The sequence below is a fragment of the Micrococcus sp. Mcc28 genome (genome assembly GCF_024519775.1).
GTDB classification, from domain to species: Bacteria; Actinomycetota; Actinomycetes; order Actinomycetales; family Micrococcaceae; genus Micrococcus; species Micrococcus luteus.
Window position 1 is genome coordinate 56499 of sequence record NZ_JALJRH010000009.1, and the last position, 46992, is coordinate 103490.

General features: G+C 73.5%; 45 protein-coding genes (1 of these 45 cut by a window edge). 9 read left to right on the forward strand and 36 right to left on the reverse strand.

What is annotated here, in order from left to right; all coding sequences use genetic code 11:
- The 5 genes from NR073_RS06455 to NR073_RS06475 form a co-directional block, all read right to left on the reverse strand.
- Nucleotides 1–1228, reverse strand: the 5' portion of a protein-coding gene (locus NR073_RS06455) for an ATP-dependent Clp protease ATP-binding subunit (protein WP_036336788.1). 1328 nt of this gene lie to the left of the window's left edge; the window shows 1228 of its 2556 coding nt (coding positions 1–1228); its start codon is at nt 1226–1228; its stop codon lies beyond the left edge, outside the window.
- Nucleotides 1229–1384: 156 nt separating this feature from the next.
- Nucleotides 1385–1687: an Lsr2 family protein gene (locus NR073_RS06460; protein WP_036314827.1), complete on the reverse strand. Its 303-nt coding sequence runs from the start codon at nt 1685–1687 to the stop codon at nt 1385–1387.
- 164 nt (nt 1688–1851) lie between these two features.
- Complete coding sequence (locus tag NR073_RS06465; protein WP_002856071.1) at nt 1852–2091, reverse strand: hypothetical protein; 240 nt, start codon at nt 2089–2091, stop codon at nt 1852–1854.
- Between the two features lies 1 nt (nt 2092).
- The gene (lysS, locus tag NR073_RS06470) at nt 2093–3607 is read right to left on the reverse strand and encodes a lysine--tRNA ligase (RefSeq protein WP_036336790.1); all 1515 of its coding nucleotides are present in this window, start codon (nt 3605–3607) and stop codon (nt 2093–2095) included.
- Between the two features lie 32 nt (nt 3608–3639).
- Nucleotides 3640–4629 (reverse strand): D-glycerate dehydrogenase, encoded by a 990-nt coding sequence (locus NR073_RS06475; RefSeq protein ID WP_036336792.1) that lies wholly within the window; start codon nt 4627–4629, stop codon nt 3640–3642.
- Between the two features lie 165 nt (nt 4630–4794).
- On the opposite strand from NR073_RS06475, the gene NR073_RS06480 reads away from it, so the two are divergent.
- Together NR073_RS06480 and NR073_RS06485 are read left to right on the forward strand one after the other, a co-directional pair.
- Nucleotides 4795–6669 (forward strand): MDR family MFS transporter, encoded by a 1875-nt coding sequence (locus NR073_RS06480; protein ID WP_256748684.1) that lies wholly within the window; start codon nt 4795–4797, stop codon nt 6667–6669.
- Entirely contained in the window at nt 6662–7171 is a 510-nt protein-coding gene (locus NR073_RS06485; protein ID WP_102708235.1) for a MarR family winged helix-turn-helix transcriptional regulator, read from the forward strand. The genes NR073_RS06480 and NR073_RS06485 overlap by 8 nt, the downstream gene beginning before the upstream one ends.
- A gap of 39 nt (nt 7172–7210) precedes the next feature.
- On the opposite strand, the gene NR073_RS06490 is transcribed toward NR073_RS06485, so the two are convergent.
- The 11 genes from NR073_RS06490 to NR073_RS06540 form a co-directional block, all read right to left on the reverse strand.
- Entirely contained in the window at nt 7211–9274 is a 2064-nt protein-coding gene (locus NR073_RS06490) for a M13 family metallopeptidase (RefSeq protein ID WP_063189124.1), read from the reverse strand.
- A 152-nt stretch (nt 9275–9426) separates the two neighbouring features.
- Nucleotides 9427–9909 (reverse strand): SRPBCC family protein, encoded by a 483-nt coding sequence (locus tag NR073_RS06495; RefSeq protein ID WP_036314813.1) that lies wholly within the window; start codon nt 9907–9909, stop codon nt 9427–9429.
- Nucleotides 9910–9956: 47 nt separating this feature from the next.
- Nucleotides 9957–10655, reverse strand: coding sequence for a DNA-3-methyladenine glycosylase (locus tag NR073_RS06500; protein ID WP_063189126.1), 699 nt, complete (start codon nt 10653–10655; stop codon nt 9957–9959).
- On the reverse strand, nt 10652–11683 hold the full coding sequence (gene panC, locus NR073_RS06505) for a pantoate--beta-alanine ligase (RefSeq protein ID WP_036338460.1): 1032 nt from the start codon (nt 11681–11683) through the stop codon (nt 10652–10654). Before panC ends, NR073_RS06500 begins: the two co-directional genes overlap by 4 nt.
- A 154-nt stretch (nt 11684–11837) precedes the next feature.
- Complete coding sequence (locus NR073_RS06510; RefSeq protein ID WP_069941095.1) at nt 11838–12536, reverse strand: DUF3618 domain-containing protein; 699 nt, start codon at nt 12534–12536, stop codon at nt 11838–11840.
- Nucleotides 12533–13000 carry a phage holin family protein gene (locus NR073_RS06515; protein ID WP_036314802.1) on the reverse strand — a complete coding sequence of 156 codons (468 nt, stop codon included), beginning with the start codon at nt 12998–13000 and terminating at the stop codon, nt 12533–12535. Before NR073_RS06515 ends, NR073_RS06510 begins: the two co-directional genes overlap by 4 nt.
- Nucleotides 12997–13812 carry a hypothetical protein gene (locus tag NR073_RS06520; RefSeq protein ID WP_217565059.1) on the reverse strand — a complete coding sequence of 272 codons (816 nt, stop codon included), beginning with the start codon at nt 13810–13812 and terminating at the stop codon, nt 12997–12999. The genes NR073_RS06515 and NR073_RS06520 overlap by 4 nt, the downstream gene beginning before the upstream one ends.
- Nucleotides 13813–13969: 157 nt before the next feature.
- Complete coding sequence (locus NR073_RS06525) at nt 13970–15196, reverse strand: glycerophosphodiester phosphodiesterase (protein ID WP_217565052.1); 1227 nt, start codon at nt 15194–15196, stop codon at nt 13970–13972.
- A 174-nt stretch (nt 15197–15370) separates the two neighbouring features.
- On the reverse strand, nt 15371–16768 hold the full coding sequence (locus NR073_RS06530) for a GntP family permease (RefSeq protein ID WP_256748685.1): 1398 nt from the start codon (nt 16766–16768) through the stop codon (nt 15371–15373).
- Nucleotides 16769–16879: 111 nt separating this feature from the next.
- Nucleotides 16880–18382 (reverse strand): CoA-acylating methylmalonate-semialdehyde dehydrogenase, encoded by a 1503-nt coding sequence (locus NR073_RS06535; protein WP_101965650.1) that lies wholly within the window; start codon nt 18380–18382, stop codon nt 16880–16882.
- Nucleotides 18383–18413: 31 nt separating this feature from the next.
- Complete coding sequence (locus NR073_RS06540) at nt 18414–19319, reverse strand: NAD(P)-dependent oxidoreductase (RefSeq protein ID WP_101965651.1); 906 nt, start codon at nt 19317–19319, stop codon at nt 18414–18416.
- 111 nt (nt 19320–19430) lie between these two features.
- Here NR073_RS06540 and NR073_RS06545 point away from each other — a divergent pair, with 111 nt between their 5' ends.
- Nucleotides 19431–20321 carry a LysR family transcriptional regulator gene (locus NR073_RS06545; protein ID WP_101965652.1) on the forward strand — a complete coding sequence of 297 codons (891 nt, stop codon included), beginning with the start codon at nt 19431–19433 and terminating at the stop codon, nt 20319–20321.
- Between the two features lie 35 nt (nt 20322–20356).
- Here the strand turns inward: NR073_RS06545 and NR073_RS06550 are convergent, their stop codons facing one another.
- Both NR073_RS06550 and NR073_RS06555 read right to left on the reverse strand, forming a co-directional pair.
- Entirely contained in the window at nt 20357–22519 is a 2163-nt protein-coding gene (locus NR073_RS06550; protein WP_101965653.1) for an alpha/beta fold hydrolase, read from the reverse strand.
- A gap of 95 nt (nt 22520–22614) precedes the next feature.
- A complete protein-coding gene (locus NR073_RS06555) occupies nt 22615–23064 on the reverse strand; it encodes a DUF3806 domain-containing protein (RefSeq protein ID WP_101965654.1) in 450 nt (149 codons plus the stop codon).
- A gap of 262 nt (nt 23065–23326) precedes the next feature.
- Between NR073_RS06555 and NR073_RS06560 the strand changes: the two genes are divergently transcribed.
- On the forward strand, nt 23327–23803 hold the full coding sequence (locus tag NR073_RS06560) for a low molecular weight protein-tyrosine-phosphatase (protein ID WP_020625299.1): 477 nt from the start codon (nt 23327–23329) through the stop codon (nt 23801–23803).
- 157 nt (nt 23804–23960) lie between these two features.
- On the opposite strand, the gene NR073_RS06565 is transcribed toward NR073_RS06560, so the two are convergent.
- The 9 genes from NR073_RS06565 to ftsH are packed head-to-tail and all read right to left on the reverse strand — an operon-like array spanning nt 23961 to nt 32288.
- Nucleotides 23961–24911: a Rossmann-like and DUF2520 domain-containing protein gene (locus NR073_RS06565; RefSeq protein WP_020625298.1), complete on the reverse strand. Its 951-nt coding sequence runs from the start codon at nt 24909–24911 to the stop codon at nt 23961–23963.
- Nucleotides 24908–26587 (reverse strand): PH domain-containing protein, encoded by a 1680-nt coding sequence (locus NR073_RS06570; protein ID WP_230277952.1) that lies wholly within the window; start codon nt 26585–26587, stop codon nt 24908–24910. The genes NR073_RS06565 and NR073_RS06570 overlap by 4 nt, the downstream gene beginning before the upstream one ends.
- Nucleotides 26584–27096, reverse strand: a complete 513-nt coding sequence (locus tag NR073_RS06575; RefSeq protein ID WP_020625296.1) for a PH domain-containing protein — start codon at nt 27094–27096, stop codon at nt 26584–26586. Before NR073_RS06575 ends, NR073_RS06570 begins: the two co-directional genes overlap by 4 nt.
- Nucleotides 27077–27604, reverse strand: a complete 528-nt coding sequence (locus NR073_RS06580; RefSeq protein WP_206496778.1) for a DUF3180 domain-containing protein — start codon at nt 27602–27604, stop codon at nt 27077–27079. Before NR073_RS06580 ends, NR073_RS06575 begins: the two co-directional genes overlap by 20 nt.
- The gene (gene folK, locus NR073_RS06585) at nt 27601–28245 is read right to left on the reverse strand and encodes a 2-amino-4-hydroxy-6-hydroxymethyldihydropteridine diphosphokinase (RefSeq protein ID WP_206496779.1); all 645 of its coding nucleotides are present in this window, start codon (nt 28243–28245) and stop codon (nt 27601–27603) included. Before folK ends, NR073_RS06580 begins: the two co-directional genes overlap by 4 nt.
- Nucleotides 28242–28622 (reverse strand): dihydroneopterin aldolase, encoded by a 381-nt coding sequence (gene folB, locus NR073_RS06590; protein WP_044659875.1) that lies wholly within the window; start codon nt 28620–28622, stop codon nt 28242–28244. The genes folK and folB overlap by 4 nt, the downstream gene beginning before the upstream one ends.
- Nucleotides 28619–29533 (reverse strand): dihydropteroate synthase, encoded by a 915-nt coding sequence (gene folP, locus NR073_RS06595; protein WP_230277953.1) that lies wholly within the window; start codon nt 29531–29533, stop codon nt 28619–28621. Before folP ends, folB begins: the two co-directional genes overlap by 4 nt.
- A gap of 26 nt (nt 29534–29559) precedes the next feature.
- Complete coding sequence (folE, locus tag NR073_RS06600; protein ID WP_230277954.1) at nt 29560–30180, reverse strand: GTP cyclohydrolase I FolE; 621 nt, start codon at nt 30178–30180, stop codon at nt 29560–29562.
- Nucleotides 30181–30197: 17 nt separating this feature from the next.
- Nucleotides 30198–32288 (reverse strand): ATP-dependent zinc metalloprotease FtsH, encoded by a 2091-nt coding sequence (ftsH, locus tag NR073_RS06605; RefSeq protein WP_230277955.1) that lies wholly within the window; start codon nt 32286–32288, stop codon nt 30198–30200.
- Between the two features lie 394 nt (nt 32289–32682).
- On the opposite strand from ftsH, the gene NR073_RS06610 reads away from it, so the two are divergent.
- Nucleotides 32683–33747, forward strand: coding sequence for a type IV toxin-antitoxin system AbiEi family antitoxin domain-containing protein (locus tag NR073_RS06610; RefSeq protein ID WP_230277956.1), 1065 nt, complete (start codon nt 32683–32685; stop codon nt 33745–33747).
- Nucleotides 33748–33782: 35 nt separating this feature from the next.
- Here NR073_RS06610 and hpt read toward each other — a convergent pair whose 3' ends face one another.
- Genes hpt through dacB form a run of 4 tightly spaced genes read right to left on the reverse strand, consistent with a single transcriptional unit; the run spans nt 33783 to nt 38144 of the window.
- Nucleotides 33783–34334: a hypoxanthine phosphoribosyltransferase gene (gene hpt, locus NR073_RS06615; RefSeq protein WP_230277957.1), complete on the reverse strand. Its 552-nt coding sequence runs from the start codon at nt 34332–34334 to the stop codon at nt 33783–33785.
- A 49-nt stretch (nt 34335–34383) separates the two neighbouring features.
- Nucleotides 34384–35583 carry a tRNA lysidine(34) synthetase TilS gene (tilS, locus tag NR073_RS06620; protein ID WP_144861824.1) on the reverse strand — a complete coding sequence of 400 codons (1200 nt, stop codon included), beginning with the start codon at nt 35581–35583 and terminating at the stop codon, nt 34384–34386.
- On the reverse strand, nt 35570–36799 hold the full coding sequence (locus NR073_RS06625; protein ID WP_036380812.1) for a zinc-dependent metalloprotease: 1230 nt from the start codon (nt 36797–36799) through the stop codon (nt 35570–35572). The genes tilS and NR073_RS06625 overlap by 14 nt, the downstream gene beginning before the upstream one ends.
- 34 nt (nt 36800–36833) lie before the next feature.
- On the reverse strand, nt 36834–38144 hold the full coding sequence (gene dacB, locus NR073_RS06630) for a D-alanyl-D-alanine carboxypeptidase/D-alanyl-D-alanine-endopeptidase (RefSeq protein ID WP_230277958.1): 1311 nt from the start codon (nt 38142–38144) through the stop codon (nt 36834–36836).
- A gap of 220 nt (nt 38145–38364) precedes the next feature.
- Here dacB and NR073_RS06635 point away from each other — a divergent pair, with 220 nt between their 5' ends.
- Complete coding sequence (locus NR073_RS06635) at nt 38365–38952, forward strand: inorganic diphosphatase (protein ID WP_113914112.1); 588 nt, start codon at nt 38365–38367, stop codon at nt 38950–38952.
- A gap of 89 nt (nt 38953–39041) precedes the next feature.
- Nucleotides 39042–39671 (forward strand): hypothetical protein, encoded by a 630-nt coding sequence (locus tag NR073_RS06640; protein ID WP_002858258.1) that lies wholly within the window; start codon nt 39042–39044, stop codon nt 39669–39671.
- A 27-nt stretch (nt 39672–39698) separates the two neighbouring features.
- Here the strand turns inward: NR073_RS06640 and NR073_RS06645 are convergent, their stop codons facing one another.
- Nucleotides 39699–40508 (reverse strand): HAD family hydrolase, encoded by an 810-nt coding sequence (locus NR073_RS06645; RefSeq protein ID WP_113914111.1) that lies wholly within the window; start codon nt 40506–40508, stop codon nt 39699–39701.
- A 123-nt stretch (nt 40509–40631) separates the two neighbouring features.
- Complete coding sequence (gene serS / locus NR073_RS06650; RefSeq protein ID WP_036316230.1) at nt 40632–41915, reverse strand: serine--tRNA ligase; 1284 nt, start codon at nt 41913–41915, stop codon at nt 40632–40634.
- 43 nt (nt 41916–41958) lie between these two features.
- On the opposite strand from serS, the gene NR073_RS06655 reads away from it, so the two are divergent.
- Nucleotides 41959–43137, forward strand: a complete 1179-nt coding sequence (locus NR073_RS06655; protein ID WP_230277959.1) for a diacylglycerol kinase family protein — start codon at nt 41959–41961, stop codon at nt 43135–43137.
- A gap of 313 nt (nt 43138–43450) precedes the next feature.
- On the opposite strand, the gene pheA is transcribed toward NR073_RS06655, so the two are convergent.
- Together pheA and NR073_RS06665 are read right to left on the reverse strand one after the other, a co-directional pair.
- Entirely contained in the window at nt 43451–44401 is a 951-nt protein-coding gene (pheA, locus tag NR073_RS06660) for a prephenate dehydratase (protein ID WP_044659864.1), read from the reverse strand.
- Entirely contained in the window at nt 44398–44724 is a 327-nt protein-coding gene (locus NR073_RS06665; RefSeq protein ID WP_010079684.1) for a rhodanese-like domain-containing protein, read from the reverse strand. Before NR073_RS06665 ends, pheA begins: the two co-directional genes overlap by 4 nt.
- An 83-nt stretch (nt 44725–44807) precedes the next feature.
- On the opposite strand from NR073_RS06665, the gene NR073_RS06670 reads away from it, so the two are divergent.
- Nucleotides 44808–46316 (forward strand): amidase, encoded by a 1509-nt coding sequence (locus NR073_RS06670; RefSeq protein ID WP_044659863.1) that lies wholly within the window; start codon nt 44808–44810, stop codon nt 46314–46316.
- A 9-nt stretch (nt 46317–46325) separates the two neighbouring features.
- On the opposite strand, the gene NR073_RS06675 is transcribed toward NR073_RS06670, so the two are convergent.
- Entirely contained in the window at nt 46326–46895 is a 570-nt protein-coding gene (locus NR073_RS06675) for a DUF4190 domain-containing protein (RefSeq protein ID WP_044659862.1), read from the reverse strand.
- Between the last annotated feature and the right edge of the window lie 97 nt (nt 46896–46992).

A 46992-nucleotide genomic window follows, 5' to 3' on the forward strand; every position in this document is an offset into this window, starting at 1 on the left:
CCTCGTCGATCAGGTCGATGGCCTTGTCCGGCAGGTGCCGGTCGGAGACGTAGCGGTCCGCCAGGCCGGCGGCGGCCTTGAGCGCACCGTCCGTGATGGAGACCTTGTGGTGTGCCTCGTAGCGGTCCCGCAGGCCACGCAGGATCTCCGTGGCGTCCTCGACGGACGGCTCGGCGACCTGGATCGGCTGGAAGCGGCGCTCGAGCGCGGCGTCCTTCTCGATGTGCTTGCGGTACTCGTCCAGCGTGGTGGCGCCGATGGTCTGGAGCTCGCCCCGGGCCAGCATCGGCTTGAGGATGCTGGCGGCGTCGATCGCGCCCTCGGCCGCGCCCGCCCCGACGAGGGTGTGGATCTCGTCGATGAACAGGATGATGTCCCCGCGGGTGCGGATCTCCTTGAGCACCTTCTTCAGGCGCTCCTCGAAGTCGCCGCGATAGCGGGAGCCGGCCACGAGGGAGCCGAGGTCCAGCGAGTAGAGCTGCTTGCCCCTGAGCGTCTCCGGGACGTCGCCGCGGTCGATCGCCTGGGCCAGGCCCTCGACGACGGCGGTCTTGCCGACGCCGGGCTCGCCGATGAGCACGGGGTTGTTCTTGGTGCGGCGGGAGAGCACCTGCATGACGCGCTCCATCTCACCCGCACGCCCGATGACGGGATCCAGCTTGCCGTCGTGCGCGGCCGCGGTGAGGTTGCGTCCGAACTGGTCCAGCACCACGGAGCCGGCGTTCTGGCCGGCCTCCGCGCCCTGGCCCACCCCGGCACCCGCGGTCTCCTTGCCGCCCTGGGCGCCGCCCTGGTAGCCGGAGAGCAACTGGATGACCGTCTGACGGACGCGGTTCAGGTCCGCGCCGAGCTGCACGAGGACCTGGGCGGCCACGCCCTCGCCCTCGCGGATCAGGCCGAGCAGGATGTGCTCGGTGCCGATGTAGTTGTGGCCGAGCTGCAGCGCCTCGCGCAGGGACAGCTCGAGCACCTTCTTGGCGCGCGGCGTGAAGGGGATGTGGCCGGGCGGGTTCTGCTGGCCCTGGCCGATGTCCTCCTGCACCTTCTCTCGCACGGCGCCCAGGGAGATGTCCATGGACTCCAGTGCCTTGGCTGCGACGCCCTCACCCTCGTGGATCAGTCCGAGCAGGATGTGCTCGGTGCCGATGTAGCTGTGGTTGAGCATGCGCGCCTCTTCCTGGGCGAGCACGACCACCCGACGGGCGCGGTCGGTGAATCTCTCGAACATGGGCACACTCCTTGCGTACGGTCGTGGTCGACACTACGCACCCGGACCGCGTGCCGCGCGGCTGTTCGCCAGCGGGAGAAGCGGCCCGGCCGTCGTCGGGAGGGGCCGGAACGAGGCCCGGGGACGCCGATTCCTCGACGCACCCGGGCGGGACGCTCACTTGCGCTTCGCGTTGCGGTAGGCCTCCACCACGTCGCGGTGCAGACGGCCCCGGCTCGAGACCTCGTAGCCGTTCTCGGCCGCCCACTTGCGGATCTGGGCGGCCTCGACCTTGGGCGACGGCGGCGCCACGGCGCGGCCCTTCTTCATGTAGGGCTTCAGGAACTCACGGAGTTCTGCGGCGTGCTCCTTCGACAGGTCGATCTCGTAATTGCGACCGTCCAATGCGAAGTTCACGGTCTCATCTGCAGGCGAACCGTCAAGATCATCCACGAGGACCACTTCTACCTTCTGTGCCAACGGTGATTCCCACTTTCTTCTCTCGTGCGCGTGTCCCTGGGTTCCGGTCTTCGCTCTCGGGCTTCTTTCCCGCGTGCTCACGATTCCGGCCGTGCACTTGTGGTGAGTCAAGAATACCGCAACAAAACCGGGCAGAAGGATTCTTCAACGCCGGGGAAGGAATCTCAGCGGGCGCGGTCCTCCGGATCGGCCTCCGGCCCTCCCTCGGCTCGGCGTCGGGCCGCCCACTCACGGGCCTCGGCCTCCTCGCGGGCCGCCCGCGCGTCCGCGCCCGAGAGCCGGCGGGCCTGACTCTCGCGCTCACCCGTGTCCGAACGCAGCAGGGAGCGCATCACCAGCCAGAAGATGAGCCCGAGGCCGATCGAGGGGGCGAGGACGGAGAAGTAGTCCCAGAAGTCGGCCATGTCAGGCCTCCGGCTTGAGCAGCGGGAAGAGGATGGTCTCGCGGATGCCGGCGTCCGTGAACAGCATCACCAGGCGGTCGATGCCCAGGCCGATGCCGCCCATGGGCGGGGCGCCGTACTCGAGGGCGCGCAGGAAGTCCTCGTCCAGCTGCATCGCCTCGTCGTCGCCGGCGGCCGCCATCGCCGACTGGGCGGTCAGGCGCTCGCGCTGGATGACGGGGTCGATCAGCTCGGAGAACGCGGTGCCGCGCTCCATGCCGCCGATGATCAGGTCCCAGGCCTCGATGACCCGGTCGTCCGAGCGGTGCGGGCGCGCGAGCGGCTGGGCGGCCGGCGGGTAGTCGTACACGAACGTGGGGTTCATCAGGGTGGGCTCCACGATCTCGCCGAACAGCTCGATCACGAGCTTCTCCGCGTCCCACGCGGGGTCCACCTTGACCTCGTGCTCCGCGGCGATCGCCCGCAGGGTCCCGGCGTCCGTGTCCGGGGTGATCTCGCGGCCCACGGCTTCGGACAGCCCCGGGTACACGGCGACCCAGGCCCACTCGCCGTCGAGGTCGATGACGCCCTTCGCGGTCTCGAGCCGACGCCCGGCGCCCACCGCGTCCGCGGCGTTGAGGATGATCTCCTGCATGCGCTCGGCCATCACGTGCATGTCCGCCCATGCCTCATAGGACTCGAGGGTGGTGAACTCGGGCGAGTGGGTCGAGTCCACGCCCTCGTTGCGGAACACGCGGCCGATCTCGAACACGCGGTCGATGCCGCCGACGACGGCGCGCTTGAGGTACAGCTCGGTGGCGATGCGCAGGGTCATCGGCTGGTCGAACGCGTTGAGGTGCGTCTCGAAGGGACGTGCGAGGGCGCCGCCGTGGACGAGCTGGAGCATCGGGGTCTCCACCTCCACGTAGCCGTGGCCCTCGAGGGTGCGCCGCACCGCCGAGGTGACCTTGGCGCGGGTGTAGACCATGCGGCGGGCCTCGTCGCGCACGATCAGGTCCGCGTAGCGCTGGCGGACGCGGGTCTCCTCGTTCAGGTCCGCGTGCAGCACGGGCAGGGGGCGCAGCGCCTTGGAGGCCATCTCCCACGCCGAGGCCATGATGGACAGCTCGCCGCGGCGCGAGACGATCACCTCGCCGGTGACGGACAGGAAGTCGCCCAGGTCCACGACCTTCTTCCACTCGGCCAGGGACTCCTCACCGACGGCGGCCAGGGACACCATGACCTGGAGGCGGACGGCCTCCCCGTCCGCGCCGGACTCCTGCAGGGTGGCGAAGCAGAGCTTGCCGGTGTTGCGGAGGAAGACGACGCGCCCGGTCACCGACACGGTCTCGCCCGAGGTCCAGTCGGGCTCGTGGCCGTCGAACCGCTCACGCACCTCGGCCAGCGCGTGGGTGCGCGGCACCTGCACGGGGTAGGCCTCACGGCCCGAGGCGAGCAGCTGCTCACGCTTGGCGGCGCGGACGGCCTGCTGATCGTGGTGGTCGACGGCGGCGGAGGCGGAGTTCTGGGTGGTCACGGTCCCCGAGTCTACCGACGGCGCCCCGCCGGTCAGCCGCGCACCTCGGGGTTGACGAGGGCCGGGACCTCCGCGCCCGTGGCCATGGCGATCGCGTTGCGCGCGGCCAGCTCGGCCATTGCGGCGCGGGTGTCCCGGGTGGCGGAGCCCAGGTGCGGCAGGAGCATCACGTTCTCCAGCTCGGCCAGGCCCGGGGCCAGGGCGGGCTCGTCCTCGTAGACGTCCAGGCCGGCGCCGAAGAGCCGTCCCTCGCGCAGGGCTGTGACGAGGGCCACCTCGTCCACCACGGGCCCGCGGGCCGTGTTGACGAGGACGGCGTCGTCCTTCATCTTCGCGATCACCTCCGCATCCACGAGGTGGTGGGTGTCGTCCGTCAGGGGCACGTGGAGGGAGAGGACGTCCGCGACCTCGACGAGCTCCTCCCAGCGGACCTGACGGACGCGGCCGGCGAGGTCGCCGAGCTCCTCGGCCGCCACCTCCCGGTGCGCGGGAGGCCGCGGCGCGAACACGACGTCCATGCCGAAGGCGAGCGCGCGCTCGGCCACCGCCTTGCCGATCCGCCCGAAACCGGCCAGGCCCAGGGTCGCGCCGCGCACGTCCCGGCCCACGAGCAGGTCCGGCGCCCAGCCGTGGAAGCGCCCCTCGCGCACCATCCGCTCGCCCTCGGGGGCACGGCGGGTCACCCCGAGGATCAGGAGCATCGCGATGTCCGCGGTGGCGTCCGTGAGCACGTCCGGGGTGTTGCCGACGGCGATCCCCCGCCGCGTCGCGGCGGCCACGTCCACGTTGTTGTAGCCGACCGCGTAGTTGGCGATGCCCCTGATCCGCGCGTCGGCGAGCACGTCGGCGGTGAACTTCTGGTCCAGGGCCGCGACGACGACGTCGTAGTCCCCCGAGGCCACCAGCCGCGCGAGCGCGGCGTCCCCTCCGACGTCGGCGCCGTCCACCACCTCTCCGGCCTCGCGCAGCATCCCGAGCCCGGGCTCAGGGAGGCGGGTCATGAGCAGGAAACGGGGGGTCACGGCGGGGCCTCACTCTCGGATCGGGGGGAGGACGCGGCGTCGTCCGGCGTGACCAGGCTAACCGCGGACGGCGGGTGCGGCCCGGTCCGACGCCCCTTATGATTGACTCTCGTCAATCATTGACTCATGTCAATCACCGCGCCGCCCCTCCCGCCGAAGGACCCCATGACCCCAACCTCCCCCGCCCCCGAGGCCGTCGCGCCGGCCGGCGCCCCCTCGCTCGAGCGCGCCGCCGCCGACGCCGCGCGCCACCGCTCCGTGCTCCAGGCCCTGACCGGCCTCCTGCTGGGCATGTTCGTCTCGATGATCGCCAACACGGTAGTCTCGACGTCGATGCCGGTGATCATCCACGACATCGGCGGCGACCAGACCGCCTACACCTGGGTCATCACCTCGGCCCTGCTCGCCACGGCCATCGCCACCCCGATCTGGGGCAAGCTGGCCGACCTCGTCAACCGCAAGGTCCTCTTCCAGGTCGCGCTGGCGATCTTCGTCGCCGCCTCCGCGGCGGCTGGGTTCACCCACGATCCGACCTTCCTGATCGTCTGCCGCACCGTGCAGGGACTGGGCGGCGGCGGCCTCGTCGCGCTCAGCCAGGTGATCATGGCGGACATCATCAGCCCGCGTGAGCGCGGCCGCTACATGGGCCTGTTCGGCGCCGTGATGGCCGTGGCCACGGTGGGCGGCCCGCTCGCCGGCGGCGTGATCACCGACCTGTGGGGCTGGCGCTGGAACTTCTTCGTGGCGGTGCCCTTCGCCGTCGTCGCCCTGGTGATGGTGCAGCGCACCCTCCACCTCCCGCAACGCGAGCGCCAGAAGGTGTCCATCGACTACCTCGGCATCGTGTTCCTGACCGCGGCCACTGCGCTGCTGCTGATCTGGGTCACCAGAGCCGGTCGCGACTTCGACTGGGCCAGCACCACCACCGCGTGGATGCTCGGCGGCGTCGCCGTCGCCACCGTCCTGTTCGTCGTGACCGAGCTGCGCGTCGCCGAGCCGCTCATCCCGCTCACCCTCTTCCGCGACCGCACCTTCACCCTCGCGACGATCGCCTCGATCGCCACGGGCCTGGCCATGTTCGGCTCCTCCGTCTACCTGGCCCAGTACATGCAGCTGGCCCGCGGCGCGACGCCGACCCAGGCCGGCCTCATGACCATCCCGATGATCCTCGGCCTGCTCGTGTCCTCCACGGTGATCGGCGGCCTCATCACCCGCACCGGCGTGTGGAAGCGCTGGCTCGTGATCGGCGCCGTCCTGCTGATCGCCGGCACCGCCCTGCTCGGCACCCTGCACTACGACACCTCCTTCTGGCTGGTGTCCCTCTACATGTTCCTGCTCGGCGCCGGCGTCGGCATGACCATGCAGAACCTCGTGCTCGTGGTGCAGAACACCACCGACCCGCGGCAGATGGGCGTCGCCAGCTCCGGCGTCACCTTCTTCCGCACCCTGGGCGGCAGCATCGGTGTCGCCGTGATGGGCGCCGTGGTGTCCAACGTGGTCCCGGACCGCATCGAGGAGCGCCGCGCGGACCTCGCCGCGGCCCTGCGCAGCCTGGGCCCGGACGCCGCCGAGTGGTCCGAGAGCCTGCAGTCCAGCACCCTGCCGCGCGTGGCGGAGATGCCCGACGGCCTGCGCTCGATCTTCGAGGACGTCTACGCCACCGGCATCTCCCACGCGTTCCTCGTGGGCGTGCCGCTCGCGATCGTCGCGCTGATCGCGATCCTGTTCCTGCCGAACATCCCGCTGGGCCGCATGACCACCTCCGAGCGTCTCCACGCCACCCGCGCCGACCTGGCCACCCACTCCACGGCCGAGGCCATGCAGACGCTGCCCGCGACCGGCCCGACCCCCGTGGTGACCGCGGCGCAGGGGCAGCATCCGGCCGAGGACCCGGAGGAGTCCCGGGCGGTGACGGCCGAGCGCCCGGCGACGGCGTCGCCGGTGGCCGGCCGGCCCGTCGTCCCCGCGACGCTGGCCGTGGCGGGGACGGCCCTGCTGGCGGCCGTCGTCACCGCGCTGGTCCGGGCCCGCCGTGGCTGACGGCGCCCCGGACTCGGGCGGAGGCGGCGACGACGCGGGCTTCGAGGCCGCCGTCCAGGGGCTCGAGCAGGCGTTCTCGCGTCTGGTCCTGCAGCACCGCCAGGTGATGGCCCGCTACGCGGCGGCCCTCAGCCCGGCCCTGTCCGTCGGGGCGATGAAGGCGTTCATGATGCTGGCCAACGAGGGGACCATGACGCCCTCGGCCGTGGCCGAGGGCCTGCTGGTGGACCGCGCCCAGGTCTCCCGCATGGTCCGCGACCTCGAGGCTGCCGGGCTGATCACCCGCGAGCCGGACCCGCGGGACCGCCGCTCCGCCCTCCTGAGCGCCAGCCCCGAGGGGCTCGCCCGCCTCGACGCGGTGCGCGGCGGCCCGGCGGGTCGCGGGCTGCGCGACGACCTGGCGCGCTGGGACCGCGAGGACATCCGGACGCTGACGCGCCTGCTGGACCGGCTGGCCGCCGAGCGTCAGACCCGGATGCAGGACCCCGCCGAGTCCGAGTGAGCCGCCGGCCGGACCCGCGGGCCCGGCCGGCGGGCGGGATCACCAGATGGTGACGCGCTCCTCCGGGGCCAGCCACATGGGATCCCCCTCGCGCGTGCCGAACGCCTCGTGGAAGGCGTCGATGTTCTTGACCACCTGGTTGCAGCGGAACTCGTTGGGCGAGTGCGGGTCCGAGGCGATGCGGGTGACCATGGCCTCCGGTCGCGTGAGCTGACGCCACACGGTGGCCCAGGCGGTGAAGAACTCGCGGTCCCCCGCCGCGGCGTCGAGGGAGGCGCCGTCGCCCTCGTCCCGCCAGATCTCCAAGGCGCGGTGGGCGATGCCCAGGCCGCCGAGGTCGCCGATGTTCTCCCCCAGGGTGAACTCGCCGTTGACGCGGTGGTCCGGGGCCTCGGCCGGGGAGAGCGCGTTGTACTGGGCCACCAGCCGGGAGGTGCGCTCGGTGAACGCCGCGCGGTCCTCCTCGGTCCACCAGTCCTCGAGCCGACCGGCGCCGTCGTACCGCGAACCCTGGTCGTCGAAGCCGTGGCCGATCTCGTGGCCGATCACAGCGCCGATCGCCCCCAGGTTCGCGGCCATCGAGGCCTCGGGGTCGAAGAACGGGGGCTGCAGGATGGCGGCCGGGAAGACGATGGCGTTCTCGAGCGGGGAGTAGTACGCGTTCACCGTCTGCGGCGTCATGTGCCACTCCTCCGGGTCCGGCCCGTCCGCGATCTTGCGCAGGTCCCGCTCCCACTCGAGCTCCGAGGAGGAGCGGGCGTTGCCCAGCAGGTCGCCGGCGTGGACCTCGAGGGCGGAGTAGTCCAGCCACTTCGAGGGGTAGCCCACCATGGGGCGGAACATCGCCAGCTTCTCGAGCGCCCGCTGACGGGTCTCCTCGCCCATCCACTCGAGCTCCTCGATGGACCGGCGATAGGCCTCCTGGAGCAGGCCCACGAGCTCGTCCATCGCGGCCACGTGGCCCTGCGGGAAGTGGCGGGCCACGTAGAGCTGCGCCACGTCCTCGCCGGCCGCCCCGTTGACGAACGCGACCGCGCGCTTCCAACGGGGGCGGACCTCCTCGGTGCCGGCCAGGCGGCGGCCGTAGAAGGAGAAGTTCTCCTGCACGAACGCGTCCGGCAGGAACCCGGCGAAGGAGCGCAGCACCTGCAGGATCAGCCAGTGACGCCAGTCCTCGAGGTCGGCGGCCTCGGGTCCCTCGAGCAGCCCCTGCACACCGGAGAGGAAGTCCGGCTGCCACACCACGACCTCCGCGGCGCGCTCGCCCGCGGCGTCCACACCCTCGAGCCAGGCCTCGGCCAGGGGGAAGAGCTCCGTCAGCCGGTCGTGGGTCATGGGGTTGTAGCGGGCCACGGCGTCCCGGCTGCGGACCAGGTCCCAGTGCAGGGCGGCGATGCGCTTCTCCAGCTCCACCACCCGGACGCCCAGCGCGGCGGCCTCGTCCCGGTCCGCACCGATCCCGGCCAGCGCCAGCAGGCGGCCGGTGTGCTCGGTGTACTGCGCGAGGATCTCGGCGTAGGCCTCGTCCCGGTAGTAGGACTCGTCCGGCAGGCCCAGACCGCCCTGGAGCAGGTGCAGGAGCATGCGGTCCGGGTTCCCGGCGTCGTTGAGTGCGCCGGTGTTGATGAGGCCGGAGACGCCCTGACGCTGCAATCGCCCGGAGAGGGCGAGCAGCTCCGCGGGGGTGGTCACGGTGGCCACCGCCGCCAGGTCCGAGGCGATCGGCTCGAGGCCGCGGGCCTCCACGGTCTCGTCGTCCATGAAGGAGGCGTACAGCGCGGCGATCCGGCGCTTGAGCACCGGATGCTCCATGCCCTCCGTGTCCTCCGCATCCAGCGGCGCGAGCGGGACGTCCCGGTGCGCGCCGGCCGCGGCCGTGGCCTGCACGCGCGCCTGGGCGGGGTCGAAGCCCGCGCCGACCTCGCGCACGGCGTCCTCGCACAGGTGCCGGACGGCGAGCTCGGCCGCGTCCCGCAGCTCGAGGAACGCGCCGTAGGCACCCTGGTGCGCGGGGATCTCATGGGTGTCCAGCCACCCGGCGTTGACGTGGCGGTACAGGTCCTCGCGCGGCGACGGGACGCGGGGCTCGGCGGTGGCGGTCACGGCGGATCCTCCTGGACGTGGGGGGGGTGGGACGGTCTCGCACGGCACTCTAGCCGTGACACCGGACACGACGACGGGCACGCACCCTGGTCGGGTGCGTGCCCGGCGTCGTGGGGACGGCCGGCCCGGGGGCCGCCGTCGGGAAGCGGGGGTCAGCCGACCTCGGCGGCCAGCTTCGCGAGCGACTCCTCCATCTGCTCCTCGGAGACCATCGGGAAGAGGTTCTTCTCCAGCAGCTCCGGGTCGGTGACGTCGGTCCAGTCGTAGGTGAGGGACACGTCCGTGCTGCCGGAGCCGTTGTCCTCGAGCCGGTAGACCCACTGCCAGCCCTTGGGCTCGGTGCCGGCGGGGGCGGTCTTCCAGCCGACCAGCTTGTTCGGGTCGTAGGCGACCACGTGGTTGTCCGTCTGGTAGTCGCCCCCCATGTGCTCCGCGTGCATGTTCATGGTGAACACGTCGCCGACCTTCTGGATGCGCTGGGTCTTGTCGTCCGACTGCACCATGCCCGAGCCGTCGAACTTCGCGTGGTTCGCGGGCAGGGTCAGGAAGTCGAACACGTCCTTGGCGGACGCGTCGATGGTCCGGGTGACGGTCTGCTGGGTCTCGCCGTGGGCGGTCTTGTTCATCTCGGTCATGGGATCAACCTAGGCACGGGGCCGGGGCGGGCGACAAGGTCTGAGGCTCAGTCCGGCACGTTGCGGCCACGCCGGAACGCGGACACGCTGCGGTGGCCGGCCACGCTGAACCGCCACGGGAAGCGCACGGAGCCACCCTCCCCCGAGACGCCGACGCGCGGGCCCGTCACGACCTCGATCGGCGGCTCGGCCGGATCGCGGGGCGCGGGCGGGGCCAGGAGGAAGCGGGCGGGCGCGGCCGGCGCGGCGAGGCGGGCCGGGGTGCCGCCGTCGTCGGCCACTTCCGGCGGCGCGGCGACGATCTCCACGGGCGCGTGGCCCATCTCCAGGGTGATGCCGAGGCCCTGGCCGAGGTTGCCCGGGCCGGAGAGCAGCTTGGGGCCGGTGTCCCGGCCACGGCGGGCCACCGCGAGGTCCCCTCCTGCGAGCACCTCGGCCGCACGCAGCAGCACACCGCCGGCCTCCCCCTCGGGGTGGCCCACCAGGTTCAGGCAGCGGTGGATGCCGTAGTTCAGGTACACGTACGTGCGCCGCGGCGGCCCGAACAGCGCGGCATTGCGCTCGGTGCGGCCGCGGAACGAGTGGGCGCCGGGGTCCGCTCCCGCGTTCCCGTACGCCTCGGTCTCGGTCAGCCGCACGGTGACGGCGCCGTCCGGGGCGACGACGGTCAGCCGGCACCCCAGCAGCGTCGCGGCGAGCGTGGGCGAGGGGCTGTCGAAGGCGGCGGCGAGACGCTCCGGGGTCACGGCAGGGGCCCCGCGGCGGGCAGCACCATGGTGTCGATCAGCCGGACGGGCGGCACGTGCGCGGCCACGAGGGCGAGGGCCTCGCGGCGCAGCGGCTGGCACAGCAGCTCCGGACCGAGCTCGGCGAAGGTGTCCCGGTCCACCACCACGAGGTGGTCCAGCTCGACGCCCGGCTCGTCCTCGACCATCCGGCGCGCGGCCTGGACGTCGACGGGTTCACCGGACGCCGCGGCGTCGGCCAGGGAGCGCAGGGCGCGGCTGAGGACGAGCGCGTGCTCCAGGCCCGCGGCGTCCAGGCGGGTGTTGCGGCTGGAGAGCGCGAGGCCCTCGGGCGAGCGGACGATGGGCACGGCGCGGACGTCGACGTCGATGTCGAGGTCCGTGGCCAGGCGGCGCAGGACGGTGAGCTGCTGCGCGTCCTTCTGGCCGAAGTAGCTGCGCAGGACCGGCGCCGCCGGGCGCACGATGTTCCACAGCTTCGCCACGACGGTGGCCACGCCGTCGAAGTGGCCCGGGCGGGAGGCGCCCTCGAGGACCTCCCCCATGCGGCCGGCGGAGACGGTGACGATCGGCGCGTCCGGGTAGCCCGGGTACATCTCCTGCACGTCCGGGGCGAACACGACGTCGGCGCCCGCCGCCGCCAGCAGGTCCAGGTCCGCGTCCAGGGTGCGCGGATAGTGCTCCAGGTCGGCCGGATCGCCGAACTGGAGCGGGTTCACGAAGATGCTGACCGCGACGACGTCGTTCTCGGCGCGGGCCCGCCGCACCAGGGCCGCGTGGCCGCCGTGGAGGGCGCCCATCGTGGGGATCAGGCCGACGGTGACGGGCTCGGCGTCGCCGTCGTCCGTGGCGTGGGCGACGAGCTCACGGAGAGCGGAGCGCATCTCGGCGACGGTCCGGGCCAGACGCGGGCGCGCGGAGACGCCGTCGGCCTCGGCCGTCACGGGAGCGGGGAGGGCGTCCTCGAGGGTCAGGCCGGTGCCGGCGGGGACGGGGCGCTGGTCGGGGACGCGGTCGAGAGGGGTCACCCTCCGAGTCTAGGCACGGGGCCTCGGGGAGGACTTCCGCCTCACCACGCGCATCTGGTCCAAGGCCTGAGCCGCGGGCCGGATTCGGCCCCGCCACGCGCGACGCCGGCCGGTCCCGTCAACGGGACCGGCCGGCGTCGTGCTCGAGTCGGGCTCAGGCGTCCTTCGCGGTGTCCTTCACCTGGCGGGCGGCGTCCTGGGACTCCGCCTTGAGGCCCTGCGCCGTGTCCGTGCCCTGCTCCTTGAGGTGGGAAGCGGCCTCGGCGGCCGACTCCTTCACGCTCCCGGCGGCCTCGCGGGCGGCGGGCTCGAGGTCCTCGCGCAGCTGCTGGGCGGCCTGCTTGGCCTCGTCCACCAGCGGGGCGGCCTGGTCCTTGAGGCCCTCCGCGGCGCGCTGCTCCGCGCGTGAGGCGGGGATCAGCGAGCTGAGCAGCAGGCCGGCACCGAAGGCGATCAGCCCGGCGGCCAACGGGTTGCCCGCGGTGCGGCCGCGCAGCTGAGCCGGGGCCTGGTGCAGGGCGTGCTGGGCGTCGTCGGCCCACTCGGACACCCGGTCGCCGGCGTCGCCCAGGCGGTCCTGGGCCTGGCCGGCCGCGTCGTACGCGGAGGCCCGGGCGTCGTCGATCACCCCGTGGGCGCGATCGCCCAGCGAGGGCTCGTGGCGGTGCTGCTCCGGGGAGCCCATGATGTTCTCCTTCGCGTGGATGAAGCCGTCCTTGATGCGGTTGGTCTGCCGGGACACGGCCTTCGTGGGGCTCACCTTCTCGGCGAGGGCGTCCACGTCCTGGCCGAGCTCGCGGCGCGTACGCTCGATGTCGGCGCGGATCTCATCGGGGTTGTTGCTCGTGGTCATCGCGTCTCCTTCGCGGGGTTCAGGGTCTCGGGGATCTCCTGAAGCGTCTCCTGGGTCTGCGGCAGACCCTTGATCTTCTCGATGTCCTTCTTGCCCTGCACGGCCAGCACGGCCGCCACGACGCCCCACAGCACGGCCACGATCAGCGCGGCCCAGCCGATCGGCAGGAACACGTCGAGCAGGTGCATCAGGGCGAGGGACAGGAACATCAGCAGGAAGAAGCCGCCGACGGCGGCGCCGGCCAGCAGCCCCGCCCCCTTGCCGGCCTTCTTCGCGGACTCGGTGGCCTCGGCCTTGGCCAGGGCGATCTCCTGGCTGACCAGCGTCGACAGCTTGGCCGACAGGCTCTGGAACATCTCGCCGAGGCTCTCGTGCTCGGCGCGGAACTCCGCCTGCGTGGGCGGCGGGGTGTGCGCGCCGGAGTGCGGCGTCGCGTCGCGGAACGGTTCGTGGGCGGTGCTCATGCGTCACCCCCGGGCCGGGTCTGGTCGAACGGCCGCTCGGCGGTCAGGCCCTGCTGGACCGGCGCCTGCGTGCCGTACGGGGTGTCCCCGACGCCGGCCGCGCGGCGGGGCCCGGCGCCGTCCGTGACGCGGCCATCGGCCTGGGAGAGCGAATCGCTCGAGTAGGCCGGGGCCTGCGAGTCCAGGTGGTGCGGGGTCACGTCGGCGTGCACCGCGTCCGGACGGGTCTCGCGACGGCGCGGCGCGGTGGAGGCGGCGGAGCCGGGCTGGGCGGCGTCGCGGATGCCGCGCGTCAGTCGACCGGCCACCAGCCCGGCGCCCAGGGCGAGGGCCAGGAACGTGCCCGGGCGGCGAGCGGCGAAGCCGCGCACGTCCTGCAGCAGGTCCTGCGGGGAAGCGGTCTCCAGGCGCTGGGTCAGGGCCTCGGCACGGTCCGCCACCGAGGCGACGCCCTGGCGCACCAGGTCGGTCTGCGGCTGCTCACCGGAGACCACGCGGTGCAGGTCGTCGGTGTAGCTGCGCACCTGGCCCGCGAGCCGCTCCTGCTGGGTCTGCACCTGCGCGCCGACCTGCTCCTGGGCGGAGCCGACCAGCGACTGCACCTGGTCAGCGGCCTCGTCCTTCACCTGGCCGGCCTCGTGCTTGGCGGTGGCCGCGAGGTCCTGGGCCTTGTCCTTGGCGTCGTGGGCCACGGCCTTCGCCTGGCCCTGGGCCTCGCCCGCGGCCTGCTGGGCCTTGTCCTTCGCCTGGTCCTTGGCGTCACGGCCCTCGGCTGAGGAGCCGTGGGCGTTCTTCGGCGTGTTCGTCGTCATGCTGTGCCTTCCTTCGTCCGGGTCGGCGGCCCTCATGGCCGGCCCTTCTGGCCGTCCACGTCACCGGGCCCACCGGTCTTGAGCGCCAAGGTAAGCACCGCCGGGACCGTGCCGGAAGACCTCGGGTCCGCCGGGATCGTCTCCGGTCAGGACGGGGTCAGCGCGCCTTCAGGCCCCGCTGGGCGGTCTTGCCGACGCCCCGGCCCGGGTGCTCCTTCTTGCCCTGCATCCAGGTGTCCACGGCCTGCACGCCGAGGTCGGGGTGGTCGGTGAAGAAGCCGTCGATGCCGGCGTCGAGGAACGGCTGGATCATGCCGACCATGTCGCCCCGCGCGTTCGGGTCCGTGGAGGAGCGGAACTCCGTGTAGAGGAACTGGTTCTCGGCGCGGAAGGTGTACGGCACCACCTCAAGGCCCGCGCGGTGGGCGAGGGAGACGAACGCGGTCTCCTCGCCCATCGAGCCGTCCTTCTCCTTGGTGATGATCTGCGCGAAGGCCGGGCCGAGCGTGTCGACGCCGGCCGCGCGGACCTCGCGCATGCCCGCGGCGGTCTCGTAGAAGTCGTAGTCGCGGAGTTCGTCGCCGGCGGCCACGGAGTCATAGGGTGCGCCGGTGACGCTGGAGAGGAACACCGTCTCGGCCTTGAGGCCGAGGTTCTCGTTGAGATCGCGCAGGTTGGCGAGCTCGAAGGACTGCACGGTGGCGGGGGCGTTGCGCTTGTTCAGGCCGTGCTCGTCGAGCAGCTCGACGACGCGCTCCTCCATGGACAGGCCGATGGAGTCGAAGTAGGTGGGGTGCTTGATCTCGGGGATGACGCCGATCTCGCGGCCGTACCGGGCAGAGAGGCGCTCCCGCAGCTCGAGCACCTCCTCGAAGGTGGGCACCTGGTACCGGCCGTCGTAGGACGCGGACTCGGGGCGGACCTGCGGCAGGCGCTCCTTGGCGCGCAGGGTCTTGAGCTCGGCGAGGGTGAAGTCCTCGGTGAACCAGCCGGTGAGGGCCACGCCGTCGACGACCTTGGTGGTCTTGCGGTCCGCGAACTCGGGTCGCTGGGCGACGTCCGTGGTGCCGTCGATCAGGTTCTCGTGGCGGACCACGAGCACGCCGTCCTTGGTGGAGACCAGGTCCGGCTCGATCACGTCCGCACCCTGGGCGGCGGCCAGCTCGTAGGCGGCCAGGGTGTGCTCGGGGCGGTAGCCGGAGGCGCCACGGTGGCCCACGACCTCGGGGCGCGCCACGGGCTTGCCCGTGACGGACTGCGCGGCGGCCGGGGCCGTCGGTGCGGCGGGGGCGGCGACGGCCGGGGCGGCCAGCGGGGCGCTGACGGCGACGGCGGCGGCGAGGGCCACGAGGCCTCGGGCGGCGTGACGACGGACGGAGGTCATGGGACGGTCCTTTCCGGGAGGGGGATGACCGCTCCAGTGGGCCAGATCCGGGTGTCGGCCGGGTGGCCCCCCTCCGGCCACAGACGGCCCGTCCGGTGAACAGCCGGTGACGGTTCCAGGCGCGGCACGGTCACGCAGCGCCGCGCCCGGCCGCGAGGACAGATCGGATCGGCGTCAGCCGACGGCGAGTGCCCCAAGGACGATCACAGCGACGGCCAGTACAGGGATCACGAGTGTGATCATCGCCACGTCCTTGTACGACTCGCGGTGCGTCATGCCACACACGAGGAGCAGAGTGATCACGGCCCCGTTGTGGGGCATCGAGTCGAGACCTCCGGATGCCATCGCGGTGACTCGGTGGAGCAACTCGAGGCTGTAGCCCTGCTCGACCGCCAGAGACCGGAGGTCCTCGCCGATGGCGTTCAACGCGATCGTCATGCCGCCCGAGGCCGAGCCCGTGATGCCGGCGATGACCGAAGTGGAGATCGCCGTCGCCGCCAGGGCGTTCATGCCGGGCGCCAGGATGCCGTTCTTGACGATGGCGAAGGCCGGCAGAGAGGCGATCACCGCTCCGTAGCCCACCTCCGACGCGGTGCTGAAGATGGGCACCAGTGACCGCTGGGCACCCACGATGAAGTTCTCCCAGATCACACGCAGATGGCGGAGGTTGAGCAGGACGATGATCGCCACGGCGGCCAGCAGTGCCGAGAGGACGGCCCAGACCGCAGACCGGCCGGCCAGAGTGGCCCCACCGTACTTCTCCTCCTGGAGATACCCCCAGTCCATGGCCGGGAAGACAACCGTCGTCGCCAGCAGGTTGACCACGAAGACCGCCAGGATCGGCAGGAAGGGCAGCAGCGCGTTCCGTGGCTCGGGAAGGAGCACCTCCCCGGCCTCGGACTCCTTCACCAGAGTGCCGACGGCGGCGTCACCGGTCGGGCCGGCGGCCTTCCCCGCGTTCGCCTCGCCCACGCCCGCTGCCCGCTCCAGGTCGGTCAGGTGGCCGAACCGTTCCCCTGCCGCGACGAGCCGTCCGACCCGGAAGTGCAGCCAAAGCAGGCCGAGGCCGAGCATCAGGACGCTTCCCACCACGCCGACGATCGGCGCGGCAAACGTGCCTGTGCCGAAGAACTGCCCCGGGATGATGTTCTGGATCTGAGGCGTCCCCGGGACGGCCGTCATCGTGAAGGTCAGGATGCCCAGCGCGATCGTGGCGGGGATCATCCGCCGCGGCAGGTCAGCCATCCGGAAGAGTTCCTTCGCGAGGGGGAACATCACGAACACGGCCACGAACACACTCACGCCGCCATACGTCAGGATGGCGGCGGTGAACACCGTCGCCAGGATGGCCCGCTGAGGGCGCAGCCACCGGGTGATGACCTGGGCGACGGCGCGGGCGTACCCGGTGATCGACATCAGCCGTCCGAAGATCGCTCCGGTCACGAAGATCGGGAAGTAGCTGGTGATGAACTTGCCCAGCGCGGGCATGAAGATGTCCGTGTATGTCGCCAGGAACGGCGCCCCCGAGAAGACCATCGCCACGGCGGCGCACACCGGGGCCGCGATGACCACCGAGGTCCCCCGGTAGGCCATGGTGATGAGGAGGAGCAAGGAGAGGATGATGCCCAGGAATCCGATGATCATGGAGTGTTCATCTCACGAGGTTGTCAGTGAGCCGACGGCTCAGTGGGAGGGGAACCCGAGGTCGACTTGGGACTCGCTGGCCTCGGGCCAACGAGAGGAGACGACCTTTCGCCGGGTGTAGAAGTTGAACCCCTCGGGGCCGTACATGTGCGTGTCCCCGAACAGCGAGTCCTTCCAGCCTCCGAAACTGAACGAGCCCACCGGGACGGGGATCGGGATGTTCACCCCGACCATGCCGACTTCGATGTCGTACTCGAACGAGCGCACGGTCTTCCCATCGCGGGTGAACACCGACGTGCCGTTCGCGAACCGGTTCTCGTTGATCAGGTCGACCGCGTCCTCATACGTGTCCACGCGCACGATCGCCAGCACGGGGCCGAAGATCTCGTCGTCGTAGACCTTCATGCCCGGCCGGACATGGTCGACGATGCTGGGCCCAATGAAGAAGCCCTCGGTCGGCACGTCGTGGGTCCTCCCGTCCAGCACGAGCGTTCCACCCTCCTGCGCGGCGCCGTCCACATAGGACGTGACCCGCTCCAGCGCGTCGCGGGTGATGAGCGGGCCCATCTCGGCTTCGGGCTGGTCGCCCGGACGGACGACGAGTGCCCGGGCCAGTTCCGTGACCCGGTCGACGAACTGGTCGGCGATGTCGCCCACCACCACCGCCACCGAGATCGCCATGCAGCGCTCGCCGGCAGAACCGAAGGCGGCCGAGACAGCCGCGGCGGCCGCGCTCTCGAGGTCGGCGTCCGGCATGACGACCATGTGGTTCTTGGCCCCGCCCAAAGCCTGAACGCGCTTCCCCTCGTTCGCGGCCGTCGTGTAGATGTGATGGGCCACCGGCGTCGAACCCACAAAGGAGACAGCCTTGACCTGCGGGTGGCTGAGGAGCGCGTCCACCGCCTCCTTGTCGCCGTGGACGACATTCAGGATGCCCTCGGGCAGGCCCGCCTCCAGAAAGACCTCAGCCAGCCAGTTGGCGGCTGAAGGGTCGCGCTCGCTCGGCTTGAGGACGACGGCGTTGCCGGCAGCGATCGCCGTGGTGAACATCCAGAGCGGCACCATGGCAGGGAAGTTGAAGGGCGTGATGCACGCAACCACCCCCACCGGCTGCCGGATCTGCTTGACGTCGACACCGTCGGCCACCTGCTCGGCGAACTCCCCCTTCATGTGGTGCAGGAGCCCGGCGCAGAACTCGACGTTCTCCATCCCCCGCGCGATCTCGCCGAGTGCGTCGGAGTGGACCTTGCCGTGTTCTCTCGTGATGATCCGAGCCAGCTCGTCCTTCCGCGCGTCGATGATTTCCCGGGCCCGAAACATGATCTTCGAACGCTTCACCAACCCGACGCGCCGCCACTCCCGCTGTGCGCGCACCGCGTCCCGCACGGCTTCGTCGACCCGAGACGCCGGCGCCTGGACGAGCTCAGCGATCTGCTGGCCCGTCGCCGGGTTGTAAACGGGGGTGGTGCGGTCGCCGCCCCGAGCCTTCCCCCCGATGAAGTGTTCGATGACGGTGGTCTTTCCTGCGGACATGGTGGTCATGCTCAGCTCCTGCGTGTATGCGTGGAATCGTTCAGATCTCGGCCTGGCTCTTGCCAGGCGTCACGTACTTCACGACGAGGGTGCAGTCCTTGTCACCCAGGCCTTCGTCACGCAGCCGGTGCAGTTGCTCTTGGGCGAGAGACGCCGCCTCGAGGTGAAGGCCAGCGGCCTTTCCCGCATCCACCGCCAAGGTGACGTCCTTGATGGCCAGGTCCGCTCGGAAGCTGGCCTCGAAGTTGTTGTTGGCGGCGGCACTCGGAACGACCCCCGCGACGGGATACCACGTCTGCTGCGACCAGGACATGCCGGATGAGGCCGTCGTGATCTCCCAAAAGGTCTTCGGGTCCAGTCCCAGGTGTTTCGCGAGCTGGGACCCTTCGGACGCCGCCATCTGCGTGATGAACAGCATCATGTTGTTGGCGATTTTGGCGGCGATGCCCGCCGTCGGCCCGCCCGCGGCGAACGCCTTGCCCGACATCGGCTTCACGTGCTCCAGGGCTTCGGCGACATCGGCCTCGCTTCCGCCGATCATGAACGCGAGGGTCGCGGCAGCGGCCCCGGACGTGCCCCCGCTCACCGGGGCATCGACGAAGCGCACGCCGTGCTTGGGCGCTTCCTCGTGACACCAGCGGGACGTCTCGATGTCCACGGTGGACGAGTCCATGATGAGCGTCCCCGGACGTGCGTTGCTGAACACCCCGCCGTCCTGGGAGAGCACGTCGCGCACGTGCTGGCCCTTCGGAAGCATCGTCACCACCACGTCGGCGTCGGCAACCGCCTCCGCAATGGAGCCGACGACGTCCACGCCCACCTTCCGCGCGTCCTCCCGCGCCGCGTCACTCAGGTCGTAGCCCCTGACTGGATGGCCGGACGCGACCAGGTTGCCAGCCATGGGTGCACCCATGTTCCCGAGTCCGATCCAAGCGAAACGAGTCATCTCAATCCAGCCTCCTGCGTTGCTGTCCTGTGGTGCAGCTCACACTAAGGGGGGTGCGTGCGGGTATCAATGCATCTTCGAGAGGGGAAATTGCACGGATGATGTGCATTCGTGCATCATCAGCCGATGGAGCGCTGGAAAGCCGTCACCCAGATGGAAGGGCTGGTCACCCTCCTCCTCGTCGTCCGAGAGGGTCGCCTCGATGCAGCCGCGGAGGAACTGCAGGTGAATCGGACGACGGTCACACGCCGCTTGAAGGCGCTCGAGGCGGCCCTGGGCGGCCGGGTCGTCGTCCGGGGTCCTGCAGGGATGGAGGTGACGCCACTGGGCGAAGAAGCGCTCGCTGCCGCGCGCGCGCTCGAAGCCGCCGTGGAGCCTCTGACGGGTCGGCACCGAGGCGACCTCCACGGGGTCATCCGTCTCGGAGTTCCCGAGGCGTTCGCCGTGGCATTCGCGGCGCCGAGCATCGCCGAGCTCCAAACCGCTCATCCCCGCCTGCAGGTCCAGATCCGGACGAACCCGGCGCGGGGCCGCATGTCACACACGGACCTGGACATGGTGGTCACCGTCGGCCACCCCGGGCAGTCCCGTGCCCTGACCCGCTTCCTCCGCGACTACGAACTCCGGCTCTACGCGTCCGAGGACTACGTCCGACGGCACGGTGCTCCACAGGACCTGGCCGACCTGGGCGACCACCCGCTCGTCTACTACGTGGAGACGGAACTGAGCACCGAATCCCTGGACGCCGCGCGCGAATCGCTTCGACACATGCGGACCGGTGCCAGCTCGACCAGTGTCATGGCCCAAGTGGCGGCGACCCGGGCCGGGGCCGGCATCGGGCTGCTGCCCGACTTCTGCGCAGGCGATGACCCCGACCTGGTCCCCATCCTGCCGAACGTCTTCCGCCACCGGATGGAGTACTGGCTCATGGTCACGGTCGAGGCATGGCGCAATCCGACGGTCCGCGCTGTGCACGAGCGCCTAGCCCTGCACCAGGCCTGACGTGCTCCAGCGCCGCGGCGGCCACACCCGGCGGCTCAGCCCGCCGTCGACGACGGCCGCGTCAGTCCCAGCGTCTCCGGGGCCGTCGGGGCGCCGTCGCCGAGGACGTGCTCGCCCAGGAAGCCGAGGACGACCTCGTACCAGACCTTCGCGTGCTGCGGGGCGAGGATCCAGTGGTTCTCGTGCGGGAAGTAGAGGAACCGGTGGTCGGTGGTGCCGTCCGCGGCGGCCGGCCGCCCGGACTTCGCCAGCAGGTCCGACCACAGGCGCAGCCCCTCGCCGATCGGCACGCGGTAGTCCTTGTCGCCGTGGATGACGAGCATCGGAGAGACGATCTCCCCCACGAACCGGTGCGGAGAGTTCTCCTGCTGCATCTGCTCGTCCATCTCGCGGGCCCAGTAGAACGCGGCGTCCGTCGTCGGGCCGAAGCCGTCCAGCGCCCACAGCGAGGCGTGCGTGACCACGCACCGGAACCGATCGGTGTGCCCGGCCACCCAGTTCGCCATGTAGCCGCCGAACGAGCCGCCCATGGCGGCGGTGCGGTCGCCGTCGACGTCCTCACGCGCCACGACGGCGTCCGTGAGCGCCATCAGGTCCGTGTAGGGCGCCTGACCCCAGCGGCCCCAGCCGCGTTCGATGAAGTCCTGGCCGTAGCCCGTGGACAGCGCCGGGTCCGGCAGCAGCACCGCGTAGCCGCGCGCCGCCATGATCCACGGGGTCCAGCGCCAGCTCCACGCGTTCCACGAGCCCAGCGGACCGCCGTGGATCCACAGCAGCAGCGGGTGGCCGCCGGCCGGCGGCTCCCCCTCGGGGAGCACGAGCCAGCCGCGCACGCGCGTGCCGTCCTCGGCGACGGTCTCCACGTCCTCGAGGGTGCCCGGGATCGCGGGGCGCTCCACGGGGTTCGGCAGGCGCCTGGCCTCGCCCGTGGCCAGGTCGATCCGCGCCACCTCCGGCGGGAACAGGTAGGAGGAGCGGACGCCGTAGGCCGTGGCCCCGTCCGGGGAGAGCACGACGTCGGTCCACGCCTCGTCCTCCCGGGTCACCTGCGCGACGGCGCCGGTGGCCACCTCGATGCGGAACACCGGGCGGCGACCCTCGGAGTCCGCGAGCGCGATCACCGCGGAGTCGTCCGGCAGCCACGCGACGACGTCGGCCCACCGGTCCCAGCCGTGGGCCAGGGGCGTGGTCTGGCCCGTGGCCGTGTCCATCACATACAGGCGCGGGTGCACGGCGGAGTGCGGCGTGGAGTCGAGGGTGCGGACGACGACGGCGCGCGTGCCGTCGTGGCTGACGGGACCGACGGAGACGTCCTCGCCGGGGACGTCGTGCAGGACGCGGTGCTCGCCCGTGGCCAGGTCCACGCGCACCACCGTGCCCTCGCGCACGTTGCCGCGGGCCTCGGCGGTGGCGGCCGTGGTGATCAGGAACGAGCCGTCCGGGGCCACCTGCGCGCCGATCCCGAACGCGTGGGAGCGCGGGAAGCCGGAGACGTGGCGCAGGTGGTGCGCGACGTCGTCGGCCTCGGGAGCCAGGCCGGAGGCGGCGGGGCCGGGCTCGGCGACGTCGGCGTCGGTGGCGGGCTCGCCCTGCGGGTCCGGGCCGGGCTCGAGGACGAAGAGCTCGGGGCGGGCGGGGCCGAGGTCGTGGTCCCAGAAGCGGATGGGGTAGCCGGTGTGCAGGATGGCGTCCACGCCGGCGTCCTTGCGGGTCTGCGCGAGGGCCGCGTGCTCGGCCTCGGTGGTCGCGCCGAGCAGCCGGTCCGCCGTGACGACCACGCGGTCCGCTGCGGACGCGCACGTGACCGCGGCGACGCCGCCCGGGCGGGAGAGCACCACGCGCGCCTCGCCGCCCCGGGCCGGCAGGGCCCACAGGGCGCTGCGCTTCTCGGCCTCGGCGTCGGCGGGGTCGGGACGGGCGGAGGTGAAGAAGAGGGTGCCGTCCGCGGCGAACTGCGCGCCGGCCTCGCCCTCGCGGGAGCGGGTCAGGCGGTGGGCGGGGCGCTCGCCCGCGGGGTCGACCTCCCAGAGGGCGGTGGCGTAGCCGGTGCCCTTCGCGTCACGGGTGGCGACGGTGGTCACCAGGCGGGCGCCGTCCGGGCTGAGGGTGAGACCGGCGACGCGCGGCAGGGCGGTGAAGGCGTCGAGGTCGTGGAAGGGGGTGGCGGGGGTGTCCGCGGTGTCCGGGGTGGAGGTCATGCGTTCGTTTCTATCGGCCCGCACGTGATCCGGGCAACACGGAGGGCGGCGGGGTGGTGGCATCGACGGCGGGCCGCCCCGGTGCCCGCCGCGCCTCAGGCGCCGGGCAGCGTGCCGGCGTCGGCCCGCATCTGCTGGAGCTGCTCGCCGAGCCAGTCGACGTACCCGCCCATCCACTCCCCCGTGGCCTGGTCGTTCCAGCTCTGGCCGACCACCGGCTGCGGGAAGACGACGGCGTCCGAGAGGGTGTCCCGCAGCGCGAGGGCGGGCCCCTCCTCATCCGCGACCGTCACCCACTGCATGCCGTGGCGCGCGCCCAGGTGCTCGCCGAGCAGCACCGCGACGACGTCCAGCAGCACCGCCAGCTCCTCGGGGTCCAGCTCCTCGGCCTCGGCCTGCGAGCGGGCCAGCACGGCGTCGTAGTAGGCGGCGACCGCGTCCAGGTCCAGGTGGTCCACGCCCTCCTGCGCGGCGAAGTCGCGACGGACGCGCACCCACTCCCGCTCGGGCTCGGTCAGGGGGCTCATCTCGGGCTGGTCGGTCATGGCCTCCATCCTGCCAGGCGCGTCGGGCGCCGTCGTCGCCGGAACAGACGGTGCCAGCCGCGCTTTCGTTCGGGAAACGGCGGCGTGTCGCAGCGCTTTCGTTCGGGAAACGGCGAGGAACCGGGGGGACACACCGCCGGAGGCCTCCGACCCTCCAGCGGGACCACTCGTGGACGCACCCGATGCCGCCCCGCCGGCGACGAGCCGAGCGTGCGGGCCGTCGTCGTCCGCCGCCCCCGCCCGGACTTGAGACACTGGCCCCATGCGCATCATGACCGTCTGCCTGGGGAACATCTGCCGCTCGCCCGCCGCCGAGGCCGTGCTGAACCGCAAGCTCGCGGAGGCCGGTCTCGACGACGTCGAGGTCACCTCCGCCGGCACGTCCGACGAGCACGTGGGCGCCCGGCCGCATCACCTCACCCGCGAGGTCGGCGGGGAACTGGGCTACGAGTTCCCGACGGTGGGGGTGCAGCTGTCCGCCGACCTCGTGGACGACGCCGACCTGATCCTGGTGATGGACGAGGCCAACCTCGCCGACGCGCGGCGGCTCGCGACCACGGACGAGCAGCGGGACCGGATCCACCTGATGGGCGAGTTCGCGTCGGATGCGGACCGCGCCGGGGTGCGCGAGGTCCCCGATCCGTACGGGTATCCGCGGCCGCAGTTCGAGGAGATGTACCGGCAGATCGAGGACGCGGCAGACGGCGTCGTCGCCGCGATCCGCGACGGGCGCCTCTGACGGCCGGGGCGCGGTCCCGGGGTCTCGTCCCAGCGACGCGAACGCCGCCGGACCCGCCGTTTCCCGAACGAAAACGGCTCGGGGCCCGCCGTTTCCCGAACGAAAACGGCCCGGGACCCGCCGTTTCCCGAACGAAAGCGGGGGCGGCGGGGGTCGATCAGTCGTCGTGGGGGTCGTCGGAGTCGTCGAGGACCTCGCGCAGCCGCGCCGCCGTGTCCGCGCGCAGGGCGCCGCGGGTCTCGGCGCGGTCGGTCGTCGCGCGGGCGAGGGTCTCCCACACGGCCCGCACGTCCGCCGACAGTCCCCCGGCCTCGAGCTCGCCGAGGGTCTCACGGTGGGTCCGCAGCGTGTCGACGTCGCCGCGGGCCACGGGGCCGGTGAGGGCGCCGTCGCCGTCGGTGAGCGCGTTCTCCAGCGCGGCGGTCATGAGCGAGCGCAGCACCCGCTCCGGGTCGGCCACCCCGATCGTCTCGAGGATCTGACGGGCCTGCGCCGTCAGCGTCACCAGGTGGTTCGACCCGTGGGACAGCGCCAGGTGGTAGGCCGCCCGGTCGGCCTCCTTCACGACCACGGGCTCGCCGCCCATCTCCACCACGAGCGCCTGGGCCACGGGCAGCACCACGGGGTCCGCGGTCACGCCGAACACGCAGTCCTGCAGCCGGGCGACGTCGAGGCTCAGCCCCGTGAACGTCATGGCCGGGTGGATCGCCAGGGGGATCGCCCCGTGCGCGCGCACCGGCTCCATCACCCCCACCCCGTAGCGGCCGGAGGTGTGCACGAGCAGGTGGCCGGTCTGCACGTGGCCCGCGGCGGCCAGGCCGGCCACGAGCTCGCCCAGCGCGTCGTCCGGGACGGCGAAGACGACCATCTCGGAGCGGCGCAGGATCTCGGGGATCTCCAGGACGGGCACGCCCGGCAGGAGCATCTCCGCGCGGTCCCGCGAGGCCTCGGAGACGGCGTGCACGCCCGTGATCGTGTGGCCCGCAGCCCGCAGCGCCGAGCCCAGCACGGCCCCCACTCGACCCGCGCTCACCACGCCGACGCCCAGCCGCCCGGGCCGCTGCGCCGGGTCATGCGGGTCCAGGCTCAGGTCGAGTCCGCCGGTCATCGCTCCTCCTCGCCGCGCACGGCGGGGACGTGCGCCCCGCTCTCCTCCCCGACGACGGCGCCGCCGACGACGCCGGCCCGGGCCAGTTCGCGGCGGCCCACCTCGGTGGCCGCGACCTCGCGCGTGCGCTGCTCGAAGCGGGCCAGCTCCTCGGGGCGCATCCACTGGTCGCGGTCGGCGAGGCGACGCGAGACGGCCGCGTGCCGGGCCTCCCGGGCGTACAGGTCCACGGCCACGTCCTCGTCGAGGTCGCGGACCACGGCGTTCGCCCCCGCGACCCACACGCGCACCGTGGCCAGGCCCAGGCGTCGCTGCACCGGGCCCTGCGCCAGCTCGGCCGCCTGCATGCGCTCGTGCTGGAGGGTCTGCAGCCGGCGGTTCAACCAGCCGCTGCGCACCACCAGCAGGGACCGCGTCGTCGTGAAGCCGGTCCGCCGCCAGGCGAACCAGTTGAACCACCACCTGCCGCGCCGCGGCACGTGCTGGAAGCCGCCCTCCGTGCCGGTGCCGTGCACGCCGAGGTGCATGAGCCCGGCGGGGGTCAGCCCCTGCGCGGCGCGCGGATCGCCGTCCAGGCCCGGGTCCGGGGCCACGACCGTGAGGACGCGGAGCACGTCCTCCCACGGGCCGACGGGCAGCGCGACGTCCCGGGCGCCGTCGGACTCCTGCAGGTACCCGGCCACCGCCATGTTCACCCGATACCAGCCGAAGGGCCGCCAGAACAGGGGCTGGGAGACGGTCACCCCCTGCACCCGCCCCGGCGGGACGGTCTGGTGGGTGGTCTCGGTGAGCCCGTGCCGCAGTCGCAGCCCGTCGGTGGAGCGGCGCACCTGGAAACCCCAGCCGGCGTTCAACCGGGACCACGCGACGCCGGCCACGGAGAACAGGGCGGGCAGGGACGCGGCCGCGCCGATCCCGGTCAGGGTCTCCCCCTCGTCCAGCACCGCCTCGGGCAGCAGCGCGACCACGATGGCGAGGCCGGCCAGCCAGATCAGGGACCCGGCCAGCACCCCCAGCACGCCTCCGGAGAGCAGGACGGAGCCGAGGAGCCGCCCCGCGGGCACCTGCAGCATGAGTTCGCCGGCGTCCGCGGCGTCGGCGTCGGGGAGGCCGGGCTCGGCCGCCCGCTCCGGCGCGGACGCGTCCGCCCCGGCTCCCCCGAGCATCCCCGACGCGCGGTCCAGGATCTCCCGGCGCACCGCTTCGGCCTCGGCGCGGCGCAGGAAGGACAGCTCGAGCGCGGACTCGCCGCCGTCGGCCGCCTCGACCTTCACTGTGGCCAGCCCGAGCAGCCGGGCCACGAGGGGGTGCTGCAGGTCCACCGCCTGGATGCGGTCGTAGCGCATCTGCCGGCGGCTGCGGAAGAGCCAGCCCTGGCGCAGCTCGATCCGGTCCTCCCCGCAGCGGAACCGGGTGAACCACCAGGAGAAGAAGAACACGAGGCTGATCAGCAGGGTGACCCCCAGCAGGATGCCGCCGGCCACGAGCAGGCTGCCGTCGCCGCCGCCCGGGGCGTCCTCCCCGCTGAGCCGGCCCGCCGCGAAGTCCTCCACCGCGTTGCGGCCCGCGAAGAACAGGATCAGCAGCAGGAAGGTCCAGCCCCGCACCCAGGGCGAGGCGGGGTGGACGCGGACCCAGCCGGCGTCGTCGGCGGGGGGCGGGGCGGCCGCGCTCACAGGCCCGCCAGCCGCGCCTGGCCGCGCGCCATGAGGACTTCGCGCAGCTCCTCGGCCCTCTCGCGGGGCACGCCCTCCAGGGTGACGTCCCCGCCCGCGGCGGCGGTCTTCAGGGTGAGGGTCTGCAGCCCGACCCGGCGCAGCAGCGGACCGTCCGAGACGTCCACGTACTGCAGGCGGCCGTACGGCACCGCGTGCACGCTGCGGAACAGGATGCCCTCGCGCCACAGGACGTCGTCCTCGCGCTCGGCCCAGCCCATCGCGCGCACGCGCCGCGGGATCAGGATCAGGTCCACGATCCAGGACACGACGACGACGGCCGGCAGCCCCCACGCGACCCACGCGGCCATCCCCGCCCACGGGCCGGTGAGCTTGAGGATCAGCGGCACGGAGAACGCGGCGAGCCAGATCAGGTGGCCGATGGTCGTGGCGATGAGCTTCACCGTCGCCAGCCGCGGCGAGGCCGGCGTGAAGGCCACGCCGCTCAGGTCAATGCCGGGCACGGGCATACCCTCCTTCCGTCTCGGGACGGGCCGGTCGGCCCGGGGACCCATCCTGCCCACGACCGCCCTCGGGCGCATCCTCCTCAGGCGGGATCCGGCACCACCGTTCGACGATCAGCCCCACCACCAGCAGGACGAGACCGCCGACGGCCTGCAGGGCGGCCTCCCGCACGGTCGGTGCCTCCACGCCGGCCCGCAGCAGCACCTGCACCGCCACCCCGGCGTGCCACCCGCCGAGGGCCGCTCCCGCGAAGCCGGAGGCCTGGCCGAGCACGAGGGTGCGGGCCGCGGCGAGCGGGTCCATCCGCGCGGCGGCGGGCTTCTCCCGGTCGCGGCGCACCCGCCAGCCCAGCGCGAGGCACAGCACGGAGACCGCGGCCACGGTGATCAGGCCGCCGCGGCCCACCACGGGCGCCGGCCAGCCCAGGGACGGCGCGGCGAGCCCGGCCAGCCAGCCGAGCACGGCGGCCGCCAGCACCACGAGCAGGGTCCACCCGGAGCGCAGCGCGATCACGTGGCCTCCCTCCCGAGGGCGTCCGGGCGTGCGGGGCGGAGCGGGGCGACGTCGTCGGTGCCGGCCAGCAGCCGGTGCCGCTCTGGCTCCTGACGGCGCACCCCGGGGGCGTCCGCGGCGACGGCGGCGAGGTCGGCGACGGGCGTGCCGGCGAGCGTGGCGTCCGCGTCGAGCCACAGCCACGGCAGCAGCACGAAGGCCCGCTCGGCCGCGCGGGGGTGCGGCAGGGTGAGGTCCGGGTGGTCGCTGCGCACGTCCCCGTAGGCGATCACGTCCACGTCCAGGGTGCGCGCGCCCCAGCGGACCTCACGCCGCCGATGGTGGTCCTGCTCGAGCCGGTGCGCCACCGCGAGCAGCTCCCACGGCGCGAGGTCCGTGCGCAGGGTGACCACCTGGTTGAGGTAGTCGGGCTGGCCCGGCGGCCCGCCCACGGGCGCGGTGACGGCCCGGGGCGAAGCCCGGACGTCCGTGATGTGCGGCAGCGCGGACAGGGCGGCGACGGCGGCGTCGAGCGTCTGCGCGGGCTCGCGCAGGTTGGCGCCGAGGGCCAGCACGGCCGCGACGGGCGCGTCCGGGCGGGCGCCCAGCTCGGGGACGGGCGCGGGGCCCTCGGCCGGGTGCGTCCAGTCGACGGTGCTCACGCGAGATCCTCCCGGGTGCGGTGCACGGTGACGGCGGCGTCCGCGAAGTCGTGCGGGATGGGCGCCTGCGGCTTGTGCACGGTGACCTCGACGGCGGTCACCACGGGCTGCTCGGCGAGGACGGCGCGGGCGATCCGGTCGGCGAGGGTCTCGATCAGGTCCACCGGCTCCCCGGTGACCAGGCGGACCACCGTGTCCGCGACCTCGGCGTAGTTGGCGGTGCGGGCGAGGTCGTCGCCGGCCGCGGCGGGGCCGGCGTCGAGGTGGAGGACGACGTCCGTGACGAACGGCTGCCCGTCCCGGCGCTCGTGGTCGAAGACCCCGTGGTGCCCGACGGCGGACAGCCCGGCCAGGCGGATGCGGTCCCGGGCGCTCACGGCAGCACGTCCTCGGAGACGGGCTCACCCGGGGCATGCGCCCCGACCCAGGCGGCGGCGGTGCGGACGGCGTCGGCGCTGGCGCGCACGTCGTGCACGCGCACGCCCCACGCGCCCTGGGCGGCGGCGAGGGCGGAGATGGCCGCGGTGGCGGCGTCGCGCGCGGCGGGCGGGGCCGGGGTGCCGTCGTCGTCCGCCAGCAGCGTGCCCAGGAACCGCTTGCGCGAGGCGGCGACGAGCACCGGGTGGCCCATGGCGCGGAGCCACTCGAGGCCGCGCAGCAGCTCCCAGTTCTGCTCGCCGGCCTTCGCGAAGCCCAGGCCCGGGTCGACGATCAGCTGCGCGGGCTCGACGCCCGCGGCGAGGAAGCGGCCGGCCACGTCCCGCAGCTCGCACACGACGTCCGGGACGGTGTCCTCGTAGACGGCCAGCCCGTCCATGGTCTGCGGGTTCCCGCGGTTGTGCATGAGGATGTACGGCGCGCCCGACGCGGCGATCAGCGCCGGCATATCCGGCTCGTGGGCGAGGCCGGAGACGTCGTTGACGATCACCGGCCCCAGCGCCAGGGCAGCCCGGGCGGTGGCGGTGTGGCGCGTGTCCACGGAGAGGACGACGTCCTCGGCCAGCAGCGCCTCGATCACGGGCAGGATGCGCTCCTGCTCCTCGGCCGGCGGCACGGCGCGGGCCCCGGGGCGGGTGGACTCCCCGCCCACGTCCACGATGTCCGCGCCGTCCGCGACCATGCGCCGGGCGTGCTCGACGGCCGCGCGGACGGTGGCGTGCTCCCCGCCGTCCGAGAACGAGTCAGGGGTGACGTTGAGGATGCCCATGACCAGGGTCCGGTCCGCGGGCAGCCGCCCCAGCAGGGCGCGGTTCGCCTCCCGCGCCGCCGCGTCGATGCTCTCGTCCACGTGTCCTCCTCCGCCGTCGGTGGTCCTCAGCCGTGCATGATGAGGCTCATCGCCTCCGAGCGCGTGGACGGATCCCGCAGCTGGCCGCGCACCGCCGAGGTGACGGTCTTCGCGCCCGGCTTGCGCACGCCGCGCATGGACATGCACATGTGCTCGGCCTCCACCACCACGATCGCCCCGCGCGGGGCCAGGTGCTCCATGAGCGCCTCCACCACCTGCGTGGCCAGCCGCTCCTGCACCTGCGGACGCCGCGCGTACAGCTCCACGAGACGGGCCAGCTTGGACAGCCCCGTCACGCGGCCCTCGGCGGAGGGTATGTAGCCGATGTGTGCGGTGCCGTGGAACGGCACCAGGTGGTGCTCGCAGGTCGAGTAGAACGGGATGTCCTTCACCAGCACGAGCTCCTCGTGCGCGATGTCGAACGTGGTGCCGAGCACCTGGTCCGGGCTCTGGTGCAGGCCCGCGAAGAACTCTGCGTACGCCTTGGCCACCCGCGCCGGGGTGTCCGCCAGGCCCTCGCGGTCCGGGTCCTCACCGATCGCCAGCAGGATCTCCCGCACCGCCGCCTCGATGCGCGGCCGGTCCACCGCGGTGGAGTCCGGGTCGAACGTGCCGGGGACGGCGTCGTCGGGGGTGTGGGCTGTCATGCGGGCCTCCTGCGCGGTCAAAAGGTCGGTCCCTCGCCGGGGCCCGGCGTGTTGCTCGGGCCGCCGTGCGGCGGCAGGCCGGGGCCGGCCGCGTCCCCGCCCAGCGACGACGGCGGCGCACCCTCCGGACGCACCGGCACCGTGGTGCCCTCGACGCCGACGGGGGTCTGCTCCCCGCCGTCGTGGCGCGAGCGGCGCTCGGAGGGGGAGAGGACGGGCGGGATGTCCTGCGGGAGCCGGTCGTCCGAGGCCAGCCACACGCCGCGCTCGGGCCGCTTGCGCACGTCCGCGAAGATGGCGGCGATGGCCTCCTGGGTCAGCGTCTCCTTCTCCAGCAGCTCGTAGGCCAGCCGGTCCAGGACGTCCCGGTTCTCCGTGAGAACCCAGTGGGCCTCGGCGTGGGCCTGGTCCAGCAGGGTGCGGACCTCGGCGTCCACCAGGTACGCGAGCTCCTCGGAGTACTCGCGGGCGGAGCCGCCGGGGGCACCGCCCATGAAGGGCTCGGAGCTGCCGCCGCCGAGCTTGACGGCGCCCACCTTGGCGGACATGCCGTACTCGGTGACCATCTTGCGGGCCGTGTCCGTGGCCTTCTGGATGTCGTTCGCGGCGCCCGTGGACGGGTCCTTGAACACGATCTCCTCCGCCACGCGCCCGCCCATCGCGTACGCGAGCTGGTCCAGGAGCTCGTTGCGGGTGACGGAGTACTTGTCGTCCTCCGGGACCACCATCGTGTAGCCCAGGGCGCGGCCGCGGGGCAGGATCGTGATCTTGGTGACCGGGGCGGAGTTGCGCAGGCCGGCCGCCACGAGCGCGTGGCCGCCCTCGTGGTAGGCGGTGACCTTGCGCTCGTGCTCGTTCATCAGGCGGGTGCGCTTCTGCGGGCCGGCCATCACGCGGTCCACGGCCTCGTCCAGGGCGTGGTTGTCGATCACGTTGTTGTTCGAGCGCGCCGTGAGCAGCGCGGCCTCGTTGATCACGTTGGCCAGGTCCGCACCCGTGTAGCCGGGGGTGCGCTTGGCCAGGGAGCGCAGGTCCACGTCCAGGGCGATCGGCTTGCCCTGCGCGTGCACCTCGAGGATCTTGGCGCGGCCCTCGAGGTCCGGGGCGTCCACGGGGATCTGGCGGTCGAAGCGGCCCGGGCGCAGCAGCGCCGGGTCCAGGACGTCCGGGCGGTTGGTCGCGGCGATCATGATGACGTTCGTGGAGGCGTCGAAGCCGTCCATCTCCACGAGCATCTGGTTCAGGGTCTGCTCGCGCTCGTCGTTGCCGCCGCCGATGCCTGCGCCGCGGTGCCGGCCGACGGCGTCGATCTCGTCCACGAAGATGATGGCGGGGGCGTTGGACTTGGCCTGCTCGAAGAGGTCGCGCACGCGCGAGGCGCCGACGCCCACGAACATCTCCACGAAGTCCGAGCCGGAGATCGAGTAGAACGGCACGCCGGCCTCACCGGCCACGGCCTTGGCCAGGAGGGTCTTGCCCGTGCCGGGCGGGCCGTAGAGCAGCACGCCCTTGGGGATCTTGGCGCCCACCGCGCGGAAGCGGTCCGGCACGGTGAGGAACTCCTTGATCTCCTGGAGCTCCTCCACGGCCTCGTCCGCGCCCGCGATGTCCTTGAACAGCACGTCCGGGTTGTCCTTGTTGATCAGCTTGGCGCGGGACTTGCCGAACTGCATGACCTTGCCGCCGCCGCCCTGCATGCGGGACATCAGGAACCAGAACAGCAGTGCGATGAGCAGGAACGGGACCATGAAGCCGAGCAGCGAGAGGAACCAGTTGCTCCGCACCGGCTCGTCCGTGTAGCCGTCCAGGGCCGAGTCGTCCACCGCGGTGACCACGTCCGTGGCGCGCGCGCTGGCGAAGTAGAAGTAGACCTCCTTGCCGAGGTCCCGGTCGTCCTGCTTGTAGGGCTCACGCAGGGTGAGGTCCACGCGCTGGTCCCCGTCCACCACGCGGGCCTGCGCGGCCTTGTCGTCCTTCAGCAGGGCCATGCCCACGTTGGTGTCCACCATGGTGCGGCCGCTCTGCGACGTGGTCAGCGGGATCGCGACGGCGAGGACCAGCAGGCCCAGCAGGATCCAGACGTAGGGCTTGTTGAACAGCTTCTTCACGGTCCGAGTGTCTCCTGGTCTGCCGCGGGGGCCGGGCTGCCCGGGGCGGCCGCCGTGCGGCCGGGGCCGGCGAAGGGCCGACGTCGCGCCCGGGTCAAGCCCCCACGGTACCGGCCCGGCCCGGGTGGCCGCTGACTGTTCGCGTCAGGTGGACAGAGCGCGGCCGGTCAGCCGGGGTCGACGTCGGCCAGCGCCGTCCTGACGCCCACCGGGAATGCGGGGGGTCGGAATGGCGCGTGGATGGCACCTCAGAGCGACCGCTCGCATGACAGGTCGCCGGCGCTGCGGTCGCGCCCCTGCGTCCCCGCCTGCACAGACCCCCGCGCACCCGGACTCCTTCCCAGGCCGACGGCGGCCCAGGACGCCGCCCGCCCCACCGCGCCAGGCTGGCACCATGCGTCGCCCTGCCCCGCTTCCCGCGGCCTTGCCTGACGGCCCCTTCACCGCCGCGCAGGCGAGGGCCGCCGGCATCGACCGCAACCGGCTGCGTCGCTCCGACGTCGAACGCCTCGCCCGGGGCCTCTACCGCCGGCGTGAGGCCACCCCGGCCGCCGTCGAGCGCCCCGCGGCCGGCTCCTCCCCCTACCGGTGGAGCACCCCGCTCTCGGCCACCCAACACGAGCTCCTGCTGCGACTCGCCCGGCACCGCGCCACCACGGTGGTGTCGCACCAGACCGCGGCCCGCGCCCGTGAGATCTGGCTGCCGGAGCGACTGGACGCGGGGGACGAGGTCCACGTGAGCCGCCCGCAGGACCGTGGCCGCCTCGCCCTCCCCGGCGTCACCTCCCACCGGACGGCGCTCCCGCCCGCGGACGTGGAGCGCGTGCGGATCGGCGGTCTGGCCTGGTACGTCACCGCCCCGCCCCGTCTCTGGGTCGACCTCGCGGCCCTGCTCGACGACGACGAGCTCGTCATCCTCGGCGACCATCTCGTCCGCCGGGCGGAACTGTCCGGCGGTCCCGACGCTGCCGAGCGGACCCGGGCGGCCCTGACCCAGGCGGCCGAGACCAGCCCGTCCGCGCACAACCGACGACGACGGCTCCGCACCACCGCCACACTGGTCCGGGTGGGGGCGCACTCGCCGAAGGAGACGCGGCTGCGGCTCGCGCTGAGGGCCGCCGGGCTCCCCGAGCCCGCACTGCAGCTCGAGGTCTGGGACCCGGAGTTCTCCCTGCACCACCCCGCGACGGCGGACCTGGGCTATCGGCAGGCGAGAGTGGCCCTGCACTACGACGGCGGCCACCACGGCGCGGATCGCCAGATCGACCGCGACGTGCAGCGCAACGCGGCCTTCGAGCGACGGGGCTACCGGAACATCACCGTGTCCTCCTCCGACGCTCGCCGCGGATTCACGCGCGTGATCGTGGAGGTGCGCCGTCACCTCGGGGACGCCGGCGACCTGTCACGCAAGGAGTCGGAATGGGGCGTGAATGGCACCTCAGAGCGACCGCTCACGTGACAGGTCGGCCACGCCGGGCCACGCCGGGCCCCCGGTCAGCTGTACACGTGCGGGGCGAGGGTGCCCACGAAGTCCAGGTTGCGGTACTTCTCCGCGTAGTCCAGGCCGTAGCCCACCACGAACTCGTTGGGGATGTCCCGCCCGACGTACTTCACGTCGATGTCCACCCTCATGGCCTCCGGCTTGCGCAGCAGGGTGCAGATCTCGACCGAGGCCGGGCCGCGGGACTCCAGGTTGGCCTTGAGCCAGGACAGGGTCAGACCGGAGTCGATGATGTCCTCGACGATCAGGACGTGCCGGCCCGTGAGGTCCGCGTCGAGGTCCTTGAGGATGCGCACCACGCCGGAGGACTTGGTGCCGGAGCCGTAGGAGGAGACCGCCATGAAGTCCAGCTCCACGTGGGAGTGCAGGGCGCGGGTGAGGTCGGCGACCACCATCACGGCGCCCTTGAGCACGGCGACGATGAGCAGGTCCTTGTCCGCGTAGTCGCGGTCGATCTGGCGGGCCAGGTCCGTGATCGTGTCCTGCACGTCCTCGCGGGACATGAGGACGTGGCTGAGGTCGTTCTGGACATCCTGTGCGTCCATGCGCCGCTCCTGGTGAGTGCTCGTGCGGGAATGCCGGGCCGGGCCGCAGTCAGGGACCGGGAAGGCAGGGGATGAGGTCCAGTCTGGCACACGCCCGATGCGCGGCCACCCCGCCGGGCAGCTCCACCGGACCGGCCGACGTGCCCCCCGCGCGGGCGCCCGTCACGAGGGCGTCCACCGCGAGGATCCGTTCGCGGGGCGGGGTCTGCCCTCCCGCGGCGCGAGCGGCGCGCGCGATCACCCGGTGGCGCACGGCGGCGGGCAGCGCGGCCAGGGACTCCAGGTCCAGGGAGACGACGCGCGGGCCCCGGGCGGGCGGGTCGACACGCAGCCGGGTGACCTCGTCGCCGGCCCAGGCGTCGAGGGCCGCGGCGTCCTCGGCCGCGATGGCCGCGGTGCGCACCAGCCCGGCCCGCACGCCGGGGCCGAGGCCGGCGTCGGGGTCCTCGAGCGCCGGCAGCACGCGGGTGCGGACCCGCGAGCGCAGCAGCGCGGGATCGCGGTTGTGCGGGTCCTCGAACCAGGTCAGCCCGGCCCAGCGGCAGATCGTCTCGGTGTCCGCGCGGGTCAGGCCCAGCAGGGGGCGGACGACGGCGGCCCCGCCCGGGAGCGTCCCACGCGCCGGGATCCCCGCGAGGGACCGCGTGCCGGAGCCGCGTGCGAGCCCGAGGAGGACCTGTTCGGCCTGGTCGTCGGCGGTGTGGGCGGTGAGGACGACGGCGGCGCCCGCCCCCGGGGCGGCGGCGCCCTGCCCCGCGTCTCGGGCGGCGGCGGCGAGGGCCACCCGGCGGGCACGCCGGGCGTCGGCCTCCGGGCCGTCGCCGGTGCGGGCCACCTCGACCCGCGTGACGGTGACCGGGGTCAGGCCGAGGATGCGGGCGACGTCGGCGGCGGCCGCCGCCACCGCGTCGCTGCCCGACTGCAGCCCGTGGTCCACCACGGCCGCGCCGATCGGGCCGAGTCGCCGGCCCTCTCGGGTGCCCCCGAGGACGGCGCAGGCCACGGCGAGCGCGAGGGAGTCGGCACCGCCGGAGAGGGCGACGAGCCCGCGGGGGTGATTCCCCGCCCGGGCCGGCACGGCATCCGCGCGGCAGGCCCCGTGGCCCGCCAGGGCCTCCCGCACCGCCGCGATGGCCCGGTGCAGGGGCTCGGGCCAGCGGGTGCGCGGCGGCCACGCGCCGACCGCGGGCAGGCCGCCGGCCCCGCCCGCCGGCGTCGGCCCCGGGTCCCGCACCTCAGGCCTGGGCACGGATGCGCGCCACCCACGTCTCGGGGGCGTGGAGCTCGGCCTCGCTCGGCAGCAGCTCGGGGGCGTCCCAGACCACGTTGAACCCGGCCATGCCGAGCTCGGCCACGGCGGCGGCCACGAACCTCTGACCGTCGCGATACTGGGCCATCTTGGCGTCCATGCCCAGCAGGCGGCGGAGCATGCGGTCCAGGGGCGACCGGCGGTCGCCGCGCTCGTCGAAGCGACGGCGGATGGTCTTGACGGAGGACACGACGGAGGAGTCGACGCCGTCCATCACCACGTTCGCGTGCCCCTCGAGCAGGGACATCACGGCCGTCAGCCGGGACAGGCGCTCCCGGTCCTCCTCGTCCTGGATCGCCCCGAGCAGGCCCGGCGCGGGTCGGGCCGGGGCCGCGTCCTGCGCGTCGTGTCCGTCCCGTGTCCCGGTCCGGCCGGCGTCGGCCTCCCGACCCAGCGGGTTCGCCGCCGCGAGCGCGGTGCGCAGGCGCTCGGGCAGGGACTCGGCCCTGTCGAACAGGCCGACGGTGAGCGCGGTGATCTCGGCCCGCAGGTGCTCGCGCAGCCAGGGCGCGGCAGCGAACTGCACGCGGTGGGTCTGCTCGTGCAGGCACACCCAGAGGCGGAAGTCCGCCGGGTCGACGTTGATCTCCGCGCGCACCTGCGCGACGTTCGGGGCCACGAGCAGCAGGCGTCCGCCGGCGGGACCGGCCGCCGTCCCCCCGGGGCCGGGCAGCGCGATGAACGGGTCGTACTGGCCGAGGATCTTCCCGGACATCCACGCGAGGATCCCTCCCATCTCCAGGGCGGTGGCGTGCCGGGTGACGCGGGTGGTGGCGGCGGCGTGCTCGCGGGGCCGGGTGTCCCGCAGGTGCGCGAACGTGGGGTCCAGCAGCGTGGCGAAGGACTGCGTGGCGGCGCGCGACCAGGTGGGGCGGTCCACCACGAGCACCTGCGAGTCGCGCAGGTCCCGGGCCGCCTCGAGCCCGGTCAGGCGGTGGACGTGCGGCACGGCGGCCTCCGCGGCGGCGCGCAGGCCCTCCGCCTCGCGCGTCGCCTCCCGCGGCGTGAACCGGGGGCCGGCGGCGGCGAGGGACCGTGCGGTCCGTGCCGCGAAGGCCCAGTCCACCGGGTGGGCGACGGCGGGGGCCGGCTCGGCGGGGGCGCCCGGCTCGGCGTCCGCGGCGCGAGGGCGGTCGGTCGCGTGGTGGTCGCTCATGGGCTCCATCAGATCACAGGGCCCGGACCTCGGATCAGAGCCCGGCGACGGCGCTGACGGCCTCATCGACCGCCGCGCGCGCGGGCTCCAACTTCCACTGCAGATCCGAGCAGATGATGCTGAACGCGAGGACCCGCCCGGACGTCGTGGTGACGGTGCCGGTGAGGGAGACCGTCTGGTCGAGCGTGCCGGTCTTCGCGGCCACGGCCTGCCGCGCGGGGGCATCCGAGAACCGGTCGCCCAGGGTGGAGTCCTCGCCGGGCCGCGGCAGGCCCTCCAGCACGGTGGCCAGGGCGGGCGTGCGGGCCACCCCGGCCACGACGCCGGCCAGCTGGCCCGCACTGACGCGGTTGTCCGGGGACAGGCCCGAGGAGTCCACGAGCGCCATCCCGGCGGTGTCCACGCCGAGGTCCTCGGCGGTGGCCGTCAGCAGCCGCGTGGCGCCCTCGTGGGTGGCCGGCAGGTCCGTGGCGGGCGCGGCCGTGTGGGCCAGGGCCTCGACCACCTGGTTCTCCGAGTGGGCCAGCAGGTACGCGACCTGCTCCCCCACGGACGCGGACTCCACCGCCGCGACGGGGGCGGCGGCGAGGACCGTGGCGCGCGGCACCTCGGTGGCCGGGAGCGTGTCCCGCAGGCCCACCTCGAGGTCGGCGCCGGAGGCGGCCACCGCGTCGTCGAGCGCGGCCTGGAAGGTGAGCGCGGCGAACTGCGCCGGGTCCTCGATGCGGTCCTCCCCGGTGCCAGGGGCCTCACGGCCGCCGTAGGTGGCCAACGGCTGCACCGGCGCGATGTTGCCGCTCTCCGGGATGTCCGACGTCCAGCGCGGGTTCAGGGCCGTGCGGTCCGCGAAGAGCCGCAGGTCCGTGCTGACCACCACCCGCCCGGTGACGCCGTCCTCGACCAGCCCGGCCACGGTCCGCTCCGCGAGGGTGCGCAGGCCCGCGCGTCCGGAGACGTGCGTCGAGTCCGAGGCGCCCGTGCCCAGCAGCACGTCGCCGCCGCCCACGAGCACCAGCTCGGTGGCCCCGCCGTCCGCGGTGGGCTGGGCCACCACGGTGGTCTGCAGGGTCGTCTCAGGACCCAGGGCGGAGACGATGGCCGCGGCGGCGAGCACCTTGAGCGAGGACGCGGGGGCTACGGGCTCGTCCGCGTCCCGCGCGTACAGCACCTCGCCGGTGGCCAGGTCGCGGAACTCGGCGGAGACCGTGCCCGGGGGCGTCTCCAGTCCCGGCTCGACGGCGGCCGCCACCTGGGCCGCGGTGGGGCCGGCGGACGGGGACGACGACGTCGGCGCGGCGGTCGTCGACGAGGCGGGCGCGCTCGACGGGGCCGTCGGTGCGGTCACGGGCCCGCAGGCGACCAGGACGGCCGCGAGCGCGGCCAGGAGGACGGCGGGGAGCGGGCGGCTCCGGAGGCGTTCCGTGCGTCGATCCCGACGCCCAGCGCGCCCCGTGTCCACCTGTCCCATGCGTCCATCATGACGGACGCCCCCGGTAGGCTGACGGCAGCACCGCCGGGCGGCGCCGCGCCGCCCGGACACCCCACCCTCTGTGCGAAGGAGAGTCATGGCGCACGACGTCACCATCGAGATCCCCGCGGGCTCCCGCGTGAAGTACGAGTTCGACCACGAGACCGGCCGCCTGCGCCTGGACCGCGTGCTCTTCACCTCCATGCAGTACCCCACGCACTACGGCTACTTCGAGAACACCCTCGGCGAGGACGGCGACCCGCTGGACGCCCTCGTGTACCTGCCGGGCTTCGACCTGGTGCCGGGCTGCGTCGTCGAGGCCCGACCGGTCGGCGTGTTCAACATGACCGACGACGGCGGCGGCGACGCCAAGCTGCTGTGCGTCCCGGCGGACAAGCGCTACGACCACATCACCGAGCTCGAGCACGTGGAGGAGTCCCTCAAGCAGGAGATCGAGCACTTCTTCACCCGCTACAAGGACCTGGAGCCGGGCAAGTGGGTCAAGGCCGAGGGCTGGGAGGGCCGCGCGGCGGCCGAGGCCGAGCTCGAGGCCTCCATCCAGCGCTTCAACGCCGAGGGCGAGGAGTCCCCGACCGACGAGCCCCAGGGCCGCGCGGTGGACACCGAGGAGGCGCAGCCGGCCACCGAGGAGGGCGAGGAGACGGACGAGCCCCAGGGCCGCTGACCCCCGCACCGCCCCCGCGCGCGACGCCGGCCGCTCACCCCTCGGGGTGGGCGGCCGGCGTCGTCTGCGGGCTGGCAGAATCGACGACCATGTTCGTGCTCACCATCAACCAGCGGGACACCCTCGACGCCGGCGACCGCGTGGACACGTTCCTGCGCGCCCTCCAGGACGTGCCGGGGCTGGGCGACGCCGTCGCGCTCCCGTTCCAGCGCGCCGTGGGCGACGAGCTGATCGGCGCCGTCGAGGACCCGCGCGTCGCCGTGGACGTGGCGCTGCGCGCCCTGCGGCAGCGCCGCTGGAACGTGGGGGTCGGGGTCGGGACGGTGACGCACGCGGACGGTGCGGCGGGCGCGCCCGCCTCCGGGGACCTGCACGACGCCGGCGGGCCAGGTCTCGCGGCGGCGCGGCGGGCCGTGGAGGCGGCGGCCGTGTCCACGGCGCGGATCCCGTTGGCCGTGCGCGGCCGGGACGAGGAGGCGGCCGCCGAGGCCGAGGCCGTGCTGCGACTCGTCGGGCAGCTCGTGTGGTCCCGGACCGACGCCGAGTGGGCGGTGCTGGACCTGCTGGTGCCCGGGGTGCGCGGCCAGCAGAAGCCGGCGGCCGCCGCGCTCGGGATCACGGCGCAGGCCGTCTCGCAGGCGGTGCAGCGCTCCTACTGGAACGAGGAGCACGCCTGCCGCCCCGCCGCCGCGCGGCTGCTCACCTTGGCGGGGGGCTGACTGGGCGGCCCGGGCCGGTCGCGCCGCTCAGACCGCGGCCGGCTCCTCGAGGAGCGAGCGCAGCACCGTGGCGAGCCCGTGCTCGTCCACGTGCCCGGTGACCTCGTCCGCGGCGGCCACGACCTCCTCCACGGCCTGGCCCATGGCCACGCCGCGGCCGGCCCAGCGGAGCATCTCGATGTCGTTGCGGCCGTCGCCCACGGCCACGGTGTCCTCGGGGGCCACCTTCAGCACGGTGCGCAGCGCCTCGAGCCCGGACGCCTTGGTCACGCCCGCCGCGGCGACGTCGAGCCACGCCGTCCAGCCCACGGAGTAGGTCACACCGGACAGGCCGATGCCCTCCACCGCGCGGCCGAACTCCTCGGCGGAGGAGTCCGTGGAGAACACCACGAGGCGCACGGCCGTGGTGTCCATCAGCTCCTCGAACGTGACGCCCTCCGCGGCCACGCCGAAGGACATGTCCTGGAACCGCTCGGTGGAGCGGAAGGTGCCGTCCGGCAGCTCGAGCGCGTACTTGGCGCTGGGTAGGCGGTGGCGCAGCTGGGTCAGGACCGAGCGCGGGTCGAAGGTGCGCAGGTCCGTGACCTCGTAGCCCTCCTCCAGCTCGGGGTCCAGGCGCAGCGTGACACCGCCGTTGGAGCACACCATGAAGCCGGCGCCGATCCCCAGGGAGCGGGCCACGGGCAGGGTGGCCCCGCGGGAGCGGCCCGTCGCGATGACCACGTGGTGCCCGGCGTCCAGCACGGCCCGCACGGCCTCCCGCACAGGCTCATGCAGATGGCCGTCATGGTCCACGATCGTTCCGTCCACGTCCAGGCATACGAGCTTCTTCGTCATGGCCCCACCCAACCACACGGCCCGGACATGGCGGCGACGCGCGGGTGAACGGCGGGGCACCGCCGGGGCGCCGCGGGGCAGGCGGGCGGGACGGCCGGCGCCGCCGGGGACGACGTCGTCCGCTCAGACCAGCTCGAAGCGCTCCATCCCGCCGAGGTAGGGGCGCAGCGCGGCGGGCACGGTGACCGAGCCGTCCGCGTTCTGGTGGTTCTCCAGGATCGCCACGATCCAGCGGGTGGTGGCCAGGGTGCCGTTGAGCGTGGCCACCATGCGGGTCCCGCCCTTGGAGCCGTCCGCCGTGCGGACCCGCTCGCGGATGTTGAGGCGGCGGGCCTGGAACGTGGTGCAGTTCGAGGTGGACGTCAGCTCGCGATAGGTGCCCTGGGTGGGGACCCAGGCCTCGCAGTCGAACTTGCGGGCGGCGGAGAGGCCGAGGTCGCCGGCGGCGATGTCGATCACCCGGTACGGCACCTCGATCGCGGCGAGCATCCGCTCCTCCCACGCCAGCAGACGCTCGTGCTCCGCCTCCGCGTCCTCCTGTGCGGCGTAGATGAACATCTCCAGCTTGTTGAACTGGTGCACGCGGATGATGCCGCGGGTGTCCTTGCCCGCCGAGCCCGCCTCGCGGCGGTAGCACGTGGACCAGCCCGCGTACCGGACGGGGGCGCTCACGTCCATGATCTCGTCCGCGTGGTAGCCGGCCAGGGCCACCTCGGAGGTGCCCACGAGATACAGGTCGTCGCGCTCCAGGCGGTAGATCTCGTCGTCGTGCTCGACGTCGAAGCCGGTGCCCTGCATGGTCTCCGGGCGCACCAGGGTGGGCGGGATGACCGGCACGAAGCCGTTCTCCAGGGCCAGGTCCAGGCCCAGCTGCATCAGGGCGAGCTCGAGACGCGCACCCACGCCCTTGAGGAAGCTGAACCGGGCGCCGGACACCTTCGCGCCGCGCTCCATGTCGATCGCCCCGAGCAGCTCGCCGAGCTCGAGGTGGTCGCGCGGCTCGAAGCCCTCGGCGGCGAAGTCGCGCGGCGTGCCGACCTCCTTGAGGACCACGAAGTCGTCCTCGCCGCCAGCCGGGACGCCGTCGACGATCAGGTTCGGGAACCCACGCTGCAGCTCCGCGAGGCGGGCCTCGGCGGCGCCGGCGGCCGACTCGGCCTCCTTCACGCGCGCGGCCAGGTCCTTCACCTCGGCCAACAGGGCCTGCTTCTCCTCGCCCTTCGCCTGGGCGACGCGCTTGCCGAAGGCCTTCTGCTCCGCGCGCAGCTGCTCGAAGCCCGCGATGGACGAGCGGCGGGACGCGTCCGCCTCGACCACGCGGTCCACGAGGGACGCGTCCTCCCCGCGGGCCTCCTGGGAGGCGCGGTACTTCTCGGGCTGCTCGATGAGGTCCTTGACGTCGATCACGTGCGCCAGCCTAGCGGGCGGGGCCGACGCCTAGACTCGGGGCATGACTCCCGAGTGGTGGATGGCGCTGGCCGCCCTGGTGCTCCTGGCCGTGCTGGCCGTCGTCGTGGTGGTGCTGGCGGTGCGCCAGGTCCGCCTCGGCGTGCAGCACCAACGGACGCGTCTCCTGGTGGACGCCCTCGACGCGCGGGTGGGCGGCGTGCAGCGCCGGCTGGAGGAGGTGCCCGGCATCGGCACGGGCCGCCACGAGGTCGCGCTGGTGCTGAACCCCATCAAGACGCACGCGGACCGGGTGCGGCGCGAGCTCGAGCGGCTCGCGGCGGCGGAGGGCCTCGGCGAGGTGCTCGTGCTCGAGACGCAGGAGGACGACCCCGGCACCGCCATGGCGCGGCAGGCCCTCGACGCCGGTGCCCGGCTCGTGATCGCCGCGGGCGGCGACGGCACGGTCCGCACCGTGGCCGAGCAGCTGGCCGGCACCGACGTCGCCCTCGGCGTGGTGCCGCTGGGCACCGGGAACCTGCTGGCCCGCAACCTGGACCTGCCGATCAACGACGTCGAGCAATGCCTGCGGATCGCCGTGGGGGGCCGGCAGCGGCGCATCGACACCGTGGACGTCCGCTGCACGCACGAGGACGGGCGCGTCACCCGGCAGACCTTCACCGTGATCGGTGGCGCCGGCTACGACGCGGACATCATGGGCGACACCAAGGATGAGCTGAAGGATCTGGCCGGCTGGCTGGCCTACAGCGAGGCCGGCATACGGCACCTGCGCGGCAAGCGGCACGAGGTGACCGTGGCCCTCGACGGCGGTCAGCCCCGCCGGTTCAAGGTGCGCACCGTGATGGTGGCCAACTGCGGGATGCTCACGGGCGGCGTCGAGCTGCTGCCCCAGGCCAAGCTCGACGACGGCCTCCTCGACGTCATGGTCCTCTCGCCCCGGCACGCGCTCGACTGGGCGCGGATCGCCGTGAAGACCGTGACCCGGTCCCGCAGCTCCATCCCCGTGATGCACACGGAGCAGGCGCAGCGCGTGAAGGTGGAGTTCGCCGAGCCGATGCCCTCCCAGCTCGACGGCGACGCCACCGGGGTCATCACCGCCCTCGACGCCCGCGTGCAGCCGGACTCGCTCGTCGTGATGCTCGTGGCCGAGGACGACGCCTCCGTCCGCGACGACGGGGTCTCCGCCGCCGCCCCCGTCCCGCAACCGGCCCCGCACATCTGACCCCCCGTCCCCGCTTTCGTTCGGGAAACGGCGGCTTCCCCACCGTTTTCGTTCGGGAAACGGCGGCTTCCCCAGCACTTTCGTTCGGGAAACGGCGGCTTCCCCAGCGCTTTCGTTCGGGAAACGGGCGCCGGGGCGACGCGCGGACGGGAAGCGCGACGACGGCCCGTCGTCGTGGTGATCGTCCCGTTTCGGCCACGAAAGGGGCCTAGGAACCTCCCGTTTCGTCAACGAAAGTCCCTCGGGGGCCGCCGTTTCCCGAACGAAAGTGGCCCGGGGGCCGCCGTTTCCCGAACGAAAGTGCTGCACCGCCTCAGCGGGAGCGGAGGGACTCCACCCAGGCGCGGCCGGAGCGATACGCGGCGTCGGTGAACTCGGCCGGCACCCTCGTGGGCACGGGCTCGGCCTGGGCGTAGGAGCCCAGGAACCGCAGGTCGGGGTACTCCCGGTACAGGGCCGCGAGCGCATCCCCCACGCGGGCCTCCGCCAGGTGCCCCTCGAGGTCGAGGGAGAAGAAGTACCGCCCGATGCCCTCGCCGGTCGGCCGGGACTCGATGCGGGAGAGGTTCACCCCGCGCGTGGTGAACTCGGCCAGGATCTGTCCGAGGGCGCCGGGCCGGTCCTCCGGCAGCGGCACCACGAGCGTGGTCTTGTCCGCCCCCGTGGGCGCGGGCAGGGCCGTGGGCCGGGAGAGCAGCACGAAGCGCGTCACGGCGCCCGGCACGTCCTCGATCCGCTCGGCGAGCACCGGCAGCCCGGTCTGCTCGGCCACGAGCGGGGCACACACGGCGGCGTCGAAGTCGCCCTCGGCCACCAGAGAGGCCCCGGCCGCCGTCGACGGGGCGGGCGTGAACTCCACGCCCGGCAGCGCCGTCTCGGCCCAGCCGCGCACCTGCGCCCAGGCGTGGGGGTGCGTGGTCACGCGCCGCACGTCCTCCATCGCGACGCCGGGCCGGCCCACGAGCACGAAGCTGATGGGCACGTGCACCTCCGCGAGGATCTGCAGCGTCTCCCCGAGGGCGATCTCGTCCACGGTGGCGGAGACGCCGCCCTCCACCGAGTTCTCGATGGGCACGACGGCGCGGTCCACCTCCCCCCTGCGCAGCGCCGCCACGGCGCTCAGCACGGAGCCCGCAGACACGAACTCGGCCTCGGCCGGGTCCGCCACCTTGCGCAGGGCGGCCTCGGTGAAGGTGCCGGCCGGGCCGAGGAAGGCGTAGCGCAGGCGCGGCGGCGTCGCGTCAGCGGAGTCCGTCCCCGTCACTTGACGGTGGGCTCGGCGTCGCCGTCGGCCTCCATCGGCTTGCCGGCCTCGAGCCACGCGCCGGAGCCGCCGGCCACGTTGATGGCCGAGTAGCCGCGGCCGGTCATGAACTCGGCGGCGCGGGCGGAGCGGCCGCCGGTGCGGCAGATCAGGTAGTAGTCCGTGTCCGGGTCCAGCTCCTCGAGCCGGTCCGGCAGCTGGCCCAGCGGGATGTGCTGGGCGCCGGCGGCGCGGCCCAGGGCCCACTCGTCATCCTCGCGGACGTCCAGGATGGCCGCATCGGCGGGGATCTCGTTCACATCGACGGTCTCGAAGGCGCTCATGGCTTCAGCGTAGCCACCCGCCCGGACGTCCCAGGAAGGCCCCGCCGTCCATGACCCGGCCCACGCCCGTTAGGCTCGGCCGCATGCAGACCTCCGACGCCGCACCCGCCGCCGACGACGACCGCACCCCCTCCGCCCCCGGCCCGGCCCGGCTCCTGGACCGCTCGGCCGTGCGCCTGCGGGAGGACCTCGCCGCCGGGGATCTGAGCGCCCGGGAGGTCACGGAGGCGGCCCTCGCCGCGGCCCAGGCCCACGCGGACCTCGGCGCGTTCGCCCTCCTCGACGCCGAGGGCGCCCGGACCCGTGCGGCCGAGCTGGACGCGGCCCACCCGCGCGTCGCGCCCCGGGCCGTGCCCGGTCCGCACACCTCCCCCGCCCCGGACGACGACGGCGCCCCCGCCTCCCTGCACGGCCTTCCGCTGGCGTACAAGGACCTGATCGACGTGCGCGGGATGCCCACGCGGTTCGGCTCCGCCCTGCTGGCCGACGCGCCGCCGGCCGCGCAGGACGATCCACTCGCGCTCCGCCTGCGCGGGGCCGGCACCGTCACCCTCGGCAAGACGACCGTGCCCGAGTTCGGCCTGGACTCCTACTCGGAGAACCTCGTCACGGCGCCGGCCCGCAACCCCCTGGACCCCACCCGCACCGCGGGAGGCTCCTCGGGCGGGGCCGCGGCCGCCGTCGCCGCGGGGATCCTGCCGTTCGCCCCGGGCTCGGACGGGGGCGGGTCCATCCGGATCCCCGCCGCCGCGTGCGGGCTCGTGGGCCTCAAGCCCGGCCGCGGGGAGCTGCCGATGGACGAGCACGCGGACACGGTCCGCAACCTCACGGTGTCGGGCCCGCTGGCCCACACGGTCGAGGACGCCGCCCTGCTCTACGACGTGCTGCTCTCCCCCGAGGGCCTGCCCGGCCGGGTGCTGCCGGACCTGCGCCGCACCGTGGAGACCGCCCGGGCCGGGGGCGCCGTCGACGCCCGCCGGATCGGCGTCACCACGGCCTCGCCCTTCGCCTCCGACCTCGAGATCTCCCTGGCCCGGCCCGCCGTCACCGCCCTGACGAAGGCCGCCGCCGCCCTGGACGCGGGCGGCCACGCGGTCGAGGACCTCTCCCCCTACTACGGCGAGGACTACCACCGGGACTTCCGCACGGTGTGGACCGCAGGGCTGCTCCGGGCGCCGCTGCCGGAGGACGCCGAGGCCCACGTGGGCGCGGTGGCCGCGCACTTCCTGCGCACGGCCCGGGCCGCAGGGCGTGCCGAGCTCGACGACGCCGCCCACCGGCTCGAGGAGTGGGCGCGCGGGGTGCGGGCGCAGTTCGCCGCCGTCGACGTGGTGATGACCCCGGTGCTGGCCACCGCGCCCCCGCCGGTCGGCCACTTCCTGGCGATGGAGCCCGAGGCCAACTACGAGGCGCAGTGCGCGTTCACGCCCTACACCTCGATGGTCAACGTGCTCGGCCTGCCCGCGGTCGCGGTGCCCGTGCTCCGGGACGAGCGGGGCCTGAACTGGTCCGTCCAGCTCATCGGCCGGCCCGGCACGTCCGCGCCCCTGCTCGCCCTGGCCGCGCACCTCGAGCTGCTGCTGGCCGGCTGAGCCGGCCGGTCAGGTCGAGGTGTAGTCGCCCAGGGAGATCCCGGCGATCACCAGGATCACGAGGAACACGACGGCGAGCAGCAGCAGGGCGAGGGACACGTAGTTCATCACGAGGCCGGCGATCGCCATGCCGCGGCCGTGGGGCTCGCGCTTGAGGCCGATGTGGCCGAGGACCACGCCCACGATCGGCGGGAGGAGGAACGTGAACCCGCCCACCACGGAGATGATGCCGAGGATCATGGACGCCACCGAGCGGCCGACGCCGTCGGTCTGGCCGGGCTGCAGCGGGGCTCCGAAGCCGTGGCCGGGCGTGCCCTGCCCGTAGCCGTAGGCGGGGACGGTGCTCGCGTCCTGGCCGTAGCCGTACGGCTGCCCGTAGGCGGGACGGGTCTGCTCCTCCTGCTCGGCGTACGAGGGGGCCCGGTCCCAGGCGGCGCGGTCGGCGTCGCCGGCCGGGGCGTCGGGCCAGCCGGCGGCCGAGGAGCCGGTGCCGGAGGAGCCCGCACCGGCCTCGGACCCGTACCAGCTCGGCCGGGCGGCCTCACGGCGCGGGTCGTGGGAGGCGTGGGGGTCGGTCATGACGGTCCTTCCGGTTCGGGGCGTCGCGGTCCGGTGCCGAGTCTAGGGCGTGTCTGAGAATAGATGCACGAGTCAGCTGAGACCCTGGGGACATGTC

Bases quoted from the DNA above. Each gene is read 5' to 3' on its own strand.
- NR073_RS06465 (WP_002856071.1), bottom strand. From the start codon at position 2,091: ATGGCCGACTTCTGGGACTACTTCTCCGTCCTCGCCCCCTCGATCGGC.
- NR073_RS06480 (WP_256748684.1), top strand. From the start codon at position 4,795: ATGACCCCAACCTCCCCCGCCCCCGAGGCCGTCGCGCCGGCCGGCGCC.
- NR073_RS06495 (WP_036314813.1), bottom strand. From the start codon at position 9,909: ATGACCGAGATGAACAAGACCGCCCACGGCGAGACCCAGCAGACCGTC.
- NR073_RS06510 (WP_069941095.1), bottom strand. From the start codon at position 12,536: ATGACCACGAGCAACAACCCCGATGAGATCCGCGCCGACATCGAGCGT.
- NR073_RS06515 (WP_036314802.1), bottom strand. From the start codon at position 13,000: ATGAGCACCGCCCACGAACCGTTCCGCGACGCGACGCCGCACTCCGGC.
- NR073_RS06520 (WP_217565059.1), bottom strand. From the start codon at position 13,812: ATGACGACGAACACGCCGAAGAACGCCCACGGCTCCTCAGCCGAGGGC.
- NR073_RS06525 (WP_217565052.1), bottom strand. From the start codon at position 15,196: ATGACCTCCGTCCGTCGTCACGCCGCCCGAGGCCTCGTGGCCCTCGCC.
- NR073_RS06535 (WP_101965650.1), bottom strand. From the start codon at position 18,382: ATGACCACCATGTCCGCAGGAAAGACCACCGTCATCGAACACTTCATC.
- NR073_RS06540 (WP_101965651.1), bottom strand. From the start codon at position 19,319: ATGACTCGTTTCGCTTGGATCGGACTCGGGAACATGGGTGCACCCATG.
- NR073_RS06550 (WP_101965653.1), bottom strand. From the start codon at position 22,519: ATGACCTCCACCCCGGACACCGCGGACACCCCCGCCACCCCCTTCCAC.
- NR073_RS06555 (WP_101965654.1), bottom strand. From the start codon at position 23,064: ATGACCGACCAGCCCGAGATGAGCCCCCTGACCGAGCCCGAGCGGGAG.
- NR073_RS06560 (WP_020625299.1), top strand. From the start codon at position 23,327: ATGCGCATCATGACCGTCTGCCTGGGGAACATCTGCCGCTCGCCCGCC.
- NR073_RS06565 (WP_020625298.1), bottom strand. From the start codon at position 24,911: ATGACCGGCGGACTCGACCTGAGCCTGGACCCGCATGACCCGGCGCAG.
- NR073_RS06575 (WP_020625296.1), bottom strand. From the start codon at position 27,096: ATGCCCGTGCCCGGCATTGACCTGAGCGGCGTGGCCTTCACGCCGGCC.
- folE (WP_230277954.1), bottom strand. From the start codon at position 30,180: ATGACAGCCCACACCCCCGACGACGCCGTCCCCGGCACGTTCGACCCG.
- NR073_RS06610 (WP_230277956.1), top strand. From the start codon at position 32,683: ATGCGTCGCCCTGCCCCGCTTCCCGCGGCCTTGCCTGACGGCCCCTTC.
- hpt (WP_230277957.1), bottom strand. From the start codon at position 34,334: ATGGACGCACAGGATGTCCAGAACGACCTCAGCCACGTCCTCATGTCC.
- NR073_RS06625 (WP_036380812.1), bottom strand. From the start codon at position 36,799: ATGAGCGACCACCACGCGACCGACCGCCCTCGCGCCGCGGACGCCGAG.
- NR073_RS06635 (WP_113914112.1), top strand. From the start codon at position 38,365: ATGGCGCACGACGTCACCATCGAGATCCCCGCGGGCTCCCGCGTGAAG.
- NR073_RS06640 (WP_002858258.1), top strand. From the start codon at position 39,042: ATGTTCGTGCTCACCATCAACCAGCGGGACACCCTCGACGCCGGCGAC.
- NR073_RS06645 (WP_113914111.1), bottom strand. From the start codon at position 40,508: ATGACGAAGAAGCTCGTATGCCTGGACGTGGACGGAACGATCGTGGAC.
- NR073_RS06655 (WP_230277959.1), top strand. From the start codon at position 41,959: ATGACTCCCGAGTGGTGGATGGCGCTGGCCGCCCTGGTGCTCCTGGCC.
- NR073_RS06665 (WP_010079684.1), bottom strand. From the start codon at position 44,724: ATGAGCGCCTTCGAGACCGTCGATGTGAACGAGATCCCCGCCGATGCG.
- NR073_RS06670 (WP_044659863.1), top strand. From the start codon at position 44,808: ATGCAGACCTCCGACGCCGCACCCGCCGCCGACGACGACCGCACCCCC.
- NR073_RS06675 (WP_044659862.1), bottom strand. From the start codon at position 46,895: ATGACCGACCCCCACGCCTCCCACGACCCGCGCCGTGAGGCCGCCCGG.